Origin of the sequence: Methylotenera sp., assembly GCF_036401095.1 — a bacterium.
GTDB lineage: Bacteria > Pseudomonadota > Gammaproteobacteria > Burkholderiales > Methylophilaceae > Methylotenera.
The window spans coordinates 1-57,671 of the sequence record NZ_DASWWA010000003.1 but is presented as its reverse complement, the minus strand read 5'-3'; the positions used below and the strand labels follow the sequence as shown (position 1 = coordinate 57,671).

Annotated in this window: 44 protein-coding genes and 2 tRNA genes (1 of these 46 running past the window's edge); 13 read left to right on the top strand and 33 right to left on the bottom strand. The window is 44.7% G+C overall.

Annotated features, from left to right (window positions below):
- The 3 genes in view from VGD82_RS02110 to tsaE are tightly spaced (at most 48 nt apart) and all read right to left on the bottom strand, a layout consistent with a single transcriptional unit that may run on beyond the window.
- A protein-coding gene (locus VGD82_RS02110) for an MBL fold metallo-hydrolase (protein ID WP_331018814.1) crosses the window boundary here: on the bottom strand, nt 1–708 show its 5' portion. It extends 654 nt beyond the left edge of the window; only the first 708 of its 1,362 coding nucleotides appear in the window; its start codon is at nt 706–708; its stop codon lies beyond the left edge, outside the window.
- Nucleotides 709–756: 48 nt separating this feature from the next.
- Entirely contained in the window at nt 757–2,181 is a 1,425-nt protein-coding gene (locus tag VGD82_RS02105) for an N-acetylmuramoyl-L-alanine amidase (protein ID WP_331018813.1), read from the bottom strand.
- Nucleotides 2,182–2,184: 3 nt separating this feature from the next.
- The gene (gene tsaE, locus VGD82_RS02100) at nt 2,185–2,673 is read right to left on the bottom strand and encodes a tRNA (adenosine(37)-N6)-threonylcarbamoyltransferase complex ATPase subunit type 1 TsaE (protein WP_331018812.1); all 489 of its coding nucleotides are present in this window, start codon (nt 2,671–2,673) and stop codon (nt 2,185–2,187) included.
- On the opposite strand from tsaE, the gene queG reads away from it, so the two are divergent.
- Nucleotides 2,672–3,748: a tRNA epoxyqueuosine(34) reductase QueG gene (gene queG / locus VGD82_RS02095; RefSeq protein WP_331018811.1), complete on the top strand. Its 1,077-nt coding sequence runs from the start codon at nt 2,672–2,674 to the stop codon at nt 3,746–3,748. The two genes, tsaE and queG, sit on opposite strands and share 2 nt — an antisense overlap.
- A gap of 55 nt (nt 3,749–3,803) precedes the next feature.
- Here queG and VGD82_RS02090 read toward each other — a convergent pair whose 3' ends face one another.
- From VGD82_RS02090 to glgC, 4 genes are all read right to left on the bottom strand, one after another.
- Complete coding sequence (locus tag VGD82_RS02090) at nt 3,804–4,805, bottom strand: ROK family protein (RefSeq protein ID WP_331018810.1); 1,002 nt, start codon at nt 4,803–4,805, stop codon at nt 3,804–3,806.
- A gap of 5 nt (nt 4,806–4,810) precedes the next feature.
- Entirely contained in the window at nt 4,811–6,313 is a 1,503-nt protein-coding gene (gene malQ / locus VGD82_RS02085) for a 4-alpha-glucanotransferase (RefSeq protein WP_331018809.1), read from the bottom strand.
- 48 nt (nt 6,314–6,361) lie between these two features.
- Complete coding sequence (locus tag VGD82_RS02080) at nt 6,362–8,116, bottom strand: glycoside hydrolase family 57 protein (RefSeq protein WP_331018808.1); 1,755 nt, start codon at nt 8,114–8,116, stop codon at nt 6,362–6,364.
- A 64-nt stretch (nt 8,117–8,180) separates the two neighbouring features.
- Complete coding sequence (gene glgC / locus VGD82_RS02075; protein ID WP_331018807.1) at nt 8,181–9,473, bottom strand: glucose-1-phosphate adenylyltransferase; 1,293 nt, start codon at nt 9,471–9,473, stop codon at nt 8,181–8,183.
- A gap of 181 nt (nt 9,474–9,654) precedes the next feature.
- Between glgC and glgB the strand changes: the two genes are divergently transcribed.
- From glgB to VGD82_RS02060, 3 genes are all read left to right on the top strand, one after another.
- A complete protein-coding gene (glgB, locus tag VGD82_RS02070; RefSeq protein WP_331018806.1) occupies nt 9,655–11,877 on the top strand; it encodes a 1,4-alpha-glucan branching protein GlgB in 2,223 nt (740 codons plus the stop codon).
- Nucleotides 11,878–11,904: 27 nt separating this feature from the next.
- Nucleotides 11,905–13,563, top strand: a complete 1,659-nt coding sequence (gene pgi / locus VGD82_RS02065) for a glucose-6-phosphate isomerase (RefSeq protein ID WP_331018805.1) — start codon at nt 11,905–11,907, stop codon at nt 13,561–13,563.
- A gap of 150 nt (nt 13,564–13,713) precedes the next feature.
- Nucleotides 13,714–14,526: a polyphosphate kinase 2 family protein gene (locus VGD82_RS02060; RefSeq protein WP_331018804.1), complete on the top strand. Its 813-nt coding sequence runs from the start codon at nt 13,714–13,716 to the stop codon at nt 14,524–14,526.
- Here the strand turns inward: VGD82_RS02060 and VGD82_RS02055 are convergent.
- The 4 genes from VGD82_RS02055 to VGD82_RS02040 are packed head-to-tail and all read right to left on the bottom strand — an operon-like array spanning nt 14,523 to nt 17,639.
- Entirely contained in the window at nt 14,523–15,554 is a 1,032-nt protein-coding gene (locus VGD82_RS02055; protein ID WP_331018803.1) for a S49 family peptidase, read from the bottom strand. The genes VGD82_RS02060 and VGD82_RS02055 overlap by 4 nt on opposite strands.
- A gap of 24 nt (nt 15,555–15,578) precedes the next feature.
- On the bottom strand, nt 15,579–15,941 hold the full coding sequence (locus tag VGD82_RS02050; RefSeq protein WP_331018802.1) for a Rieske (2Fe-2S) protein: 363 nt from the start codon (nt 15,939–15,941) through the stop codon (nt 15,579–15,581).
- Nucleotides 15,942–15,953: 12 nt separating this feature from the next.
- Nucleotides 15,954–16,610: an HAD-IIIA family hydrolase gene (locus VGD82_RS02045; protein ID WP_331018801.1), complete on the bottom strand. Its 657-nt coding sequence runs from the start codon at nt 16,608–16,610 to the stop codon at nt 15,954–15,956.
- Nucleotides 16,611–16,616: 6 nt separating this feature from the next.
- Entirely contained in the window at nt 16,617–17,639 is a 1,023-nt protein-coding gene (locus VGD82_RS02040; RefSeq protein WP_331018800.1) for an RluA family pseudouridine synthase, read from the bottom strand.
- Nucleotides 17,640–18,453: 814 nt separating this feature from the next.
- On the opposite strand from VGD82_RS02040, the gene VGD82_RS02035 reads away from it, so the two are divergent.
- Nucleotides 18,454–21,174, top strand: coding sequence for an Rne/Rng family ribonuclease (locus VGD82_RS02035; RefSeq protein ID WP_331018799.1), 2,721 nt, complete (start codon nt 18,454–18,456; stop codon nt 21,172–21,174).
- A gap of 534 nt (nt 21,175–21,708) precedes the next feature.
- Here the strand turns inward: VGD82_RS02035 and VGD82_RS02030 are convergent.
- The gene (locus tag VGD82_RS02030; RefSeq protein WP_331018798.1) at nt 21,709–22,527 is read right to left on the bottom strand and encodes a sulfite exporter TauE/SafE family protein; all 819 of its coding nucleotides are present in this window, start codon (nt 22,525–22,527) and stop codon (nt 21,709–21,711) included.
- 44 nt (nt 22,528–22,571) lie between these two features.
- Nucleotides 22,572–22,892, bottom strand: coding sequence for a metalloregulator ArsR/SmtB family transcription factor (locus VGD82_RS02025; RefSeq protein WP_331018797.1), 321 nt, complete (start codon nt 22,890–22,892; stop codon nt 22,572–22,574).
- Nucleotides 22,893–22,975: 83 nt separating this feature from the next.
- On the opposite strand from VGD82_RS02025, the gene VGD82_RS02020 reads away from it, so the two are divergent.
- From VGD82_RS02020 to VGD82_RS02010, 3 genes are read left to right on the top strand one after another with little or no spacing between them, the layout of a single operon-like run.
- A complete protein-coding gene (locus tag VGD82_RS02020; RefSeq protein WP_331018796.1) occupies nt 22,976–23,671 on the top strand; it encodes an MBL fold metallo-hydrolase in 696 nt (231 codons plus the stop codon).
- A 4-nt stretch (nt 23,672–23,675) separates the two neighbouring features.
- Complete coding sequence (locus tag VGD82_RS02015) at nt 23,676–24,101, top strand: YeeE/YedE family protein (protein ID WP_331018795.1); 426 nt, start codon at nt 23,676–23,678, stop codon at nt 24,099–24,101.
- Nucleotides 24,102–24,104: 3 nt separating this feature from the next.
- Complete coding sequence (locus VGD82_RS02010) at nt 24,105–24,515, top strand: DUF6691 family protein (protein WP_331018794.1); 411 nt, start codon at nt 24,105–24,107, stop codon at nt 24,513–24,515.
- A gap of 127 nt (nt 24,516–24,642) precedes the next feature.
- Here the strand turns inward: VGD82_RS02010 and parC are convergent, their stop codons facing one another.
- The 3 genes from parC to VGD82_RS01995 all read right to left on the bottom strand — a co-directional run bounded on the left by parC (nt 24,643) and on the right by VGD82_RS01995 (nt 30,185).
- Nucleotides 24,643–26,916, bottom strand: a complete 2,274-nt coding sequence (gene parC, locus VGD82_RS02005; protein WP_331018793.1) for a DNA topoisomerase IV subunit A — start codon at nt 26,914–26,916, stop codon at nt 24,643–24,645.
- 11 nt (nt 26,917–26,927) lie between these two features.
- Complete coding sequence (locus tag VGD82_RS02000) at nt 26,928–28,913, bottom strand: DNA topoisomerase IV subunit B (RefSeq protein ID WP_331018792.1); 1,986 nt, start codon at nt 28,911–28,913, stop codon at nt 26,928–26,930.
- A 360-nt stretch (nt 28,914–29,273) separates the two neighbouring features.
- Complete coding sequence (locus VGD82_RS01995) at nt 29,274–30,185, bottom strand: ATP-binding protein (RefSeq protein ID WP_331018791.1); 912 nt, start codon at nt 30,183–30,185, stop codon at nt 29,274–29,276.
- 416 nt (nt 30,186–30,601) lie between these two features.
- Here VGD82_RS01995 and VGD82_RS01990 point away from each other — a divergent pair, with 416 nt between their 5' ends.
- Both VGD82_RS01990 and VGD82_RS01985 read left to right on the top strand, forming a co-directional pair.
- The gene (locus VGD82_RS01990; RefSeq protein ID WP_331018790.1) at nt 30,602–30,796 is read left to right on the top strand and encodes a YezD family protein; all 195 of its coding nucleotides are present in this window, start codon (nt 30,602–30,604) and stop codon (nt 30,794–30,796) included.
- 113 nt (nt 30,797–30,909) lie between these two features.
- Nucleotides 30,910–31,251, top strand: coding sequence for a DUF2325 domain-containing protein (locus VGD82_RS01985; protein ID WP_294840047.1), 342 nt, complete (start codon nt 30,910–30,912; stop codon nt 31,249–31,251).
- An 84-nt stretch (nt 31,252–31,335) separates the two neighbouring features.
- On the opposite strand, the gene VGD82_RS01980 is transcribed toward VGD82_RS01985, so the two are convergent.
- From VGD82_RS01980 to epsC, 3 genes are read right to left on the bottom strand one after another with little or no spacing between them, the layout of a single operon-like run.
- Nucleotides 31,336–33,198, bottom strand: a complete 1,863-nt coding sequence (locus VGD82_RS01980) for a family 2A encapsulin nanocompartment cargo protein cysteine desulfurase (RefSeq protein ID WP_331018789.1) — start codon at nt 33,196–33,198, stop codon at nt 31,336–31,338.
- A complete protein-coding gene (locus VGD82_RS01975; RefSeq protein WP_135277688.1) occupies nt 33,185–34,102 on the bottom strand; it encodes a family 2A encapsulin nanocompartment shell protein in 918 nt (305 codons plus the stop codon). Before VGD82_RS01975 ends, VGD82_RS01980 begins: the two co-directional genes overlap by 14 nt.
- A 24-nt stretch (nt 34,103–34,126) precedes the next feature.
- Entirely contained in the window at nt 34,127–35,062 is a 936-nt protein-coding gene (epsC, locus tag VGD82_RS01970; RefSeq protein WP_331018788.1) for a serine O-acetyltransferase EpsC, read from the bottom strand.
- Between the two features lie 290 nt (nt 35,063–35,352).
- Between epsC and VGD82_RS01965 the strand changes: the two genes are divergently transcribed.
- Nucleotides 35,353–36,351, top strand: a complete 999-nt coding sequence (locus VGD82_RS01965) for a sulfate ABC transporter substrate-binding protein (protein WP_331018787.1) — start codon at nt 35,353–35,355, stop codon at nt 36,349–36,351.
- A 242-nt stretch (nt 36,352–36,593) separates the two neighbouring features.
- Here VGD82_RS01965 and cysK read toward each other — a convergent pair whose 3' ends face one another.
- The 6 genes from cysK to VGD82_RS01935 form a co-directional block, all read right to left on the bottom strand.
- On the bottom strand, nt 36,594–37,577 hold the full coding sequence (cysK, locus tag VGD82_RS01960; protein WP_331018786.1) for a cysteine synthase A: 984 nt from the start codon (nt 37,575–37,577) through the stop codon (nt 36,594–36,596).
- A gap of 199 nt (nt 37,578–37,776) precedes the next feature.
- Nucleotides 37,777–38,259 (bottom strand): hypothetical protein, encoded by a 483-nt coding sequence (locus VGD82_RS01955; protein ID WP_331018785.1) that lies wholly within the window; start codon nt 38,257–38,259, stop codon nt 37,777–37,779.
- Between the two features lie 235 nt (nt 38,260–38,494).
- Nucleotides 38,495–38,566 (bottom strand): pyrroloquinoline quinone precursor peptide PqqA, encoded by a 72-nt coding sequence (gene pqqA / locus VGD82_RS01950; RefSeq protein ID WP_012777389.1) that lies wholly within the window; start codon nt 38,564–38,566, stop codon nt 38,495–38,497.
- 191 nt (nt 38,567–38,757) lie between these two features.
- Complete coding sequence (locus VGD82_RS01945) at nt 38,758–39,063, bottom strand: hypothetical protein (protein WP_331018784.1); 306 nt, start codon at nt 39,061–39,063, stop codon at nt 38,758–38,760.
- Between the two features lie 316 nt (nt 39,064–39,379).
- Nucleotides 39,380–39,469, bottom strand: a tRNA-Ser gene (locus VGD82_RS01940).
- A gap of 68 nt (nt 39,470–39,537) precedes the next feature.
- A complete protein-coding gene (locus VGD82_RS01935) occupies nt 39,538–40,782 on the bottom strand; it encodes an adenylate/guanylate cyclase domain-containing protein (protein ID WP_331018783.1) in 1,245 nt (414 codons plus the stop codon).
- Nucleotides 40,783–41,180: 398 nt separating this feature from the next.
- Between VGD82_RS01935 and VGD82_RS01930 the strand changes: the two genes are divergently transcribed.
- A complete protein-coding gene (locus VGD82_RS01930; protein ID WP_331018782.1) occupies nt 41,181–42,701 on the top strand; it encodes an aldehyde dehydrogenase family protein in 1,521 nt (506 codons plus the stop codon).
- A gap of 110 nt (nt 42,702–42,811) precedes the next feature.
- A complete protein-coding gene (locus tag VGD82_RS01925; RefSeq protein WP_331019271.1) occupies nt 42,812–43,186 on the top strand; it encodes a DUF779 domain-containing protein in 375 nt (124 codons plus the stop codon).
- 23 nt (nt 43,187–43,209) lie between these two features.
- On the opposite strand, the gene VGD82_RS01920 is transcribed toward VGD82_RS01925, so the two are convergent.
- The 8 genes from VGD82_RS01920 to VGD82_RS01885 form a co-directional block, all read right to left on the bottom strand.
- Complete coding sequence (locus VGD82_RS01920) at nt 43,210–45,018, bottom strand: GGDEF domain-containing protein (RefSeq protein ID WP_331018781.1); 1,809 nt, start codon at nt 45,016–45,018, stop codon at nt 43,210–43,212.
- Between the two features lie 123 nt (nt 45,019–45,141).
- Nucleotides 45,142–46,344, bottom strand: a complete 1,203-nt coding sequence (locus VGD82_RS01915; protein ID WP_331018780.1) for an ABC transporter permease — start codon at nt 46,342–46,344, stop codon at nt 45,142–45,144.
- A gap of 62 nt (nt 46,345–46,406) precedes the next feature.
- Nucleotides 46,407–47,615 carry an ABC transporter permease gene (locus VGD82_RS01910; protein ID WP_331018779.1) on the bottom strand — a complete coding sequence of 403 codons (1,209 nt, stop codon included), beginning with the start codon at nt 47,613–47,615 and terminating at the stop codon, nt 46,407–46,409.
- Nucleotides 47,602–48,330 carry an ABC transporter ATP-binding protein gene (locus tag VGD82_RS01905; RefSeq protein ID WP_331018778.1) on the bottom strand — a complete coding sequence of 243 codons (729 nt, stop codon included), beginning with the start codon at nt 48,328–48,330 and terminating at the stop codon, nt 47,602–47,604. The genes VGD82_RS01910 and VGD82_RS01905 overlap by 14 nt, the downstream gene beginning before the upstream one ends.
- 3 nt (nt 48,331–48,333) lie before the next feature.
- A complete protein-coding gene (locus tag VGD82_RS01900; protein WP_331018777.1) occupies nt 48,334–49,476 on the bottom strand; it encodes an efflux RND transporter periplasmic adaptor subunit in 1,143 nt (380 codons plus the stop codon).
- 226 nt (nt 49,477–49,702) lie between these two features.
- A tRNA-Leu gene (locus VGD82_RS01895) sits at nt 49,703–49,789 on the bottom strand.
- A gap of 294 nt (nt 49,790–50,083) precedes the next feature.
- Nucleotides 50,084–51,994, bottom strand: a complete 1,911-nt coding sequence (locus VGD82_RS01890) for a TolC family outer membrane protein (RefSeq protein ID WP_331018776.1) — start codon at nt 51,992–51,994, stop codon at nt 50,084–50,086.
- 509 nt (nt 51,995–52,503) lie between these two features.
- Nucleotides 52,504–57,671 (bottom strand): type I secretion C-terminal target domain-containing protein (locus tag VGD82_RS01885; protein ID WP_331018775.1); only part of this gene is annotated, 5,168 nt, incomplete at its 5' end.

Below are 57,671 nucleotides of genomic sequence, written 5' to 3'. Positions count from 1 at the left end.
AACGCCCTTGCGCTTTACCGTTTTATTAATAATGGCGGTTAATTTAACCTTGGGGTCGTCATTCTGGTGTAACCGATTACCGTAAGTAGATTCAATTAACAAATAATCCGCTTGCTTAATCCGTACCGGTGGACGCATCAAAATATCATTGGAACGCCCGATATCGCCAGAAAACAGCACTGAAGTTTTTTGGTTGTGAATCCTCACAAATGCGGATCCTAAAATATGGCCATTGGGTGAGAGCCTGAAGGTTAATCCATCGCCCAGATCGATATCTTGCTCAAAATGAACAGGAGTGAGTAAGCTCAGTGCATTTTCAGCGTCTTCTTTGGTATAGAGAGGTAATGCTGGATGGTGTTTAGAGAAGCCTCGGCGATTTGCATATTCAGCTTCCTCTTCCTGCAAATGAGCTGCATCTGGCAGCATAATCTTGCACAAATCTGCCGTCCCCTCGCTGCAATAAACTCTACCTAAAAATCCATTTTTTACTAACACAGGTAAATAGCCGCTGTGATCAATATGCGCATGCGTCAAAATCACAGTATCAATTTTGGCTGGATTAACTGGCAGTTTTGCCCAGTTTCTCAGCCGCAACTGTTTAAGCCCTTGAAACAAACCACAGTCTATCAATATTTGCCGATTACCACTTTTCAACAAATACTTAGAACCAGTCACGGTTCCAGTTGCACCTAAAAATGTGAGTTCCATAGAAGCTCCCTTTTAAATGAACACTGGGTACTGCATTAGTTAGTAAGTTTAATCTAAGGCAAGTTTCGTTTTAGCAAGTGCCGGATTGGTAGAGAAATACTTTTTTATCCCAGCCAGAATAGAGGCTACTAGTTTGTCCTGATAGGCTTCATCGTTAAGTCTACGCTCTTCATCCGGGTTACTGATAAATGCAGTTTCTACAAGAATAGAGGGAATATCCGGCGATTTCAGCACTGCAAAGCCGGCTTGCTCAACATGGTTTTTATGTAATTTATTAATCTCGCCAATATTGCCCAATACCGCTTTCCCCAGTTTCAAGCTATCGTTAATCGTGGCTGTTTGTGATAAATCCAATAAAGTCTTTGCAAGCAACGGATCTTTTACATTCAAACTCACGCCACCTATCAAATCCGACTCATTTTCCTTCTTCGCCAAATAGCGTGCACTGGCACTAGTTGCGCCTTTTTCAGACAATGCAAACACCGATGAACCACGCGCAGCCGGGTTTGTAAACGCATCTGCGTGAATTGAGATAAACAAGTCTGCTTGCAATTTACGCGCTTTAATCACACGCATATGCAGTGGGATAAAATAATCCCCATCACGCGTTAAAACACCGCGCATATTTGGGTCTTCATCTATTTTCGCCTTAAGCTTTTTTGCTATCGCTAAAGTAATCTCTTTTTCATGACTGCCTGTTGCACCCATGGCACCTGGGTCCTCACCACCATGACCTGCGTCAATCGCAATCGTGATCTGACGCAAACCTTTAGTAGTTGGCTTGTTCTCAATAACATCCTTCGCTGCATTAATTGGTGGCGTAGCAACAGGTGGAATGGTAACTTGCGGCGTAGTCTCAACCACATTACCAGCATTGGCTGCAGGCTTATTAGCACCTTGCTCAGCTTTAACCTCAGGGGCAACCGTTGTAGTTACTGGCGCCACCTCTGTGAGTGGTGCTGTTGTTACCGCTTGCGCTGTGTTTTTATTCGCACTAGCATCGGCAACAGGCTCTGCAGTATCACGCTGATCCAACATCGCCATTAATGGGTCTTTTGTAGGGTAAATATCTAACACCAAGCGGTGCTTGTAATCACCCGCTGGTGCTAAGGTAAATATTGCAGGCTTAACCTCAGATTTTAAATCCACCACCAGCCGCACCACTTTAGGTTTAAAGTTGGCGACACGAATCTTAGCAATATAGGGGTCAGTTTCTGAAACTTTCTCACCCAGCGCCTTAATTACGGTATTTAAATCAATGTCTTCCACATCCACAACCACACGCTCGGGGTCTTTCAGCACTGTCATTTTATACAGAATTGGTTTTTCGGCCTCGATAGTGATTCTGGTATAAACATCTGCAGGCCAGATACGCACTGCATTAACGGTATTAGCCTCTGCTATCGTGTTTGCAAACACTAAAGCCAAGCAGAATGTTAAGGATAGCAATGTAGAAAAATAATGTTTAATCATAAATTAGTTACATAATTCTTTAATATTTTTTACACAGATATGGGCTGGCAGAGAGTGGCCTACCAAACGCACATTGCGCCCATCTGGCTTAATCTCAAAGTAAACATCAATGTCTGGTGTCGGCAATATATGCTCGGCCTTTTCCGGCCACTCGATCAAGCACACACTTGCCGCATTAAAGTAGTCCCTAAAGCCTGCGGACTCCCACTCTTCTTCATCATTAAAACGATACAAATCAAAATGATAAAGATTTAACACACCTTGAACTGCCTCAATATTTTCGTAAGGCTCAACTAAAGTATAGGTCGGACTTTTCACCTTACCTGTAAAACCTAGGCCATGCAACAAACCTCTTACCAAGGTTGTTTTACCGGCACCTAAATCTCCATGCAGATAAATAGTGAGATTAGGGATAATTACTTTGCCTAAGGCCGCACCAAAAGCAAGCGTTGCCGCCTCATCGTCCAATTCAAGTGTAAAATTGTTATCCATGAGTAATTCTACTAAAAACTTTAGTGATCTGAGCCTTGCAATTAAAAATTGGGGGCTGGCGCTGGGCTTTAGTCAAATTGGCATTACAGACACCAATCTGCAAACTGCTGAATCTGAACATCAAGCTTGGATTGAAAAAGGTTTTCATGGTGATATGGATTATATGGCAAAACACGGTACTAAACGTACGCGCCCCCATGAATTAGTCCCGAATACGCAACGTATCATTTCCGCACGCCTAGATTACCTGCCACCGCAGGCCGAAAACAGCGATTCCATTTTGCAAGACAGTAGCAAAGCTTTTATATCACGTTACGCATTGGGCCGTGATTACCACAAAGTCATGCGCAATAAATTGCAAAAACTGTGTGAAAAAATTCAAAGTGAATTACAGCACTACCAGGTTGATCAATTTGAATACCGTGCATTTACCGACAGTGCGCCGGTACTTGAGGTTGCATTGGCAGAAAAAGCCGGCTTAGGCTGGCGCGGAAAACATACGCTATTGATTAACAAAAATCATGGCTCATGGTTCTTTTTAGGTGAAATCTACACCAACCTGCCATTAGCGGTTGATACTCCGGCCAGCAACCACTGTGGCAGTTGCAGTAAATGTATTGAGGTATGCCCTACGCAGGCAATTACAGCACCGTATGAGGTTGATGCAAGGCGCTGCATTTCCTACCTCACCATCGAGCTCAAAACCAGCATTCCCGTGGAATTCCGCCCTTTAATTGGTAACCGCGTTTACGGCTGTGATGACTGCCAGTTATATTGCCCATGGAATAAATTTGCAGAAATCACCAAAGAAACAGATTTTGCAGTCAAACACGGTTTAGATGACGTTAGCCTTATCGACTGCTTTAATTGGACTGAAGATGAGTTCAAATCAAAAATGGCGGGCAGTGCTATTTACAGAATCGGCTACCTACAGTGGCTTAGAAATATTGCGGTAGGTCTTGGCAATGCTGCAACCACGCCTGAGATTATCAATACACTCAAACAACATTTGCATCACGAAAATGAAATCGTTCAAGAGCATGTGCGCTGGGCACTGAGCCGGCATTTACCTTAACACTTACAATGCTAGATGATTAACCTTGATTAAAACAAATATTGCAGAATAACCATTAAGCCAATCGCTGCTGCATATAGTTATCAGCGCGTATTACAGAGCCAACATGGGTCAGGTACGACACCAGCATTGCTGCGCCGACCATACCAGCATGATCCTCCATAGTAGAAACATTCACATTAACCTTGCCACGTAAAGCCGGAATCAAATCTTGCTCCAACTGCTGCTGAAAAGACGGCGCCAGCAAAGCCCATGCACCACTCATGCCACCGCCGATGATAACCTCACTCACATCAATCACCTTCAGCATATGTGCCAACGCTTGCGCCAGTGATTTGCCAGCCAAGGCATAAGCCGCAAGGGCTGCCTGATTGCCGGATTCTGCAAGGCGCGCAATCTCGGCAGCACTAGATTGCTGCTGGGTCGCCTCAAAGTAGCTGATTGCAACACCACTGGCTGAGGCGTATTGCTCCATGCAACCTGAGTTACCGCAGCCGCAGCGCCTGCCATTTTCTTGCACGATGATATGACCTACTTCCATCGCCACTCCGTGTTGCCCCTGAAATGGTTGGCCATTTAAAATCAAGCCCCCACCCACACCTGTACCTAGCCCCAGGTAAATTAAATTGCTGACGCGCTGAGGATGCATTACATACTCGCCATAAGCTGCGGCGAGTGCATCATTTTCAGTGATGACAGGCAAACCGATAAGCGCACTTAAATCTGCACTTAAATCGACATTACGTAAGCCGGGGAAATTAGGAGACTGTAAAATCAGCTGCGTATCAGGTGCAATAAAGCCGGGGAATCCGATTCCTATGGCAGACACTTCTGGATACTTGGCAGCAACGGTATGAATCGCGTTTGCAATGGTGGAGAGTATTTGCTGCCATGCAAGCTCAGGCGCCTGCTGATGCAACTGACATAAGCTGGAAAAATCCGCCTGAAACCGCACCTCCTCCAACAAGCGCGGTTTAACTAAGCCGGCAGTATCAACCTCTACCACCCCTAAACGTAGATTAGTACCACCAACATCAATCCCGATTAAAATAGGCATTACGGTTACCGCCCAGTACGCGCAATGGCGGCTCGAATCGAATTCTTTTGTTGCGACGTTAACTGCGGCCAACTAAAACGCCAATGCCAGTTACCGCTGATAGTGCCGGGCGTATTCATACGGTGGTGACCATTCAATTGCAAGATATCTTGCATGGGCACAATTGCTAATAACGCTTTAGTCTCCAGCGCCATATCGATCAAGTCATTTGCCATATTCGGCACATAGCCCTCAGCATGGGTTGCAACTATGTAACCATGCAGATTCCCACGCTGATAATCGTCTAGATTGCTATACCAGCTTAAAGTCGTATCGTTATCATGCGTGCCAGTATAAACCACGCTATTTTCTGAAATATTTTCAGGTAAATAAGGGTTGTCACTCGCACCGCTAAATGCAAATTGCAGAATCTTCATGCCCGGCAAATTGTATTTCTTGCGCAAGGCATCCACTTCTATCGTAATGATGCCTAAATCTTCCGCAACCAGATTGATTTCTGGCAAAGCTTGCTTAATCGCACCTAGCAAGGCGTCACCTGGCGCTAATACCCATTCGCCGTTAATTGCAGTATCTTCTGTTGCCGGGATCTCCCATGCCGCCTCCAACCCTCTAAAGTGGTCGATACGTACAATATCGAACAACTCACTTTGTGTCGCCATGCGTGATATCCACCAAGCAAAATCATCTTGCTGCATGGCATCCCAATTGTAATGTGGGTTACCCCAACGCTGCCCGGTCTCAGAAAAATAGTCAGGCGGCACACCAGCCACTACGCTCACTGTTTTATCGGCGTTAAGTTTGAATAAATCAGAATGCGCCCAGACATCGGCACTGTCATAGGCAACAAAGATTGGAATATCGCCAAATAAAGCGATATTTTTTTCGGTAGCGTACGCTTTTAGCGCAAGCCATTGGCTAAAAAATACAAACTGTGTAAATTTAACCACGGCAATTTCATGTGCAAGCTGCACTTGCACCTGCTTCAATGTTTTCTTATCGCGATTTTTATAAGGCTCTGGCCAATAGTTCCAGCCAGCTTGATTAAAGTAATGTCGTAAAGCAAGAAACAAAGAAAAGTCATCTAACCAGCTTGCCTGCTTTTTACAAAAACGGGCGAACGCTTGGTGCAGTTTTTTATGTTCAGGCACACTTTCAGATTGTTGGCTGAAGTTAAGATAAGCCAGATTGAGCAAATCTAATTTACTGGTAATTAAACCAGCGCAATCTTTATTTGTCAGCAGCCCCTGCGCCTGTAGCGACTCTAAACTAATGAAATCAGGGTTACCTGCGTGCGCGGACAAGCATTGATAAGGAGAGTTATCAGCATGCGGCATATTGATAGGCAAGGTCTGCCAGACTTTAGCCCCTATTTCATGCAAGAAATCAACAAATCGATAAGACTCAATGCCTAAATCACCCGTATAAAAAGCACTCGGTAACGAACTGATATGTAATAACACACCGGCTTGACGATGATTTAAAAGCGATGCTTGAGTCTGTAACGTCATAAATACCTACTTAAAATTAAAGGCATTGAAACTTAAAACTGTACTAAATCATTCCTGTCCACGGCGCATTGTGCCAGCGTTATCTGCATTACCGCCACCGGCACTGATTCGATGATGTAGCGCGTCTGGTATGGGCTGACCCAGCAGTTTGTATAAATTAATCAAATTGCGGCGGTACAGCTGGTCGAAGCTAGCAACACTATCGGATGAGTTGTAATCGCCAAACCACCAAAACCAATCTGACCCTTCACAAATCGCCAACTGCCGCTCGGCGGCCTCACGTTGCTGCTTACTTAGGTTATTTTTATCGAGTACCGTGTCGTAGGTTTTTTTGGCGGCACAAAGCAAATCCCAAGCTAAATTCTTATCTTTACTGCCAATCCAGGTACTAAAGGTGCCGTACACCCAGCTACCCGCAGCAATCTGCGGCAATATAGGGGCAGATAATCCCTCATTCACCGCATTAGCAGATTGATACATATCAACAATATCACTAAAAGTGGTCATGACAATGTCAGGGTGATTTGCTAACACTTCATATAACTCACTCAAAAAGTAGAATCCATTGTAGGGGAAGTACTCCCAAGCATTTTCTCCATCTAAAATCACACTGACTATTTTAGATGTGCTGCCATGATTGCTGGCATGGATATGCTCCAAGGTCTGAACAAAATCAGTCACGGCATCATGCGTATGCATTTTTGCGTATTCAAAGCCAATTTTGTCTGAGAGCTGATCATCTCTGAAAAAGCACAAAATATCACTCTGCCCGTTCGTCACCCGATACGGCTGATACAAGTAATCTTGTTTGTTATCTGCATTCAACTCTGACTTCAACAAGCTATTTGCCAATACACTCTGACCAGTCGCTGCCCAATCCACGCTATGCTCAGCCATTAAAGAAAGTGCCGCGTGCGAAACAGCCCCTTCAGCCGGCCACATACCGCGAGGAGTAGCACAAAAATAGTGCTCATGCGCCTTTTTGGCAGACAAAATATGCGCAACAGAGCGACTTTGACCACCAGCATATCCCTTACTTTCAGGTAAAGGTGCATCAGGCATTGCATCCAAAGTAGATTTAAAATCTAACAATAAAGGTAGTATCGGGTGATAATAAGGTGTAGTGGAAATTTCAATTTGGTCACGTTGCATCAATGCTTTATAACGCGGAATTAAATCAGAAATGGTTTCTGCAATCACACCATACAGTTGCACACGCTCTTCATGGGTAAACAATACACCTTTAGCCATCAGGGTTTGTACAATAGGGTTAGTGCGGCGTAAGCTTTCACCGCACCACGCTAGGTGATACCAAACCAGCAGGTCTGCTTTATATTGCCCAGATAAATAGTGGAACTGATCGTTAGTCATCATCGGCTCTACCAGCTGATACATTTGCAACAAGCGCTGGTAGTGCGGGAACGGACTCAACATTTTTTCGTGGTGACTCTTAAAGCAGCTTTGCACAATCAAATGACATTCACTATTGCTAATGTCAGTTAGGTTTTCTTTAGTGAGCAAAGCGAGCAATGGGTCGCGAATCTTGTTCTCTTTAATTTGCTGAGCGTAATCCTCTAACTGCTCTAATAAAATAGGCACAAAGTTAAAAGTCACGCGGGCTTTAGGGTTCACCTCAAGGTGATACGCCATATCGCTGTAATCTTTTATGGCGTGTAAATATGTCCATGGCAACACATATTCGTTGGTTACCAGGTCGCGATAATCCGGCTGATGCATATGCCAGTACAGATTAAGATATAACTTTGGACGAGCAGTATTCACTTCAACAAAAACCTTAAACATTAGTAATTAAAACAACAAAGCAACCGCACACCGCAAGCATGCATGCATGGCTACACTACTTACACTAAACTACACGATATAAATCTTGACCCAGCATATCTGGCGTCACCAACACTACACCTTTTTCTGACACATAGAAGCGCTCAGCATCCAATGCCAGATCGACACCAATTTGCATACCTTCAGGAATCACGCAACCTCGGTCTACCACCACATTATTTAAAACAACATGACGGTTAATCACTGCCTTAGGCAATATTACTGAGCCTTCAATGGTGGCGTAACTATGCACCCGCACATCTGAAAACAACACTGTATTACTAATGCATGAGCCACTAATCAAGCAACCGCCAGAAACAAGTGAGTCAGTTGCTTTACCAGTGCGACCTTCATCCCTAAACACAAACTTAGCCGGCGGCAATTGCTCTTGATAAGTCCAGATTGGCCATTCTCTATCATATAAGTTAAGCTCAGGAATCACTTTCGTTAATTCCATGTTCGCTTCCCAATAAGCATCAATCGTACCAACATCACGCCAATAGTAATTGCCGTTTTGCGCACCAACACAACTATCAGTAAATCGGTGTGCCTGAACTTTATATTTTTTAATGATGTATGGAATAATATCGCCACCAAAATCGTGGCTAGATTTAGATTCACCAGCATCGCGAATCAGCTGCTCGTACAAGAATTTTGCATTGAAAACGTAAATACCCATGCTCGCAAAAGCTTTTGTTGGGTCACCAGGCATATGTTTAGGATTAGCAGGCTTCTCAGCAAACTCCACCACTCTATCAGTATCGTCTACGGCTAATACCCCAAAGCCTTTTGCATCTTCTAACGGTACATTAATGCACGCTACCGTCATATCAGCATTGTTACGTACATGGGTCGCTAACATCTTGCCATAGTCCATTTTATAGATATGGTCACCAGCGAGAATCAGCACATATTCAGCTCCACCTTCACGCAAAATATCGATATTCTGATAAACCGCATCCGCAGTACCTTTGTACCATTCTTCAGATATCCGCTGTTGCGCAGGGATAATGTTAACGTACTCATTAAACTCACCGCGCAGGAAACCCCAGCCACGCTGGATGTGTTGAATTAAGCTTTGGGCTTTATATTGAGTTGCTACGTTAATACGGCGAATGCCTGAGTTAACGCAATTAGAGAGTGGAAAGTCAATAATTCTAAACTTACCACCAAACTGAACAGCAGGTTTTGCACGCCAGTCCGTTAAGCTTTTTAAACGGCTGCCTCGACCACCCGCTAAAATCATCGCGACGGTATTTTTGGTTAAGGTACTAATAAAACGATCTGAACTTTGGTCTGCTTGTCGTGCTTGCGACATGATGCCCTCCTGAAGTTTGTATAGTTACTTAAGTTACGCTAGCCGGGCACACTAGCTTATTTTACGTACGACTACTGTCGTTTACATTATAATCAGCTTAAAGCACTATAATCTAGCTAAATGTAGTGCAAAAAACACAAATAAAAGCTAAAGACCTTAAAATTATTAGGGATGTCATATTTTGTTAAAATCTAAATCAATTCAGACAACATCTAGAGCTTATACCAACGCGCTGCACCGCATTCTAGAAGCACGCCATCACGACCCTTTCAGCTTTTTAGGACTTCATGCAATTAAAGTTGATGAACGTCAGCTTTATGCCTACCGCGCATTCTTGCCGTACGCCACCAGCGCAAAACTGAAAGTTGGTAAAACTTGGGTGGATTTAGAAAAGACACATCAAGATGGCCTGTTTGAATACATTAGTGAAGTTGAACTGACCACACCATGCCAGCTGCAAATTACAGCTGGTACACAAGCTTACGAAACGCACGACCCTTACACATTTAACTCAAGCATTACCCAAGATGAACTGTATCTGTTTGGCGAGGGTCGCTTGAAACTTGCGTACAAAACACTGGGTGCACAATGCATCACTCAAAACAATATTGCAGGTGTTCGCTTTGCAGTTTGGGCGCCGAATGCAGAGCGCGTCAGCGTCATCGGCAGTTTCAACCAATGGGATGGCCGCATCCACAGCATGCGCACACACGGTTCTAGCGGCGTTTGGGATATATTTATTCCAAACCTAACTACCAGCGACACTTATAAATTTGAAATACGCAATCGACATACAGGCAATATTCTCGTTAAAACAGACCCTTATGGTTTTGAGTTTGAACCAAGGCCAGGCACAGCAACAAAGATCAGCTCCAGCAATCACCAATGGGAAGACAAGAAATGGCTAGAAGCACGTAAAAAACGTGATTGGCTACACGCACCATTCAACTGCTACGAAGTACATCTGGGCTCTTGGCAACGCAACGATAAAGGTCACTTTCTCACTTATCGTGAGCTAGCAAAAACATTGGTACCGCATGTAGTTGCAATGGGCTACACGCACGTAGAGTTGTTACCTATTTCAGAACACCCGCTCAACGAGTCATGGGGCTATCAAACCACGGGCTACTTTGGCGTCACCAACCGATTTGGCTCACCAGATGATTTGCGCTTTTTAATCGATGCGTTCCATCAAGCCAATATCGGTGTGATATTAGACTGGGTGCCAGGACACTTTCCTAAAGACGATTGGGCACTTGCTCGCTTTGACGGCACTGCGTTGTATGAACACGAAGACCCACGTCTAGGCGAACATCAGGACTGGGGTACTTATATATTTAACTACGGCCGCAACGAAGTCCGTAACTTTTTGATTAGCAATGCGTACTTCTGGTTACAGGAATTCCACATCGACGGTCTACGTGTAGATGCAGTAGCCTCTATGCTTTATCTTGATTACTCTCGCAACCCAGGTGAATGGCTACCAAACAAATTTGGCGGCAGAGAAAATCTAGATGTGATTGACTTCCTAAAACAACTCAACATCATGGTGGGTGAAGACTTTACTGGCGTACTCACCATTGCAGAAGAATCCACAGCATGGCCGATGGTATCGCGCCCGGTATATCTGGGTGGGCTTGGTTTCAGTATGAAATGGAATATGGGCTGGATGAATGACACCCTGTCTTACATTGAGAACGATCCTGTCCATAGACGTTACTACCACGACAAGCTGACTTTCGGTCAACTCTACGCATATTCAGAAAACTTTGTTTTACCGTTCTCACATGATGAAGTCGTGCACGGCAAAAAATCTTTACTGGACAAAATGCCGGGCGATGCATGGCAAAAGTTTGCTAACTTGCGCTTACTAACCACTTACCAAATGACCTCTCCAGGCAAAAAACTAAACTTCATGGGAAATGAGTTTGGGCAAGGCCGTGAATGGAATGTGAACAGTAGTCTAGATTGGCATTTGCTTAACGACAACAATCCGGGCAGCAAATGGCACAAAGGTATTCAACAACTGCATACCGACCTCAATCGTATTTACAAAGAGGTGAATGCACTACATACCTTAGATTTTGAATCGCACGGTTTTGAATGGATAGACTGCCACGATACAGAACAATCAATTATCAGTTACGTAAGACGCGGATTAGACAATAGTTTTGTTATAATAGTGCTAAATTTTACACCCGTGTTGCGTAATGAATACCGAATTGGTGTTCCACAAGCCGGCAGCTATTTAGAAATATTTAACAGTGATGCAGATTGCTACGGTGGCAGTAACAAGGGTAATGGCGCGGGTCTACACACAGAAAACATACCATGGATGCATTATGGTCAATCAGTGGTCATCACGTTGCCACCATTGGCAGGTATAGTTTTAAAAATACAATAACCTATTGAAAATAAATTACTAAAATAAATGGCTAGTCTTAACAAACACCCAGTATGGCAATCACTTTGCCAACATCAAGAAAAAATAGCATCACTCCATATGCGCGACATGTTCGCCAATGATGCAGATCGCTTTAGCAAATATAGCCTTAAATTCTCCGACATACTGCTTGATTACTCTAAACATCGTATTACAGATGAAACACTGCCACTGCTGTTTCAAATGGCGCGTGAAGCCAATGTAGAGCAATGGCGCGACAAAATGTTTAGCGGTGAAAAAATCAACATTACAGAAAATAGAGCGGTATTGCACACTGCGCTACGCAATCGTGCCAACACACCTATCATGGTAGATGGCCATGATGTGATGCCTGAAGTTAACGCAGTATTAGCTCAAATGCGCGAGTTTTCAGACAAGGTACGTAACGGCACCTGGTTAGGCTACACAGGAAAACGTATTACTGACATCGTTAATATTGGTATTGGCGGCTCAGACCTTGGCCCAGTAATGGTATGTGATGCATTAAAACCATATGCCAGTCCGGATCTAAAAGTACACTTTGTGTCTAACATTGATGGTGCTCATTTAATGCGTGCGTTAAATGTTTGCAACCCAGAAACCACACTTTTCATTGTTGCATCAAAAACATTCACCACCCAAGAAACCATGACTAATGCGCACTCTGCACGCGCATGGTTCTTAAACGCAGCAAAAGATGAAGCTCATGTGCCTAAGCACTTCGTAGCACTCTCTACTAACGCTAAAGCGGTACAAGATTTCGGTATCGATACCGCAAATATGTTTGCATTCTGGGATTGGGTGGGCGGTCGCTATTCATTATGGTCTGCTATTGGCTTATCAATCGCGCTATACGTAGGCATGGATAACTTTGAAGACTTACTTACCGGCGCTTTTGAAATGGATGAGCATTTTAAAAATGCACCATTAGAACAAAATATGCCAGTGATTATGGCGTTGGTGGGCGTTTGGTACAACAACTTCTTCCATGTGGATTCACAAGCGATCTTACCTTACGACCAAGGTTTATCACGCTTCCCTGCTTACCTACAGCAAGCGGATATGGAAAGTAACGGTAAGTTTATTTGCCGCGATGGTAGCCGTGTCACTTACAAAACAGGCCCTGTGATTTGGGGTGAGGCTGGCACTAATGGTCAGCACGCATTCTACCAACTGATACACCAAGGTACACAAATTGTGCCGGCTGACTTCTTGATTCCAGTACACAGTCACTACAAAGTAAGCAGTAATGGTTACGCGCACCACAAAATTCTGCTGGCAAACTTCTTGGCACAGACACAATCACTGATGCTGGGTAAAACTACAGAACAGGCGCGTGCCGAGCTAGAGAAGCAAGGTTTATCAGGCAAAGCGTTAGAAGAGTTGTTACCACACAAAACCTTTGAAGGTAACCGCCCTACTAGCTCCATCTTGTTTGATAAGCTAACACCAAACACCTTGGGTAAACTGATTGCACTTTATGAGCATAAAATTTTCGTCCAAGGCATTATTTGGGATATCAACAGCTACGATCAATGGGGTGTTGAATACGGCAAACAAATTGCACAGCAGATTCTGCCACAACTGACCAACGATGAAGTGGTAGGCAACTACGACAGTTCAACCAATGGTTTAATTAACTATACCAAAGCGCTTAAACCTGACTAAAAGCACGGCTAATCCATTTAAATTAAAATAGATTAGCCGCAACTTAAGTTTAGTTTTATTTGCTATGATAAAAGCCCAATGACTCATGTTATTGGGCTTTTTTGTTGTCAACATTGAGCACTCTTAACCATAAAACATAGCGAGCAGATAATGGCAAACCTTGATAAATATCGTGTGAACCCTAAAAAATTCTCGCTTAAAGACTTTGATACTAAAGATAAAGCTGAACGTAGTGGCAGCAAAGAAGAAAATGAAGAAGCACTTTACGAGTTAGCAAGCGAAATCAATGCCTATCAGGATATCCTACATGCGGAAGGCAAGCATAAAGTACTGCTGATTCTGCAAGGCATGGACACTAGCGGTAAAGATGGCACAGTGCGCCATGTATTCAGAGAAACTGACCCCCTAGGTATTCGCGTCGCCAGCTTTAAGGCACCAAGTGGCGAAGAGCTGGCACACGACTATTTATGGCGCGTCCACCAACAAGTACCTCGTACTGGTGAACTGGTAATTTTCAACCGCAGCCATTATGAAGACGTACTGATTGTTAAGGTGCACAAATGGATTGATGAGTCGGAATGTGAGCGCAGGTATAAGCAGATAAACGACTTTGAGCGTCTTTTAGCGGAAACAGGCACTACTATCATCAAGTGCTATTTACATATTTCAAAGCAGGAGCAAAAAAAGCGCCTGCAAGAGCGCTTGGACAATCCAACTAAAACTTGGAAATTTAACCAGGGTGACCTCAAAGAGCGTGAGTTGTGGCCAGATTACATCGACGCCTATGAACAAGCTCTTAAAGCGACATCTACAGAGCATGCACCTTGGTATATCGTACCGGCTGATTCAAAAACCAACCGGAATCTTTTAATTTCTAAACTATTGTTAAGCACACTGAAAAAACTAGATTTGAACTATCCACCAGTGCCGGATGAGTTCAAATCTATTGTTATTAATGATTAACGTAATCTGATTTGACCAGAATCAACCAATTGTTTTGAAAGCACTTCACCGATTGCAGCACTGGCACTGGCGCCGATACGCTTAGCAATACGGCTAGCAAAATCATCTTGGTAGGTAAAATCTACAATATCTTCTTGCTTGATGACTTCACGCGCAACATACTCGGCACTGCCCATACCATCAGCTAGACCAAGTTTAATACTTTGTTCACCACTCCAAAACAGGCCACTGAAGGTTTCAGGCGTTTCTTTTAAACGTGTGCCTCGTCCTTGGCGTACCACTGTCTTAAATTGCTCATGAATTTCATTGAGCATCGCTTGTGCTAACTCTTGATGATGTGGGTTCACTGGTGAGAATGGGTCAAGCATGGCTTTATTTTCACCTGCTGTCATCAAGCGGCGCTCTACCCCCACTTTTTTCATTGCCTCAGTGAAACCATAGCCATCCATCAGTACACCGATAGACCCAACAATACTGGCCTTATCCACGTAGATTTTATCTGCTGCAGCCGCAATATAATATCCACCGGACGCACAAATATCTTCCACCACAGCATATACTGGAATGCTAGGATGCAGTTTCTTTAGCCGTCTAATTTCATCATTGATAATGCCAGCCTGAACCGGGCTACCACCTGGGCTATTCACTCTTAAAATAATACCCTTAGTGCCTTTGTTATCGTAAGCATCTTTCAAACTTGAGATCACCGCATCCGCAGTAACGTCACCACCAGCCTGAATAACGCCATTAATCTCAATTAATGCGGTATGTGCTTCAAACGATTTTTTATCGCCGCCAAACACACCCAATAAAATCAGCAGCAGAATAAGAACATAGCCAAACGTCAGTGACTTAAAGAAAGTACTCCAACGTCGCGCTGTTTTTTGCTCACTAAGTGCAGCTGTCGCCAATTTCTCAATAACATTACGCTGCCAAGCACCATCATCTGCTGCAGATGGATTAGGCTTACTGCCCGAGTCAATACTTTCGGTATTGGTGCCTGCTGTATATTGATTTTGCTCAGTCATTTATTTACTCACTTGTCATTGATTTTATTTAGAAATAGACGCTATATTGATCATTATTTTTTGATTCTGTTCAATGACCTCAATCGGTTTTAAACTTTTACCTTTGCATGGCCCCAGCACACAAAAGCCATTATCAGGGCGGTAATGTGCACCATGTGTGGCACAGATTAAATAATCTCCCTGTGCGGTAAAGAAATCGCCTTCGTTCCAATCCAGCTCTACAGAAACATGCGCACACTGGTTCACATACGCATAAGGTAATTGATTAAACCTCACCACAAACCCTGTTGCAAACTCACCCAGCGCTGGCAATGGAAACCTGATGCCTTTGCCGCCATCCTGCAATGCAGTACTGTCAATCACTATCATATCCTGCTCTATGTGCATACTGCTAACTCTCTAAGCTTCTTCTAACAACCACTGACGTAAATCTGCAAATGCATCAAATTGCGCAATTGGGTCTAAATGCTGCCAGTGCTCTGCGGGCTGCGCCCCATAAGTAACCCCAACGGCACTAACACCGGCATTTTTAGCCATCTGCAAATCATAGCTAGTGTCACCAATCATTAAAGTACGCTCAGGTAGCACCACTAAATTATCCATCAACTCATCTAACATCTGTGGATGAGGCTTGGAAAAGCACTCATCAACTGTGCGTGTGGCATGAAACTGCCGGCTCAAGCCTGCATGTTCCAAAGCCAAATTCAGGCCTCTACGTCCTTTACCAGTTGCCACCGCCAATTTAAAGCCTCGCTTATTTAGCTCAACAATGGTGTCAGCAGCACCAGAAAACAAGAGTATCTCGCTCTCTTCTGCATAATAATTAGCATTGTATTGAGCCGCAAGTGCCTGCGCCTGCGTAGCGGGGATATCCCCATATAGCGCTTGAATCGACTCACGCAGACCTAGACCAATAATTCCGCTCGCTGCTTCACGTGAGATTGCAGGCAACCCTACCTGCTCTGCGGCCTTTAAAATGGCATTGACAATCATGCCGGTAGAATCCGCTAGCGTGCCATCCCAATCCCATACAATTAAATCAAACTTCTTTGGCATTACCACTTACTCTTTCTCTAACTTTAATAAAAATTTATTTAACTCTGGCGGCATTGGTGCGATTAGCTCAAGCCTCTCGGCAGTTAAAGGATGACGAATTTTAGTCACTGACGAATGTAAAAACATACGTTTGAGACCATGCTTAGTTAAAAACTTATTTAAGTCAAAGTCGCCATACTTATCATCACCAACAATCGGGAAGCCCAAATGCGCCAATTGCACACGTAACTGATGCGTTCTACCGGTCACCAGCTGCGCTTCTAATAAGCTGAATTTACCCACTGCTGAGCTGTTAAAGTTCTTAAGCAATCGGAACATAGTTTCTGAAGTTTGGCGCTCACCAAACTTATCTTTAGAAACATCAGTCACTACATTGACGCGGCGCTCACCGTTAGGCAGCACGTATTTCTGTAAATCCAGCACCACACGCTTTTTCGGTTCCAGCCATTCGCCTTGCACCAGCATCAAATAGCGTTTGTCGGTTTGGTTATTACGAATCGCCTCATGCAGCGCCACCAATGCACTTCTTTTCTTAGCCAACATCAGCACACCAGATGTTTCACGGTCCAAACGATGCACCAACTCTAAAAACTTAGCGCGCGGGCGCTCCAAACGCAATTGCTCAATGACGCCACGACTAATGCCACTGCCACCATGTACGGCAAAACCGGCTGCTTTATCAATCACCAGCATGGCATCATCTTCATAAATAATCGCCTGCTCAAATTTTGAGGTAGCTGGTACCGCAGACTCTGTTTTTTCAACTGCGGTTGAGCGTGTAGGCGGCACCCTCACCACATCACCCAAACTTAAGCGGAAATCTGCATTAATGCGTTTTTTATTCACGCGCACTTCACCACTACGCAAAATGCGGTAAACATGGCTCTTAGGCACGCCCTTTAAGGTCTTGGTCAGAAAGTTATCAATGCGCTGACCCTCGCTTGCTTCGTCTACGGTTAAAAATGCAGCAGCAGATTCACTCACTGTTGATACTGGATTGCCTTGCTCATGTGTAATTAAATTGTTCATGCTTTGCTTAAATGGTTGATGTAGCTTATACTTTGCGAGTTCTTATGAATTTAACAATTTAAATCACAGTTAAATTCTTGATAAGAATAGAATTATTGAATATAAATACATCTAATCAAGACAATTACTTGCACTTGATGTGTTTGTTAATAATAGTGACAACTAAATACTTGGTTAACACCGCTCGCCACATTATAAAGTAGCGGTAAGTAAAAATTAGCGCTCAAGCCGCCGCAGACAAATAAACATAAAGCGCGACTTAAAGTGAAAAGTTAAATTTGGCCTATTATTTAATCAGCTCATAAGCCATTAAATAATTTAAACAAATTAGAATTTACTAAAGATAGAATTTTAACGAATTTAAGCTGCAACTGGCAGAATACTTCGCCACATTTAAGCATAAATTTAACAATAAGTTTGCTTTAACGAACAAATAAACATGTTTTTGCACGTGTTGCATCTGCTTAAACAATAAAACTAGACGATTCAATCTGACGCAGTCCTATTGACCGAAGTGATGAATCTCTATGTATAGGGTGTGCGTAATACCTAGTGTGTATAGTCACTAAAAGCACGGTTATCCACCCATGTCTTTTCAATAAGACTTCGTTAACTTGCACCATTGTTACATTGCAAATCGTTAATGCCTCAAGCTCATCATTACACTATGAGCTTGATTCAAAGGCTTAATTCATCTGACACACTGTGTCTCTTTTGGTATTAATTCAGCGACTTCACTTTAAATACAGCTTTCAAAGCATTGCATCACTTTATGCATTGTGTCTGCCCGCCTTGCTACGCTTAGGAGCAAACAATGAAACGCATGTTATTTAATGCAACGCAATCTGAAGAGTTACGCGTTGCGATTGTAGATGGGCAAAAACTCATCGATTTGGATATTGAACACGCAGGTAAAGAACAACGTAAAAGCAATATTTACAAAGGCGTGATTACACGTATCGAGCCTTCTTTAGAAGCCGCTTTTGTGGATTACGGCCAAGACCGTCATGGTTTCTTACCATTTAAAGAAGTAGCGCGCAGCTACTACAAAGAAGGCGCTGATGGCCGCGCACGCATTCAGGATGCGTTAAAAGAAGGTCAAGAACTAATCGTTCAAGTAGATAAAGATGAGCGCGGCAACAAAGGCGCTGCACTAACCACATTTATCTCTCTAGCTGGTCGTTATTTGGTGTTGATGCCAAACAATCCACGCGGAGGTGGTGTATCACGTCGTATTGAAGGTGAAGACCGCGACGAACTACGTGACGTATTAGCACAGCTTGAAGTACCAAAAGGCATGAGCATCATTGCACGCACTGCCGGTATTGGTCGTAATGCAGAAGAGTTGCAATGGGACTTAAACTACCTGACACAGCTTTGGTCAGCCATTGATGGTGCCTCAGCAATGCAGGCAGGCGCTTATTTAATCTACCAAGAAGGTAGCTTGGTGATTCGTGCAATCCGCGATTACTTTAGCTCAGACATTGGTGAGATTTTAATCGACACTCCTGATATTCATGAACAAGCGGTACAGTTTATGAACCACGTAATGCCGAGCAATGTGGCACGCGTTAAGTTGTACCAAGATGAAATCCCGCTGTTCACACGCTTCCAAATCGAGCACCAAATTGAATCAGCATTTGCACGTGAAGTGCGTTTGCCATCTGGCGGCGCGATTGTGATTGACCATACAGAAGCTTTGGTTTCTGTAGACGTTAACTCTGGCCGTGCAACACGTGGTAGTGATATTGAAAACACTGCTTTCAACACTAATCTAGAAGCGGCTGAAGAAGTTGCGCGCCAATTACGTTTACGTGACTTAGGCGGCTTGGTAGTGATTGACTTTATTGACATGGAAAGCCAACGCAATCAACGTGAAGTAGAAAATGCTTTACGCGATGCCCTACATGCAGACCGTGCACGTGTACAAACTGGCAAGATCTCACGCTTTGGTTTACTAGAGCTTTCACGCCAGCGTCTACGCCCGAGTTTAGGTGAAACGAACCATATCCCTTGCCCACGCTGCCACGGCACTGGTCATATTCGCGGTATTGAATCAACTGCGCTACATATTCTACGCATCACACAAGAAGATGCGATGAAGGAAAACAGCGCGATTATTCAAGTGCAGTTACCAGTGGAAGTTGCTACATTCTTGCTCAATGAGAAACGTGCTGACATCCATAAGATTGAAGAGCGCATGGGTGTAGAAGTGGTGTTGATTCCTAACATCCATCTTGAAACACCGAACTACAACATTATTCGCATCAAGCATGACGATGTGAACGAAGACACCAGCAAAGCTAGCTACCAAATGGTAGAACTGCCTTCAGAGACAACTTATGTAAGCAAAGCGGCTGAAGAAGCGAAAGCGGTAAAACCTGTTGCTGCAGTTAAAGGCATCACACCAGCTGCGCCGGCACCGATGTCAGTGGAGAAGGTTGAACCTAAACTATCGCTATTCGCTAAAATCAAGAAATTCTTGGGTCTAGGTGAAAAGTCTGAAGCTGAAAAAGCTGCTGAAAAATCTAGCGATGCACGTCGTGACCATCCTCGCAACAACCGCAACCGTAACGAGCGCAACCGCAACCGTAACGAGCGCAACCGCAATGAGCGTGGCGATAAAAACGTAAACCAAGAACGTGCGCCGAAAAATGCAGAGCAAAAAACGCAGGAGCCTCGTCAAGCTGAAAGTAGACCACAAGAGCAACGTCAGCAAAAACCACAGCATCAGCGCAATGAAAATCAGCGTCAAGATAATCAACGCCAAGATCAAAGAAACCAAGATGCTGCACGCAATGCTAATCAAGTAAACGCTGGTGAAGCTTCTGCAAATGACTCTACAGAACAACGTAGTGAACGTAGCAGCCGTCGCAACCGCAACAACCGTCGCAACCGTCGTGACCGTGATGAAAACGCAGCGCCGCGTGACAACACCCGCGCGTTTGTGCCGAACGATGAAGCTAACGCAGCAGCAAACAATGTAGAAGTTGCAAATGTAGTGACGAACACAGAACCAGCTGCAGCGGTAAACAACAATATAGCGGCGAAACCTGAAGCTGCACCGGTAGCCAAACCAGTAGTTGAAATCGCAGAAACTAAAGTTCAAGAGTCTGCGCCGCAAGCTGCTGCAACCCCTCCGGCAGTAGAAGTGATTGAAGCAAGCATAGCACCGGTTGAGAAAGAGGCTAAAAAATCTAAACCACAAAAGAATGCCGCGAACAAAGCTGCAGCTAGCGGCAAAGAATCAGCGCCTAGCGAAACCCAAGCTGCGGATGAAGCAACGGTAGAGGTGGCTGAAAAGGCTGAGAAAAAACGCCCTGCACGTTCACGCAAGGCAAAAGCTGAGCCGAAAAAAATCGACCTAGCTGACTCAGGCTTACAACTAGTTGAAACCAAAGCTGATGCTGCAACAGCAGTAGCTCCAGTTGAGGTTGAAAAACGTAGTCCGCGTAAGCCAGCTTCTTGGCAAAAAGATAGTAAAGAAGAGGCAAACAGTGAGCCTCTAGTGATGGTAGAAACACAGAATAAATAATTCTGTAAAACCAAATAATCATGTAGTTTGAAACATAAAGCCCGATTAGTCGGGCTTTATGTTTTTATAGCACGCAACCTAAACTTGTATAACTATTTATCTACAATCAAGCAGCTAGAACCAAGCCTATGGCTTGCCTTGAGCACGCGATACATAACAATTTATTTACAAATTGCAAGTAAAAAAATCATTAAAAATCGTTAATTTTCATCAAAATAATGATTGACTTATACACACTAAATCGTACGCCAACCTCAAACAGATAAAAAACCTATACAAATCAACACAAAAAATGCAACTTATTGATTTATATAAGTTAATTAAAAAGTGTAAAGTTTAACCTTTTCCAAAAAAGCCTTATAGATTGGGAAGTTACAGATAATAGCCACAAGTAATCACAGAGTTATCCACAGATTTTGTGGAGTACTGCATTTGAGTCACAACTCACGTATCAACATACTTGTATACAAACTGTAACTTATACTTAACAACCTAACCCGTTAGCTCCTTCAGCTCAATTTATAGGTAAGCTGGCTACTCAAAAACCATATTTAACAACATGGCTAGCGCAATGAATAAGCTGACTATTCCGAATGTAAATCTGGATTGAGAAATAGAGATCGTTGCTGACATGAGCTTACCCACTAAACTGCCTGCTAACGTGGCAAGTGCAAACGGTATGGCAACTTGCCATTGAATAGCCGAATAACTTGCATAAGATATAACACTGACTAATGCTACCAAGGCTGTCATCGCTAACGAGGTTGCAACAACCATGCGGTGCTTAAGATTGCTAATTTTCTGGAGGACAGGCATAACGATAAAGCCTCCACCCACCCCTAACAGGCCAGATAAGAAACCAGCAACCGCTCCAGTCAATAACAACCTCTTCGTGCAAGATGCCGTCCAGAATAGTTGTGTGCTTAGCGGGTTTATTTCACAAGGAGTTGCGCTGTGATGATACAAACTGTCTTGCATAAGGTTGCTGCTCTGGGTAGCAACAAGCGCTTGAGCCCCCACATAAAAAAGTAATAGCATGAATAGCAGATGCAACCAAAGTGCTGCTACGCTATGCGCGACATATACACCTAGGGGAGCCATCAAAACACCCATCACGGCTAAAAGTGTGGCGGCTTTATACCTGACTACACCTTGCCTTAAGCCTATTAGCGCAGCTGAGCCTGCTGCGATAAAAATGGCTAACAACGCAATTGGGGCAGCGTCTTTAATCTCCATATTAAAAAAATACATTAACAATGGTAGCGATAATATAGCGCCGCCTGCACCTGTAATAGCCATCAAGAAGCCAATGACGATACCTAACAAGATTGCGATTAAATTAGGGTCTATCATGATTTTTTAGTGCAGGTCTCCACATGTATAACTAACGTCACCTATTAATCTCCAGAATGCATACAAATCTCTTGATATAGCACATTCATAATCGCCAATGCTGATGGGCTGGATATCGTGTAATAAATACATTTACCCTCCCGCCGCGTACTCACTAGCTCAGCTTTTCTGAGCACGGTTAATTGCTGTGATAAGGTTGGTTGCTTGATGCCGAGAACTTCCTCTAGTTCTCCAACTGACTTCTCACCTTGCGATAGCTGACATAAAAGCATTAAACGGTCACTATTCGCCATTACTTTTAATAAGCTCGTTGCTATTTCTGCTGAAGCCCGCAATTTTTCGAAATTAACTGCTTGTGTTTGCATTTAAATAAACTCTATTAATATACATTATATTTAATTATATAATATTAAGCTATAATATCAAAACTCATTCTGAAAGGACGATCATGTTTAAGCAGTTTTATGACGAGGCCTCCTCTACGCTTACTTACCTAATCGCTGACATGAGCGCTAAACAGGCTGTGTTAATTGACCCTGTAACGGAAAACATTGATGACTACCTGCATGTCATTAATTCGCATCATTTAACGCTACTCTACTCGCTAGAAACGCATGTACATGCAGACCACATTACAGGTGGCGGCATACTTAAATCAATGACATCTGCCAAAACAGGCGTCAGCATAGGCTGCGGCGCAAGTGCGGCTGATATGCAGTTAAAAGATAATGACCTCATTACTTTTGGCAGCGAGCAAATAAAAGTAATTGCTACGCCCGGCCACACTGCAGGTAGCGTGAGCTTTATGTGGCAAGATAGACTCTTCACCGGGGATAGTTTATTGATTAATGGTTGTGGCAGAACAGACTTTCAAAGCGGGGATGCAGGCAAGCTTTATGACTGCATCACTACCAAGCTGTTCGCTTTAGCCGATGAAACTTTAGTTTACCCGGGGCATGACTACAGTGGCAGGAGGGTAAGCTCCATTGCTCAAGAAAAACTCATTAATCCGCGTTTAGCCAATAAATCTAGGGATGAGTTTATTCACATCATGGAAAATCTAAATCTACCTAAGCCTAAGATGATAGATATCGCTGTTCCCGCAAACCGTAGATGCGGCACGCCAGAACCACAACAAGGATAAAGTAATGGAAAACTTCACCCCTATATCATCGCTTACCGGTGGCTTACTTATAGGCCTATCAGCATCGATACTGATATTGTTCATAGGAAGAATTGCGGGTATCAGCGGAATTATTGCATCGTTGCTGCAGTTTAAAAATACGCCCAAAGGGCATCACACGTGGCGGCTACTGTTTATTGCAGGCTTGCTTATTTCTAGCCAGGTATACGAAATGTTTGCACCATTGCCAGCCTCTGAGATAGCAGCTTCCACCAGCACACTAATCATCGCTGGTCTGCTAGTAGGATTCGGTACCCAAATGGGTTCAGGCTGTACAAGTGGCCACGGCGTGTGCGGGCTAAGCCGATTATCGTTCCGTTCGTTAACTGCCACCTTGTGCTTTATGTTCACAGGTTTTGTAGTTTGTTATCTTATGTTACATGTGGTTTAAATCATGAAAAATATTATTACATTCGGTGCCGGGCTTATTTTTGGGTTAGGCCTGATTATTTCCGGCATGACTAACCCATCTAAAGTGATCGGCTTTTTAGATCTTGCTGGCAAATGGGACCCTAGCCTAGCTTTCGTGATGCTAGGCGCTATCGCGGTAGCGTTCTTCGCGTTTAGGCGCGTAGAGGCTAAGACATTGACCGTGTTTGATGAACCAATTCATTTACCTGCAAAAACACACCTTAGCAAAGAGCTAGTGATTGGCAGCATGCTGTTTGGTGCGGGTTGGGCATTAGCAGGGTTTTGCCCGGGGCCAGCCATTGTTGCCTTAGGTGCAGGCTATCAAAAGGCATTTATTTTTGTGATCGCCATGCTGCTGGGAATGGCAGCACATGAGTACCTATATAAGAAATGAGCTGTAACTCTGCACCAAGGGTGCAGCCATACAGCATAGCTACGCGCTACTAAATCATGTGATACTCAACTAGGCATAGTGCTTTATGCGCTATGCCTAGCTGTACAGCGCCAGATTTAGCCTCAACTTAAAACAAGCCTGCCTGCCTTTTAATCACAGGCTTGGTGTCTAATACAGAGTAGCCTTTTCTAGCGCGCTTTTGTATGAATTTAGCCAACACATCGCCTTCAATCACTTTGGCTTTACCCTTCACCAGAATATTGGCAGTCAGCCCATTGCTTAGCTCCAATCGGGACAGCGAAGCGTTATCTGGGATATCCATGATGCGCACGCCTTTACCTCCATTGGGGTATTCATTCATCTCGCCCACAGGGAACACTAGCAATTTATTCTCTGATGAAGTCACTACTAAATGCGTTCTATCATCCAGTGCCACTGGTGGCAGAATTGTAGCCTTACCCTCTGGTTTCATAAAAGCTTTACCAGCTTTAGGTCTAGCTACTAACCCCTTCAATGGAGCAATGAATCCATAGCTATTTGAGGTAGCAAATAGGTAGCGGTCATCATCCTTGCCTGAAAGTGCATGGACTAACTTCGCGCCATTTTGCACCTCAATGATAGAGCTCAGCGGGATACCATCGCCTTTACCGCCTGGCACGGTTGAAGCATCAAACGCATAGCAGCGCCCATTGCTATCTAACAATACAATCGGCAGTATCGTGCGCGTTTCAATCACGGCAAACTCGCTGTCACCCGCTTTCCAGTTGATAGCATCGCGTTCTACACCGTGACCTTGTCTCGCCCGGATCCATCCATTTTTAGATAAAAGGATAGTTACCGGCTCATCCACCACAAATGCTTTCTGGCCGCCCTGAGCACGTTCTACTGGCTCAATCAACGTACGGCGCTCATCACCATATTTTTCAGCATCCTGCTTGATTTCTTTTGCGGTCAACTTGCGTAACTTGGTATCGCTGCCCAAAATAGTTTGCAAGCCATCAGCTTCTTCGCGCAGGTCTTTCAACTCTTTCTCAATCTTAAAGCCTTCTAACCGTGCCAACTGACGCAGGCGAATCTCCAAGATATCTTCCGCCTGTATCTCACTTAGCTGGAAAGCTGCAATCAAATCAGTCTTCGGCTCATCCGAATTACGGATAACCTTAATCACCTCATCAATATGCAGGAAGGCAATCATTCGCCCTTCCAGAATATGGATGCGTTTATTGATTTTATCTAAATCAAACTGGCAACGTCTGCGCACCACATTCAGCCGGAATGCAATCCACTCTTTCAGGATAGCAATCATGCCTTTTTGCGCTGGGCGCCCATCGGTGCCTATCATCACCATATTGACTGGGCACGAAACCTCCATGCTGGTATGCAGTAACAAAAATGCCATCAACTCGTCACTGGAGACCTTGCTGGTCTTAGGTTCGATAATCAGGCGTACGTCTTTCTTACCCTCACTTTTTACCGTATCTATCATGCTCAAAGCTGATTGCTTAATCAGCAACTGGTCTTGATCTATGGTCTTTTTGTCTTTTTTCGGCTTAGGGTTGGATATCGCTAAAATCTCATCCTGTATGGTTTCTACAGAAACTCCATGCGGCAGTTCATTGATGATAATGCGCCATTGACCGCGTGCCATCGGCTCTACCACCCAGCGCGCACGTAGCCTTAATGAGCCGCGTCCTGTTTCGTATGTAGAAAGAATATCTGCCGTTTGCGTAATCAGCTGGCCACCTCCCGGGAAATCCGGGCCAGGCACATGCTGCATAAAATCTGCAGTGGTGCAATTCGGGTTATCCATAATATGCAGCACTGCGTTAGCGATCTCGCGCATATTATGTGGCACTATTTCTGTCGCCATACCAACGGCAATACCGGATGCACCATTCAACAGCATCATCGGCAAACGAGCCGGCAGCAGCACTGGCTCTTGAAACGCCCCGTCATAGTTACTCTGAAAATCGACAGTACCACGGTCAATTTCGGACAATAATAAATCGGCAATCGGCGACAAGCGCATTTCGGTGTAGCGCATTGCAGCAGCCCCATCACCATCGCGTGAGCCAAAGTTGCCCTGCCCATCAATCAAGGGGTAACGCAGCGTAAAGTCTTGCGCTAAACGCACCGCCGCCTCATAAGCCGAGCTATCTCCATGCGGATGATACATACCTAACACGTTGCCCACCACACGCGCAGATTTCACCGGCTTAACGCCAGCGACTAAGCCCATTTCTTTCATTGCATATAAAATGCGGCGCTGTACTGGTTTTTGGCCATCTTCTACTGACGGTAAGGCGCGCCCTTTTACTACGGATACAGCATAGGCTAGATAGGCTTCTTCTGCATATTCGCCAATCGGCACTGCATTTTCTTCGTTATTATTTTCTAACATACTGGTATCCATTAAACATCAGCCTCCACATCATTACCGCGGCGTTCCATCCACTCTTTTCTAGATGCTGATTCATTCTTCGCCATCAGCATATCGAACATCTTAAGCGCTCCGCTCACTTCACCCTCAGGCAAGCGCACCTGTATCAAACGTCGTGTATCAGGGCAAAGCGTGGTCTCCCACAACTGTTCAGGGTTCATTTCCCCCAGCCCTTTAAAGCGCTGGATACTGAGTCTTTCTTCAGCAATGCCTTCGCGCTTTAGCTTTTCTATCATCGACATTTTTTCAACATCATCTGACACATAGATTTTACGCAAAGGCTTGTTCTTGCCTTGTGCCGGCACATCAATACGATACAGCGGCGGTTGGGAGATATACACATGCCCGCGCTCAATTAGCTTAGGCGCGTGTCTTAACAGCATGGTGAGCAGCAACACTTGGATATGCGAGCCATCCACGTCTGCATCAGACAATATGCACAACTTACCGTAGCGCAAGCCAGAAAAATCCGGGTTATCTTTTAGCGTGTGCGGCTCGATACCTAAGGCCACAAATATGTCATGCACTTCTGAGTTAGCAAAGATGCGCCCAGCGTCTACTTCCCAAGTATTTAATACCTTACCGCGCAATGGCAATAAAGATTGGAACTCATTATTGCGCCCCATTTTTGCACTACCGCCGGCAGAGTCACCCTCCACCAAAAACAGCTCGGCTTCCATGGTACCCGCTGCTTCACAGTCGGTTAGCTTGGCTGGCATCAGGTTAATGCCTGTGGTTTTACGCTTTTCAATTTTTTGTGTGGATTTATTACGGGCAGCCGCACTTCGATTCACTAAATCCGAGATACGTTTCGCATGGTCTACGTTTTGCGTGAGCCAGGTTTCCATCATCGGCTTCACTGCTGATGCCACCATTTTCATCGCATCACGATTGGTAAGCTTCTCTTTGGTTTGGCCTTGAAACTGCGGGTCTAATACCTTTGCCGCCAGCACATAGTAAACGTTATTCCAAACATCCTCTGACGACACTTTAACGCCACGTTGCATCATGCTGTGATGCTCCATAAACGATTTTACCGCCTCAAACACCCCGTTACGCATGCCAGCCTCGTGCGTGCCGCCTGAGAGGGTAGGAATGAGGTTAACGTAAGACTCGCCGCGGCCACCGCCTGTACCAAAAGATAATGCCCAGATGGCGCCCTCACCTTTAGAGATGCCGTCTGTGTTTTCCTGATGATAAAATTCGCCGTCAATGATAGGTACCGGCACCTCATCATCCGCAACTTCGCGCTCACCGATGAGCTCATCCAGATATTGCGGCAAGCCATCGGCATAAGTCCATGAGCGCTCCTCAAAGCCATCTACACCTTCTATCGAGAGTGAGACACTCACACCACGTAGCAATACCGCTTTAGATTTAATCAGATGCTCTAACTGCTGAATCGATACTTTTGGTGAATCAAAATATTTAGGGTCTGGCCAGCACTTCACCGTGGTACCAGTCTCGCGCTTTAGGCACTTGCCTACTTCTGTTAAAGGCTCAATACAGTGACCGTTTTCAAAAATGAGACCGTGCACCTTGCCGCCACGCTTCACTTTCACCTCTAAGCGTGTGGATAATGCGTTGGTGACAGAAACACCTACGCCATGTAAGCCGCCTGAAAAACGATACGAGCTATTTTCATCCTCTTTATCAAACTTACCCCCTGCATGCAGCTGTACAAACACCAGCTCGACTGCAGGCTGCGTTTCACCTTTGGGAATCTCAACTGGAATACCGCGACCATTATCCGTTACCTCAACCGCGCCATCTTTAAACACAGTGACTTGAATATTGGTAGCATGCCCGCCTAGCGCTTCATCTGCCGCGTTATCAATCACCTCTTGAACAATATGCGTAGGAGAGTCAGTTCGGGTGTACATGCCGGGTCTGGCACGTACTGGCTCTAGCCCTCTTAATACCTTTACCGAATCTGCATCATATTCTTTTTCTGCCATTGATCTAGCCTTTAACGTTGATACTTCAAGTGTAATTTATCTGGCGATATTTTATAAAACTAATTAACTTTTTTGCGCTGGATTCTATTAAAAATTAACGATGCCAGTCACTATATATGCATGCCCAAATCAATCATGATTATTTTTACGCATGTTTACGCCTAAATGGCGCACCACTATTTAGTTTCACTCCACAATTTCTGTGGATAACATTGTGGGGTGCATGGGGATATGCATGCTAAGTAACTGGTGTGAATAGAAAACGCTAAAAAGAAGTATTTTTAAACAAAGTAGCAGTATTTATACTTATATTAAATTTGGCTTCTGAATGAGACTACGCATCCACAGCCGCTAACTTAACTAAAGTGGTCCTGCATTTTTTAGCAAAGCGCGCCCTGCATAATCGCGAGCAAACTGCAAAGCAATACGGCCAGACCTGGACCCATGCTCGGTTGCCCAACGTAGCGCTTCCTCCTGCACGCTGTCATTCATTGTAAAATCAAAGCTTTTTACCCATTGCGTCACCGCTGTTAAATATTCGTCCTGACTAAAGCTGTAAAAATGTAAGCGCAAGCCAAAACGGTCAGACAGAGAAATTTTTTCTTCTAAACTATCACTCGGGTGTATCTCACCTTGGTTATCTTTACGATGCTCCAGATTATCTGCCATTTTTTCAGTCACCAGATGCCTGCGGTTTGAGGTGGCATAAATCAACACATTGGCAGCCGCACCCGCAACAGAGCCATCTAGTACAGTTTTTAAGGCTTTATAGTGATGCTCGCCATCTTCAAAAGACAAATCATCGCAAAACACAATAAAACGCTCAGGCCGCTGGCAAACCAGCTCAATGATGAGCGGTAAATCATCCAGATGCTGTTTTTCAACCTCAATTAAACGCAGCCCCTGCTGATGAAACGCATCTAAACAGGCGCGTACTAAAGATGATTTCCCTGTCCCCCTCGCTCCCGTCATCAAAGCATTATTCGCGGGGTAACCACGCACAAACTGCAAAGTGTTCTGATGCAGACGTTCTATCTGCTGCTCAATATTGCATAGCTGATCAAAACCGATAAGTTGCGGTGCAGTGACTGGTATTAAATGCGGCACATGATTAATGCCATTGCTGCGTTGCCATCGGTAAGCAAATGCCTGCGAAAAATCAATTGATTGCTCTTGCTGGGCAGATGGAGAAGCCTCCAGCGCCGAGGCAATTCGGTCTAATGAATCTAGCAGGCGCTCAATCTGTTCTGGAGCTAAAAGTGGGTTCGTCATGATATTGGTGCGTATTAAATAGATAACGTATTTATTATATGTTTATATCCAGCCGCACAATGCTTTGATTTAAGCAACACGGCGATAAATAGCATGTGTGCTTACTTTTGCTATACCGCCAACACACAGCAACAACACTCCACAATTTCTGTGGATAACATTGTGGGAGGCATGGGGATAGACGCTCTAAGTGACTGGCGCGTTTATAAAACTAGGAATAGAAGCATATTTAAGCATTCACTTAAATATGCGCCAACCTAACCCTGTGTGCTTGCCACCACATGCACAGCACAAGGCTATCCACACTCCCTATATTCTTTTTAGTTATAAAAATATAAATTTAAATTATTTTTAATTGTTAAATAAGCCATATAGAGTGTGGTCATTGCAATTACTTATATTCTTAAGGAGAGACCATGTCACTTAACCAAGTACAAAATAAACCGACAACAATCAGTGCATATAAAAATCGTGATTTATCAGAAAACATTTTACGCGCGGTTGAAGAGCTAAAACTTGGCTCAGGATACGGCTCGGTTGAAATCATCTTACACGAAGGCCGTGTAACCCAAATTGAAAAACGCGAAAAAATCAGACTGCCGCACGATTAACTTTTATTAGCACGTAATGCAGATTCAGCTTATTTAATTCAGTTTAACGATATCAATCATACCAGCAGCACTAGACAAAATTTAGTGCAGCGAACAAACAGGAGGCTCTTATCATGAGTTCAGTATTAATTGTAGGTGGCGACCAAGTAGATGGCATCAAGGAAGTGTTTGGTAATTACGGCATAGATAATATTCATCACTGGTCTGGGCGCAATGGCGGCGACAGCAATAAAGTGATTCCGCAAAATACCAAATTGATTGTATTAGTAACCAAGTGGGTAAATCACTCGATCACCCATAAAGTAAAAAACTATGCATCTAAACGCGGCATTAAAATCCTCTACATTCCTAGTGGCTCCAAAGAAAGAATGTTTGATATCATTAAAAAAGACGAGCTGAAACCAACCATTGAATCTGCGTTTAATCAAAAGAAATGGTGGCCGCTAAACGCATAACCATCATAAACAGCGTTTCTGCAAAACATTAACCCTGAATATAGTTGCCTATATTCAGGGTTAAGTCTTTTACAAGCACTACTTTTATAAACTACCTGGTGTACGTTGTGAAGCCAAGCGTAATAACACACTCACCATCAGATCTACTTCAGCGGTAGTGTTATAAAACGCAAGTGATGGACGCACTGTAGTTTCTACCCCAAAGCGGCGTAAAATTGGCTGCGCGCAATGGTGACCTGAACGCACAGCAATGCCCTCTTGGTTTAAAGCTGCACCAATCTCTTCACTTTTAAAGCCATCTAACTTAAATGACAACACACTCGCTTTGTCTTTAGCTGTACCAATAAAGTGCAAGCCCGGTACTTTTTGCATTGCTGCCGTTGCATACACTAACAAGTCATGCTCATAGCGTGCAATGTTATCTATACCAATACGCTCTACGTACTCAAGCGCAGCGCCTAAACCTACGGCATCGGCAATGTTACCTGTGCCCGCCTCAAACTTAGCTGGCGCTTCATGATAAACCGTTTTATCAAACGTCACGTCTTGAATCATATTGCCGCCGCCTTGCCATGCCGGCATATCATCCAACACTTCAGGTTTGCCATACATCGCACCAATGCCGGTAGGGCCAAATACTTTATGCCCAGAGAACACAAGGAAGTCAGGATTTAACGCTTGCACATCCGTACGCATATGGGATACAGACTGCGCGCCATCAAGCAGCACTTTAGCCCCTGCACGGTGTGCCATTTGTATCATTTCAGCTGCTGGCGTTACTGTACCGAGCGCGTTAGACACTTGTGTAAATGACACCAATTTCACACGTGAAGTTAGTAATTTCTGATATTCGGCTAACAACACCTGCCCACTATCATCTACCGGTGCAACTTTTAACTTAGCACCAGTTTCTTGGCATAGCTGCTGCCACGGCACGATATTCGCGTGATGCTCCAGATGTGAAATAACAATTTCATCACCCTCGCCAATATGCTTCTTGCCCCAGGTTTTAGCCACTAGATTAATCGCCTCTGTGGTACCGCGCACAAAAACAATATTATCTACCGACGGTGCGTTAATAAAACGCCTAACCGCTTCGCGTGCACCTTCGTAAGCGTCTGTTGCACGCGCTGCTAACTCATGTGCGGCACGGTGGATGTTCGAGTTCTCATGCTGATAAAAGTATGAGATTCTATCTATCACCGCCTGCGGTTTTTGTGTAGTCGCCGCATTATCAAACCAAACCAGCGGACGACCATTCACCAATTCACGCAATATAGGAAAGTCCTTACGCACCGAATGCACATCAAATGGAGGATGCGCACTCACCGCTTGGCTGGCCACCGACGCATCATGCTGATGCGCTACGCTAGGCAAGAAGTAATAAGACGATTCACCTTGACCACTGCTAGGACTAGCACTGAAATTATCCGAATTAACGCCTAAGTCACCTAATAGCTGATTAAGCTCCAGATGGTAAGGGTCATATATGCCGCCTATCGCCTGGTTCAGCGCTGAAAACTCAATACCAGGCACATGCTGTATATCTACAGCCTTAGCGTAGTCTGCCTGGTTAAAGCTTGATGCTCCAGACAAGGCGCTTGGCAATGCAGATAACGCTGATGGTGAAGAAGTCTGTACAGGGTCTGATATCAGATTAGCAGTTGGCAGTATTGAGTTTGCCGCCACTGGGTTTAAAGAAGCATTAGAAGGAAACTCTTCTTTCTGCACAAAAGGCGCCCCCGCAGGGAAGCCCTCTGCATATAGCTCATTGGCAATACGACTCAACTCGGCCACATCAAAGTGCCCCGTTTCACTCGCCTGCCTGCCAACTGCCAAGCCAGCAGCCATACGTGGATGCTCACCCGGCAAGGAGGCTAAAATCGCCTCCGGCTCAAAAGATGATAAGTCACCTAATGCAGGTGAATATCCATTACTTGTAGTCATAGTAGTTGCCTACATCAACGTTTTCCAATACCGCAATCGCGTCATCAGTTAACACCGCTAATGAGCAATAGAGTGATACCAAGTATGATGCAATCGCCTTATGGTTAATGCCCATAAAGCGCACAGATAGACCCATGCTTTGCTGACCTGGCAAGTTAGGCTGATACAACCCCACCACACCCTGACGGCTTTCACCTGTACGTAACAATAGAATATTAGTTTTACCGTTGGTCACTTTTAATTTATCGCAAGGGATAATCGGCACACCGCGCCATGTAATAAATTGTGAGCCAAATAACGCTACGGTTGGTGGTGGCACGCCGCGACGTGTGCACTCACGGCCAAAGGCGGCAATTGCTTGCGGATGTGCCAAGAAAAACGCTGGCTCTTTCCAAACTTTTGAGAGCAATTCATCAAAATCATCAGGCGTAGGGAAGCCAGTACGTGACTTAACCTTTTGTGAGTCAACAATATTGTTCAACAAACCGTATTCTTTATTGTTAATCAGCTCGCTCTCTTGACGCTCTTTCACCGTTTCAATGGTCAAGCGTAATTGCTCTTTAATTTGATTATGCGGGCTGCTGTATAAATCAGAAACACGTGTATGCACATCTACAGCAGTATTCACTGCGTTTAACACGTACTCACGGCCCCATTCTTCGTAATCTACAAAAGTTGCCGGAATATCACGTTCATCTTTAGCAGAACAATCAACCTCAATCGCACTTGGGTCTTTTACTTTATTCACACGGTAGATACCAGCTTCTACAGGCACCCACTGCATTAAATGCACCAACCAGCGTGGCGTGATGGTACCCATCATTGGGACGGTTTTGGTCGCGTTCGATAGCGTACGTGCAGCTACATCCCCTAATGCGGTATGTGCTTGATGAATATCTGTCATTTGTTTCTCCTGTTAAAAATTTGTTTACTGCGCAACATCATCTGTTGCGCTTACCTGCGTTTTAGCTTGGGTAATTTGGCTATTAGGTGGCACGCTGCGTGTCAGCCACACATTGCCACCGATCACTGAACCGGCACCAATCGTGATGCGTCCAAGAATGGTGGCACCTGCGTAGATCACCACATCATCTTCAAGGATCGGGTGCCTTGCGCTGCCCTTAATTAGATGGCCTTGTTCATCGGTCGGGAAGCGTTTAGCTCCAAGTGTCACGGCTTGGTAAAGCCGAACATGCCGTCCTATCAGTGCAGTTTCACCAATCACGACACCTGTTCCATGATCAATAAAAAAGCCTTCATCAATCGTCGCCCCTGGGTGAATGTCTATGCCAGTAGCAGAATGAGCAAGTTCAGAAATGATTCTAGCGATGAGAGGCAAGCCTAATTTGTGCAACTCATGCGCTAAACGGTAGTGAATAATGGCTGATATACCTGGGTAGCAAACCAGCACCTCATCCAAACTACGTGCGGCTGGGTCACCTTGAAATGCAGCGTCTAAGTCTGTATCCAAAAGTTTTCGTATTTTTGGTAAAGACTTAGCAAACGCACGCGCCTTATTCATCGCGGCCTCTACGCTAGGTGTTTTGTCATGATCGGTGTCGGCGGAGTAACGTAACTCCAGCTGGATTTGCGTATTGAGTTCACGCAAGGCGGTATCCAGTGTGAACCCCACAAAATAGTCTATGCCTTCCTCTTGAAGGCCTGGCGCACCCAAGCGGTTTGGGAAAAGCGCAGCACTTAAGCCATCAATCACCGTTTGCAATGCTTTTCTTGAAGGTAACTTTGGCGGCTTGTTACGTCGATGCCTGTGCTCTAAAGAAGTCACCCTTACATCACGCAAAGCCTGCACAATGCCTTGGATATCAAAACTTTCATTTGGCAATATCGTAGTTATGTTAGACATATCAATACCTGTCGCAGAAAATAAAAAAAGCCAGTGGTCTCTCGACTCACTGGCTTCCGGTTGTCCGGTCAGCACTCGCTAACTGAAATATTCTATAAATAATGACAAGGCTTTAATCGTCGCCTTGTTTTGTGCAATCAATATACACCACTCTCACTATTTAAAGAAGTAGTCAAAAATGCTTCAATAATATTTATAAATTATATACATATATTTTTTTATTCTTTTACATTATTAAACCTTGATGATTAACTTAGACACTCCTAAATTATTGAACTAGAGTAAATCATATGAATAAAAAATCTCTCTTAGCAGGACTGCTGACCATCAGCAGCTTAATTTTCACGGGCAGTGCCTTTGCCAACAGTGCACTACTAAACGTTTCATACGACGTGACACGCGAGTTTTATAAAGATTTCAATCCATCTTTCGTTAACTACTGGAAACAAAAAACCGGCGAAACTGTCACCATTAATCAATCACACGGCGGCTCCAGCAAACAGGCCAGATCGGTGTCAGATGGGTTAGAAGCTGACATTATCTCCATGAACCAAGCACCGGATATCGACATCCTGTATGACCGTGCAAAGTTGATTCCTAAAGATTGGCAAAAACGCCTACCTAATGCAAGTTCGCCAACCAACTCTACCACTGTGTTTTTAGTACGCAAAGGCAACCCTAAAAATATCAAAGATTGGGATGATTTAATTAAACCAGATGTTAGCGTGGTGATTCCTAACCCTAAAACTTCAGGTAACGGCAAGTACAGCTATTTGGCAGCCTGGGGTTATGTCATCAAAAAAGGCGGTGATGACGCGCAAGCCAAAGACTTTGTAACCAAACTATTTAAAAATGTGCCGGTATTAGATACAGGCGGTCGCGGCGCAACCACCACATTTGCACAGCGCGAAATTGGTGATGCATTACTTACATTTGAAAATGAAGTAAACCTCATTAAAAAAGAGCTAGGCGACAAATTTGACGTGGTATATCCATCCACTAGCATTTTGGCTGAAAACCCAATCGCAGTTGTAGATAAGTTTGCAATCAAACATAAGAATCAAGCGCTAGCCCAAGCCTACGTAGAGTACCACTTCTCTGAAGCTGGCCAAGAGATTGCTGCTCAACACTACCTAAGACCAAGCGTAGCTTCTGTTGCTAACAAATACAAAGCTCGTTTTAGAAACATAGAGCTATTTAGTGTTGGCGATGTTTTCGGCAGCTGGACTAAAGCACAAAAAGTACACTTTGCAGATGGCGCACTGTTTGACCAAATCTACCAAAAATAAAGCCTGCTACTGCATATTCAACACTACGGATATGCACTAATTCCAGTTCTTCATATGGCGCACCTGACAACTGGGCGCGCCATCTAAGTTACAACACACCTCAGCTAAAATATGGTAACTAAATTCAATTAGTTAACACCAAATTTTCTAAAAAATCACTATTGCCTAAATAATAAATTAGCCCTCCCACGCATTTCCAGCATGGGAGGGCTTTTTAATAGCACAGCCTTTTTTGCTAATGACTAGACTGATACCACAATGCCTTTATCGTCAAATAAGCCTTCAAAGAGAATAGAGCTTAAATAGCGTTCACCAGAGTCTGGCAATACCACAACAATTGTTTTACCAGCGTTTTCAGGGCGCTTTGCATAGCGCACAGCGACAGCCACAGCCGCGCCACAAGAAATACCAGACAGGATACCCTCTTCCTTAGCTAAGCGCTGTGCGTAAAGCACAGCCTCTTCATTCGTTACTTGTGCGATATCATCAACCAGTGACAAATCTAGCACTTCAGGCACAAAACCAGCGCCTATCCCTTGTATTTTATGCGGGGCTGGTTTAATTTCCTCACCTGCAAGTTTTTGGCTTAATACAGGGCTAGCAGCAGGCTCTACTGCAACTGAAATGATGGCTTTCTTTTGTGTGTTCTTGATGTATCTGCTCACCCCGGTAATCGTGCCGCCAGTACCTACACCAGAGACTAAAATATCAATTTTTCCATCAGTCGCATCCCAGATTTCTGGGCCTGTGGTTTTTTCATGAATCTCAGGATTAGCTGGGTTTTTAAACTGTTGTAGTAGTACATAACGGTTAGGGTCAGAAGCAGCAATCTCTTCTGCTTTTGCAATCGCGCCACTCATGCCCTTGGCACCTTCGGTTAGCACTAATTTAGCACCATAAGCCACTAACAGCTTGCGGCGCTCTATACTCATAGTTTCTGGCATAGTAAGGGTTAGTGGAATGCCTCTGGCTGCCGCAACAAATGCCAATGCAATACCCGTGTTACCACTGGTAGGCTCAACAATCTCCTTACCTGGCCCCAAAAGTCCGCGCTGCTCTGCATCCCATATCATGGCAGCACCGATGCGACATTTAACCGAATAAGCTGGATTACGGCCCTCAATTTTGGCAAGCACTAGCGCTGGCGCACCATCTGTCACCCGATTTAACTTAACCAACGGTGTTTTACCGATAGATTGCGCGTTGTCTTCATACCAATTTGCCATGAATATTCCTATTTTTTCTGTGTTAACTATAAGCTTTAATCAAGCGATTATAAGTGGAAGTCTAGCAATTTAAATAACCAACTTACAATAACTTTTAGCTATTTAGTTACAAGTAAAAAGCATAAAGACGATGATAGAAACTAGTGCTTTCGCAACCTTGTAGCACTTGGCAAGCTTATGCTATTCAATGACAGATGCGTTAAAACAGTTCAGCCTGTGCGGCGGGTGGTGCACTTAACAGTGCCTCAATTTCCACCTCAAAAATCCCAAGCTTGCCCGCACATGGCATAAAAGATACAGGCCTGGCTTGTTCAAATAAGAACCCATAATGTCGACTACTAACCCCTTGAAACTGTGCTCGATGCTGACGACTTATACGCTCGGGCAATGCATCGGGCCGGCTACAAAGCACCAAATCTGCTACCCCTACTACCCCACCGTACGCTAGTTCTTCTTTAGCCGGCAACGGAATGTCTGTATTGGCTTTAAGATAATCATAATACACATCATACAAACCCTTGCTCGCATGAATAAGTATTGAACCACGATACGTGGTACCCCAAGTACGGTCATCCACCATCAGATAGCCATTTGTAATCAACCATGCAAAAGGCTGCTTAAATGAAAGCACTTTATGGAGCCCATTAATAGCGCTTGCTCTTAATATTTCAGTATCACTCATTACCATAAAACTTTTCTTGATTAGCAGACGTCACAATCGTCCATCTGCGATAAAGTTATTGTAGTGCATCACCGGCTGTGCGCTAGCTACTTTAGTAGGACAGCAACTGGGACAGACAGAAGTATAGCGTTGATAGCGAGAACAACTTAGCTAAATTTGAGATGTGTATAGATGAAAGTGAAAGGCATAAAAAAACCCAGAATCATCTGGGTTTTTATCATACTTGAAACAAGTATTATTTGTTCATGACGTACATAGTAACTTCAAAGCCAAAACGCATTTCAGTAGCTGCTGGTGTTGTCCACATAATCATTCTCCTAGTATTTGGTTTGAACTGACGTAGTGTCGTGTTCTAATGATTCCACTATAAACCTGTGTAGAAAAATAATACTGTGATTGTTCATGAATGACGACTACGTAAAATCATGAATAGCCACTCTATCATTACCAACCTATATGCCCAGTTAAGTTAGGCTGGATTGCTTTCTATAATATAAATTACCTTAAAGAATATGCATTCCACTCATGCTTAGCACGTAGCCTAGCGGTTTTGTGTAGTTTCCATAAGCTACGCAGCCCTACTAATGCAGTGATAATAATCAACGTAAAAAGCATAGAAAGACCAACTTCACCAAACTGCCTAACAAGGACACTAAAACTTTTCACATGAAACCCTCCCGCACCGCTTGAGAATGTTGTGAGTGGGAGCACTGCAAGCACTATTACCAGCAGGCAATGCTGAACTCTTTTACTATAAAGGGCTTCACGCTTAGTTAGCTGTTCAATGTATTGATGGATTGCCATGTCATAGCTCCTATTCAGTTTAATGATTAAACCCTGTTGCGTTACAGGTAAATCTTTAAACGTTAAGGTAACTATGTTTTATTGCAGCAATATGAAACTGGCACTTATATAAACTTAAATAGCATCAGAAAATCTATGCATACCTAATGGTTATTATCGTGCCTATATGCAGTAAAACGATAGGCTGTGCGGCGGCTAAAACCGATGCAGGAGGTTGTGATGGGATAAGAAACCACATGACATTACCGAAAGCCACCAAGATGGAGACTAGAAATCAACCGGTTGATTAGTAGTGGATTTTCATGAGAGAAAGCGCTGGCGGAAGAGGAGAGATTCGAACTCTCGATAGGGTTGCCCCTATGCCACCTTTCCAGGGTGGTGACTTAAACCGCTCATCCACTCTTCCGTTAGGGGGCGAATTATAGTGCAATTCGCTGTAAAAAACTTATACCCCGATGTTTTTTTATTTGTTAATTACGCTGCCCTGCCCAACAAAATAAACGTGTCAAGCATGCCTTTACCTTTAACTTCAACTGCCTTACGTGAAGAGAATACATAGTCGTGCGCTAGCAGCTGCTGCGTCTCCTGCGTAACTTGTATTGAATTAGGCAGACTGGTTTCTTCCATACGGCTAGCCATATTGACGGTATCACCCCACAAATCATAGCTAAATTTGCTACTGCCAATCACGCCAGCAACAACGGGGCCAGTATTAATGCCGATGCGCATGCTGAGGTTTATCCCGGTTGATTCAGACAACTCCTTTAGTGCGACCTGCATATCCAAAGCCATCTCTATCATGCGATGCGCATGGTTATCACAAACGATAGGCGCGCCAGAAACCACCATATATGCATCACCAATCGTTTTGATTTTTTCTACCTGATACTTATCTGCCAACTGATCAAAGCGTAAAAATATCTGCGAGAGCAAATCAATTAACTGTGTAGGCGACATTTTGTCTGACATGTGCGTAAAGTTAATCAAATCGGCAAACATGACCGTTACGCTTTCGTAGTGATCAGCGATACGCATGTCGTAGTCTTTTAGCCTTTGTGCAATTGGTGCTGGCAAAATGTTCAGCAACAGCTGCTCAGACCTTGCCTGCTCAATCTCAAGCGAGTGCATGATGCGCTCTTTCTGCACCTGAAAAAAGCGCAAAACGCCATACAAGATAGCAGCAGTACCGGTGATATTCATCAGGAAGAATGCGTCTTTAACCCCATTAGGAATCGGCATCGCGTTAATCGCGAAGTAATTATTGAGCTTCCAGGAAAGAAACGCCAAGCCGACAAACAGCAAAAACCACGGGGTGGACTGACGTGTACCTAAAATCATTAAGGCACCTACCGGCGACAAAATAGCCCAGATGGCAACGCCGCTAGAGGCTTCAAACCCGCCAATAATCCATTGCATAAAGAATGGCATCACCAACAGCATGACTAGTTGCGTAAACGTAAAGTACTCAAAACGCTTAAACTGGTAAAAAATGAATAAGCTAAAGTAGGAAATAATCAGATAAAAGTAAGGAACAGCCGCAATCAAGGCATAGCCCTCACCTAGGCTAGAGAGTGTGTATATCCAGAAAAAGCTCACTAAAGTTTCAGCAACGACTAGTATGGATAAAATGGCTCTGCCCAGGCTTAAGGAAGTTGGATTCAATAAACCGTCCCAAAAGCTACGCGCAAATATTGATGAGTTTGCTAAGTCAGTCGCCATGTTTGAACAATGAATATGCAGTTTTTTTTAATTACGACAACCACACTATAACTTAAGCAACTGTCTTTTTCTATTTTTAAATCAATCAAGCTGTTAAATCATATTGCAACCAAAATTCGATTAGTGCGTCATACAAAAGCTAAATTAATCACCAAAATTATTGAAGATAAAAATTATGGATTTATCTCTCCATAAATTCATTAATTTTATAAATGCAATCGACTAATGCTTGATTTGCTTGCGCCTTAGCGTTATTGTTTTGGAGTGGCGGTGTTACAAAACTCGTTTATTTACAAGCACTTTAGCGGGATTAACCCTTTTTAAAGTTTCTTGACGAAGAATAGCGGGTAGACAATAAGAATTACTATATTAACGAGAGAAAAACTATAGGAGTTGGTATGAGTTTAGATTTATTAAAAGGTCTTGGTGTCACAATACCTTACAAAACCAAATACGATAATTTTATCGGTGGCAAATGGGTAGCTCCTGTCAAAGGCGAGTATTTTGATGTGATTACGCCGATTACTGGCAAACCTTACACAAAAGCAGCCCGCTCTGGCGCTGAAGATGTTGAACTCGCACTAGATGCGGCACACGCAGCTGCAGATGGCTGGGCTCGCACACCTCCAGCACAACGTGCCAACTTACTATTAAAAATTGCTGATCGCTTAGAAGCAAACTTAGAAATGATTGCTACCGCTGAAACGGTTGATAACGGTAAACCAATTCGCGAAACCGTAAATGCAGATATTCCATTAGCAATTGACCATTTCCGCTACTTCGCCGGCTGCCTACGTGCGCAAGAAGGTAGCTTGAGTGAAATTGATGAAACCACAGTGGCCTACCATTTCCATGAGCCATTAGGTGTTGTTGGTCAGATTATCCCTTGGAACTTCCCAATTTTAATGGCTGCTTGGAAACTAGCACCAGCAGTTGCTGCAGGTAACTGTGTAGTGATGAAGCCCGCTGAATTCACACCTATCAGCCTGTTGATTTTAATGGAAGTGATTGCTGATATCTTGCCTCCAGGTGTGATTAACATTGTGAATGGTTACGGTCGTGAAGTAGGTGCACCTTTAGCCAACAGCCGCCGTATTGCGAAAATTGCATTTACAGGCTCAACCGCAACTGGCCGCGTGATTGCACAAGCTGCTGCGGGCAACTTGATTCCAGCAACATTGGAACTAGGTGGTAAATCACCTAACATCTTCTTTGAAGATATCGCATTAGCTGACGATGACTTCTTTGATAAAGCAGTTGAAGGCTTAGTGTTATTTGCCTTTAACCAAGGTGAAGTCTGTACCTGTCCGTCACGCGCACTGATTCAAGAGTCTGTGTATGACAAGTTTATGGAGCGCGTATTACCTCGAGTCGCTGCAATCAAACAAGGCAATCCACTTGACCCTAACACAATGATCGGCGCACAAGCTTCTGAAGATCAAATCAATAAAATCATGTCTTACATGGATATTGGTAAACAAGAAGGCGCGCAACTGCTTATCGGCGGCGAGCGTAATCACCTAACAGGCGCTTTGGCTGATGGTTACTACGTAAAACCAACCTTGTTCAAAGGCAATAACAAAATGCGTATTTTCCAAGAAGAAATTTTTGGCCCAGTGCTCGCTGTTACTACCTTTAAAGATGAGGCCGAAGCATTGGCGATTGCTAATGACACCGTGTTTGGCTTAGGTTCTGGTGTATGGTCACGTGATGGTAGCCGCGCTTACCGCATGGGCCGTGGCATCAAAGCTGGCCGCGTTTGGACTAACTGTTACCATGCCTACCCTGCGCATGCTGCGTTTGGTGGCTATAAAGAGTCTGGTATTGGTCGTGAAACTCACAAAATGATGTTAGATCACTACCAACAAACTAAGAATCTTTTAGTAAGCTATAACGCTAAAAAATTAGGCTTCTTCTAATATTGCGCTTATCGCTAGTCTTTAACATGCCTGTTATCTACAATAATAGGCACGTTAATTGATTAAAACAAAGAGGCGGCTAACCCGCCTCTTTTTTTCAGGGGTTTATGATGACAGACCGCATCTCCGCCACACCATCAGCACTTGCGCTGATTGAGCAGCTCACACTTGCACATGGCCCTATTATTTTTTTCCAATCCGGTGGTTGCTGCGAAGGTAGCGGCCCACTATGTATGCCCGCCAATGAATTTAGACCCAGCCCCTCTGATGTGGTGCTTGGCGAATTAGCAGGTGCTATTTTCTATATGGGTGATAGCCATTTCTCGTTCGCAGAAAACACGCACACGATACTAGATGCGGTGCCAGGGTCTAGCGGCTCATTTTCTTTGGATTGCGGATCAGGTCAGGCCTTTATTACACGCGGTCGTTTATACAACGATGAGGAGCTAAAGCAACTGCCACCCGTCGTACGTTACGGCTACTAATGGCCTAGCTGTTGTATGAAAGCTTAAACCAAGCTCTCAGGCAAATTCTCAGAACCAATTACCCGATTACGTCCGCTATGCTTTGCTTTATACAGTGAGGCGTCAGCCCGCGGTATTAGCACCTCAGGCGTTTCATTACCTACGCGCTCAGCAACGCCAGCACTAAAGGTAATCAGCACACGCTCATTGTTATGCATAAAAAAGCTTTTAGTGAGCTCGCGCTGTACGCGTGTAATCACTTTCACTGCTTCATCTTGCGGCGTTGCAGGCAAGATAATAATAAATTCTTCACCGCCGTAACGTGCCAGTACATCCGTTGTACGCAAGACATCTTTCAGCACTTTAACCAAATGCGTCAAGGCCTCGTCACCTGTTGCATGACCGAGCGTATCATTAAGTTTTTTAAAGTGGTCAATATCCAGCATTGCAACACATAAGGTCGTGTTGTGACGATCCGCACGGCTAAACTCGCGCTCCAGCGCCTCATCCATTCCGCGCCGATTTAATGCACCGGTTAAATAGTCCTGATGCGCTACCTGCCCAATATAATCCAGCTCAGCAGTCAGTTCCTGGATACGTTTTTCTGCGGCGAGCGCCTGTTTCTGGCTATTCATAAACTCATCACGCGTACGCTGTACCGTTAAACCAATCGAGCGTGTGTCATCCAGAATGCTATTAAGCAACACGTTCAGTTCACCAATGTTATCGGTGGTGGCAATCTTTTGCTGATAAGCTTCAATCTTGTCGTGATAATCGCTCGTGCTTTCTGTCATTTCCACCAGCCTATCAACAAAAGTGGTCACCATTTTCTTCAGGGTGTCTTTTGCTTCGGTAAGCGCCGGCTTCAGCTGGGCTTGCTTATATACCAGCTCTTTCAAGCTGCTTTCAGCATCGTATAGCGTGTTTAGATTAACAGGCTTAGACACAATGTCACTAATGACCGTAGTTTGTGCGTAAAGCCATTGATCTTCTGCCTGCACCATCTCACCCATGCTCGAAAGCACCAAGCGTAGCAACTGCAATAATGACTCATGGATGCGGCTTTGCTGATCGCGTTGCATCTCTAGCGATAATAAAATAGATTTTAAATCTGCAGCACAGATCATTAAGCTTTGCTCATTGCTTGCTTTTTGCATGCGGTCAAGCAAGCTGACTGCTTTTTGGTGTAAGTCTGGTGTGGCGGCTAAATTGGGAATAATCGACAGCTCAAATGCTCGTAACAACATGTCACGCCATTGGCTAGATCCAGCCACAGAGTTTGCAGACGTAACCTGTGTTGTCACGCTAGCCGCAGTACCAACATCAACAGCGGCATCTGATGACATCACTGCATCAGCAGTGCCGCTTAAGCCCCATGAGTTCACTAACGCCTGAATCTTTTGCGCGAGTACGTCCGAGTCACTGGCAAAGTTAACCAGCACCTTACTCAAACCCTCTTTTTTGCGGCTTAAGGTCACGCCTTTATGGCTAACTTCTAGCTGCTTCAGTAAGTTACGAATAACGTTGGACCAGTTAGCCTCTTCCACATTAGCACTGGTGGCGCTAGATGGAAAAAGCTTGGTTAGCTGCTCTTCTACTTTAGGCCAATCCCCTTTTTCGATGAGCGGGTTAAGCGCTTGTGCAACCGCAATATATTTTGGTTTTTGCTTACCGGCTTGCTGGAGCACTTTTTCTAGTGTTTTGCCTAACTCTGCGGATTGGTCTATCGACTTAACCCCCATGATTTCGTCGTAAACACTGCGAAAGTGATCAGGGGTTGGTGGCAACTTGCGTTGCATCAGTTGTATCAAGGTCTGGCGAGCAGCTTCAATAGGAGAGTTTTTTTGTTCCATCGTTTATTGTCTATTCATTATGTTGCAAACACTACTGCCGCAATATCAATCAGTTAACTTGTGGACCCAGCGTATTATTATAAGCTGATAGCCACCATTTATACGCGAGATATTTTCACCTATCTACTCCGCCCTTAAGGCGTTAATTGGATCTAACATTGATGCGCTTCTGGCCGGCATTACGCCGGCCAACAGGCCTATTGCTACAGAGATTAAAAGTGAAATAATGGCGAAACTCCACGGCGTATGCACCGGCAAAGCTGGCAATAAAAATTGCAACAGCTGCGCGGTCACAACACCAAACAACAGGCCACACACACCGCCTAATGCAGCCAGTGCAACAGACTCACCTAAGAACAAAAACAGCACCGTAGCACGCTGTGCGCCCAGTGCCATCATCAAACCGATTTCATTGGTACGCTCACTCACGGCGATAGTCATAATCGTGACAATGCCTACGCCCCCTACCAGTAATGAGATGCCGCCCAGTGCACCCACCGCCATCGTTAATATATTGAGTATATTGGACAGTGTGTTCAGCATATCCTCCTGTGTGGTTACGGTGAAATCCTCAGCCCCATGACGTAGCTTCAGCAAAGACTTCACTGCGTTAGCAACGCTCGTGGAGGCTACGCCTTCTTGGTAAATCACATGAATTTCCATCAAGCCCTCACGGTTGTATAACTCCAATGCACGCTCGGTGGGGATAAATGCCGTGTCATCAAGATCAATACCGAGAAACTGGCCTTTAGGCGCCATTACACCAATTACGCGAAAATGCAGACCGCCGATTTTAACGCGAGCACCTAATGGGTTCTGGTGGCCAAACAGCTCCTCTCGCAACTTACTGCCAAGCACAATCACAGCGCGTGAATCTCCCATGTTGGCTGCAGGTAAAAAGCTACCGATACGTATTGAAGAACTAAAAACCCGAGTAAAGTCCGCATCAACCCCATACACCGTGGAGCGCCGTAAGCGGCCATTGGCGGCTAGCTCAGAGTTACCCCATACCGTAGGTGTTGCGCCAGTCACATTGGGCAACTGTTTAAGCGCTAACGCATCTTCCATGGTAAGCAAGCGTGCCGTGGATGGAATGCCTGCCGGGGCCTGCCCGCCAGTTTTGATTTTTCCGGGTGCAATCGCAATCACATTGGTGCCAAACTGGGTAAACTCCGCCAACACATAGCAGTGCATGCCTTCGCCAATAGAGGTCAATAAAATCACAGACCATATACCCACAGCAATGCCTAGCATGGTTAAAAAGCTACGTAACCGATGCGCACTAATGGCATGCATAGCAAACCGTATAGAATCTCTAATTAACATATATGCTCTAGTAGTAAACGCTTTCGCAATCGCATTGGTGAACACGCGCGGCTAAATCACCATTATTTTCTGGATAGCGCCTGAATCGCATCCAGTTTGGCGGCATTTCTAGCTGGCATTACTCCAAATACCAAGCCAGAAACTAAGGCAGTGCCTAAACCTGCTAACACTGACCATAGCGGTGGATAGGCAGGAAACACAGGATATAAATAACGTAAAACCGCAGCCCCCAGATAACCAAACCCCACCCCGACAACTGCACCAGCCACAGAAAGCAATAATGCCTCAAACAGAAACAACTGCTGCACTGCTGAGGTAGTTGCCCCCAGCGCTTTTAATAAGCCAATTTCAGCCGTGCGCTGCGTCACCGAAACCAGCATGACATTCATCACCAATATGCCGGCAACCGCTAAGCTGATTGCAGCGATACCGGCAATGCCCAGAGTTAGCACGTTTAAAATCTTATCGAAAGTTTGCAACACGGCATCTTGTGCAATGACGGTAATATCCTCTTCACCTTCATGCCGGGCAATAATAGTCTTTAACACGCGCGACTTCACAGGGTTAATCTGTTCGCGGCTATGCGCTTCAATTAAAATGCGGAACAAGGTATTGGTATTTAACATCGCCTGTGCAGTATTGATAGGCACAATCACTACATCATTACTAGTAATTCCCATACCGCGGCCGCCTTCAGCCAATACACCTACCACCCGATATTTTCTGTCGCTAATACGCACACTTTTACCAATCGGGTTATCAGTGCCAAATAGTTCGGTGCGTACCACCGCACCTAACACTACCTCTGGTGAGCCGCCACCAAACTCGGTGTTTGTAAGAAAGCGCCCCAGTGACAACTTAAGATTACGTAGCTGGATATAATCGGCATTAGTGCCGATTAAGATAGATTCACGCAGCTTTCCGAATGCCTTAACTTCGGTTGTTGCCACTACCAGAGGAGACACCCGTTTAACGCCTGCCAGCCTCAGCAAAGCTTCGGCATCGTTAACCGTTAAATCCCGCGGTGTACTCGTTACCAAGTTTGCAGGGTTAAATCCACGAGTTTCCGAGCGCCCTGGCAAAACAATCGCTAAATTGGTACCGATAGAAGAGAACTCATCCACCACATAACGCCTTGCCCCATCGCCCAACGCCGTTAACACCACCACGGAGGCAACCCCTATCGCCATTGCCAAGGCCAGCAACACAGTACGTACTGGCGAACCTATGGCGGCATAACCGGCAAAACGTAATGCATCAAGGAATCTCATCGTATGTTGCCCCAAGAGTAAGACTAGCTGCCGTATCGCTCACAATCGCACCATCATCCATTTTGACTTGCCTGCGCGCGCGCGCACCTAGTGCCTGATCATGCGTTACCACAATCAAGGTCATGCCCTGTGCATTTAATGCTTCAAGCAGAGCCACCACCTCCTCGCCCGTCACTTTATCCAAGTTACCGGTAGGCTCGTCTGCCAGCAGTAAGGTTGGCTGCATAATGGTAGCGCGCGCAATCGCCACACGTTGCCGCTGGCCGCCAGATAGCTCATTGGGCCTATGTTCAGCGCGTGCATCTAAACCATAATCATGCAGCACTTGCTTTACTCGCCTAGCACGTTCATCGGGGTTGATGCCGGCAAGCATCAGTGGCAGCTCAATATTGGCTGAGGCAGTTAACCTTGGTACTAAATGAAAACTCTGGAAAATAAAACCAACATGCTCACTGCGCACACGCGCCTGCTCATCGGCAGCAAGTGTAGTGACGTCGCGCCCAGCTAAATGATACACGCCAGTATCTGCACGATCTAACAAGCCCAACACGTTCAGCAACGTAGATTTACCAGAGCCTGACGGCCCCATCACCGCAATATACTCACCCTGCATGACGTTAAGATTAATATCACGCAAAGCGTGTACCTGAGCATCACCTAAATAAAAAGTGCGGCCAATATGCGTTAGACTGATAAGAGTGTCGGCCTCAGCCATAACTTACTCCTCCGACAACTCCACGCTGACTAAAGCACCGGCTTGCACCCCCTCACGATCTACAGAGGTCACAATCCGATCACCTTTGTTAAGCCCGCCTAATATCTCAGTATATTGCCAATTAGCAATACCTGTTTTTACCGCACGCGCTTCCAGTTTTCTGGTTTTATCTTGATAAAGTAGCACCCTTCCGCCCTCCAGCAATGCTGAAGTTGGAACCCTGAGTACTTGGTCACGATGGTCTAAAACCACCTCAACATCAGCGCTGTAACCCACTAATAACTGCTTGATATCCGCGGCGTTATCCAATGCAACATCAACATCAATCGTACGGGCCTGTTTTTCCACCGCAACTACATAAGGCGCCACACGCTTAACATGGCCCAACAAGGTTTTGCCTGGTAAAGCATCCAGCACTATGCGTGCAGGTTGTCCCAGCTTAATTTTAGGGGCATCCACTTCATCCATCGGCACTTGTACGTAAAGGCATGAACTATCAATTAAATCTATTGCCGGTGGCGTAGCAACACCTGGAGGTGAAGGTGTCGTGTACTCACCTAATTCTCCAACGATATCAGCAACCACACCATCAAATGGCGCAGCCAGTACAGTTCTGTTCTGCTCCACCTGAGCCAACTTTAATCTCGCCTGCGCCTGAGCAATCTCAGTCTTAATGGATAAACATGCTGCACGGCGTGACCTTGCCTCTGAACGTGATTTTTCTTCTGCAGACTCGGAAATAAAACCGCGTTGCCGGAGTTGTGTGCTGCGCGCAGCCTCTCTCTCGGCATTGTCAGCCAAGATACACACCTCACCAACACGCTTGCGTGCGCTATCTACTTGCTTGAGTGCCAACGCACTTTGGGCTTGCTGATCCTCATTCCACAATTGAATAAGCACTTGCCCTTTTTTAACATGGTCGCCCTTTTTAACGCCTAGGTACGCGATACGACCACCGATGATTGGAGATAAGCGGGTACGCAAGCAAGCCTCAACTGAGCCGGCTCGTGTATTGGAAACGCTGGACTCAACTAGCCCAGGCTGTACAACAAAAAGAGTGACGGGTAGCGGCTTCGGCTTTGTAAAATACCAAGCGCCAGCCCCAACCAACAGGATAAATCCAATCGATATCAGAATGCGCCGCATTGACCCTCTTGCTGTTAAACGTAAGAAACGGTGACTTAATCAAGCTTACCGCACAAATAGTGTAAAACACGAATACGCGCAGATAACCACGCTAAGTCAACTTCATTCTAGACTTAGCTGTACGACTAAGCAATATCAATCAGGGAGTAACTTCAAGAATACAAATCTAACAAAAAGCTTTGCAAAAATATTTGCTAGATAAGTGATTTAAATCGGAAAAAAACTTTGGTGCCCGGGGCCGGAGTCGAACCGGCACACGCTTACGCGCGAGAGATTTTAAGTCTCTTGTGTCTACCAATTTCACCACCCGGGCGGATGGAAGGTGTAGATCAAACAACGGTGCGTATTCTATAACAATTACTGAAAATATTGCAAAACTATTTCATCATTTTTTAATTATTTTTCTACATTTGCATTTTCAATCGGTTTTTTGCACTCGCAACACCAAAAAACCCCGCTCAGCCACGCCCAATATACTCAAAAAATTAAAGCGCACCGCTAATAGCATTAGGATGCGCTTTTATTGTGTTGCTGCTTTACTTCCAAATTACTGCAAATAAATAACTTCAAACCAAGTGATTTAAGCAAGTTAAAGTTATTGGATATGTTATTTCACTAGCTCGCGGATAATTTTCCAATCACTACTTTCATTTTGGAACTGTAATTCTTTGTTCGCACTGTCTTGATAAGCAATGGTTGGCGTACGCTGCATATTGCAAACTTCACAAGAGGTATCTGCCACTTTTTTAATTTTAAAGGTGGTTAAGGTGTATGCCTGTTTGAATATAGCTTTACCGGTATCACCATCACAACTCACTTGTAAATCTTCAATCTTTAAGCCAATTTTGCCATTAGTGCTTAAACGCTGACGGCGTTGCTTTTCCCATGCAGCTCTATCTAACGGCGCTTCTGGTGCGAATTTATCCGCATAGAATCTGAAATAGCGATCTGCATCTTTTTGACGCCAAGAACTAGCCCAGTCATTCACACGGTCTGTAATTGTCTGCACATTACAAGTTGGTGCGGCCGCAGGTGCCACTACTGGTGTTGCAACAGGCGTTACCGGTTTAGCCATTGATGGGTAAATATTAGCCAATGGTTTAGCATCTGCCACCAATGCGGCTTTATCGATTTGAATTTGTACGGGCGCTAAAGCTTGGCAAACATTTTCGTTATCCAAGTAGTCTTCACGTGCATATTCAGGCAAATTACCTCGTTGCGCCCCTATTTTATTGAGCAACTCGCCTTGGCCTGCATAGGTTCTTGCATGTGCTAACTGCAAGTCATACTCGGTATTAGTCAAACTGCGCTTAGCCTGAAAATATTCGTTCTCAGAGTCCAATAAATCCAATAGCGTGCGCTGACCAATATCGTACTGTTTACGGTAAGCCTCACGCGCATTCTCAATTGATGTTTTGTGTTTGCTTCGGTAAATTTGCTGCTCAGTTAGCTGCTTCACATCATTGTAAGCAACGGTGACTATCTGACGTGTATCAATACACGCTTTATCACGCTGATCATGCGCGCCATTAAGCTTTTGCGCTGCGGTGTTCACTGAATTTTTATCAGAGAAACCATTAAACAAGTTAAAATTCATGGTTAATTCAAGCAGGTCAGCAGCACTATTACTGTAGCGCCCATCAGAGCTTGTGCCTAAATTTTTACGCGCTTGTAAATTCAACTGAGGATAGTAGCGAGACTCGTTGGTTTTAATCTCGTTCTTTTTGGCTTGGATATCCTCAATGGTTGATAACAAGTCCGGGTTTTGTCTGTATGCCACTTTAAGTGCAGCTTCTGGGCTTGGCTCCAAATTGGCATTAAATAATGTCGGCGCTTCTAATGTGGCTGGCGGCAGCTCACCATATAGCCTCTGCAACCTAGCTGTCACGTCGTGCAAATTAGTCGTTTCAGTGAGTAAGTTAGCCTCGGCCAATGCCAAACGGCCACTTGCCTGCTCCAAGTCAACTTTACGGGCAACACCAGCATTCACACGCTCTTGAATACGATCAAATAATTGTTTATGTATTACATAGTTGTCTTTTGCGTATTGAATTAACTCTTGGTAACGCAGTGTATCCAAGTACGCACGCACAAATTCTAGTGTGGTGCTTTGCATGGCGCTTTGCAGCTCAAAATAGCGAACTCTACTAGCATGACCCAAACGTTTAACTTCATTGCTGGTTGCAAAGCCGTCAAAAATCATTTGCCTTAGCACCAACTCATTATTCATACGTGGAATTTGCGTATTGCTTGTATTTTTGACCAGCTCCTCTTGGTTACGGTAGGTAGAAACAAGGTCTGCCTTAGGCAAAAAGCCGCCACGAACGGTCTCTTGCTCGTAGCCTGCTTCTAAAAACTTGTGATATCTAGCTTGAACCTCAGGATTTGAAGTGATTGTTTTTTCAACCATATCTTTTAAGCTAATTAAAGGTTCTGCGGCATGCACAACATTAGTTACTAATGTGCTCAAGCCGAGCAAGAACAAATAACTTAATTTATATTTAAACTGTTTACTCAAATCACTCTCCGAATCCTAAAACGCTTTCTAATTTTTAATTAGCGTCTGCAACATGCACTTAATAAAACGATATCAACAGGTGCATCAGCAAAAAATATACCAGATTAGTAATCAGAAGTTTAAACCGGTTCATTTCAATGAGCTTATAAAGCACTGATTAAAGCGCAGATGTTACATAATAGAATGATGATTATCAATCATTTACATGATGTTACTTAAACACATTACAAAAATTTACAATGCACATCCATGTGATATTTTTCTTGAGCAAGCAGTATTTAATGACGATAAGTCGCTGAAAATAATACAGCAACAACGAGAGTCTTGATAAAAAAGTGTCTACTTATTGACACTTTAAATGATTTTTAATCATGCCGGATTTAATAGGGATGAAATTAATGTGATGATATTTCGACAAGCATCAATTAAATAAAAAGACCTTTAGTGACGAGATGCCACCAAAGGTCTTAACTTGAAACAGTTAAATTAATATTGGTATGATCGAATGATTAATCCGTAATTAATTTTTGATTATTAATCAGATTTTGAATGATTTGCTGGTCAGTTGTATTGGTTCCAATCAAATCAACATTCTGTAATGTAATCGTTTGTACTTCAGCTGCTGGGTTATAGCCATTATTGAAACTACCGTTGCTACTAATATGCACCACTGTATCAGTACCCACTTTTTCAAAATGCAGATAGTCTTCTAGATTAGCACCCACACCTACTGCAGTCTCACCCTGCAACAAATCACGCAAGTCCAACTTATCTACATTAGCGGCGGTATTGAAGTCAGTAATTGTATCGCTAGCTGGTACACCCACTGTGCCGCTATCAGCCAAATGCCAAACAAAGGTGTCGCTACCAGCACCACCGGTCAGGATATCATTACCTGCACCGCCGATTAAGATATCGTTACCAGCGCCGCCATCTAACACATCATTGCCCTGACCACCATCTAGACGATCAGCGCCATTGCCACCATAAATGGTGTCATTACCACCTCCACCAGAGATTGCATCGTTACCACCATTACCATACAGAGTGTCGTTTGTATTGCCGCCAATAATGACCTCATCAACATCACCACCACGGATAGTAGTACCAGCTACTGAGTAGATATCTGCCGTAGCACCGGCTGTACCGCTACCTGAACTCAGCGTGTAGTCAAACTGGCCATGCTCATCGGTTGCACCGCTGATCTGATCCAAAGTAATCAACAAGTTGTAATCAGTGCTAGCAGCTGTGCCAGCGGCTGAAGATTCAACGCGAATATAATATTCACCATCGACAGGCGCTATAAAGTAAGCATTAGGAGCACCACTCACTGTTGCTAAAGTTGTACTAACCAATGTGCCTGCGCTATTAATATACTCTACAGCACCTATCATATTTTGTGACTGGTTATCGACATCAATAAAGATACGCTCGCCCGCAAACAATCTCACCTTCACGTAATCAATATCTTTCACCGTAGAGGTATTAGCAATACGACCGCTGAAGACTTGGGTTTTGCCTGCTACATCTACCGCCCATGCTTGACCACCTGGCAACACTGTGCCGTAGCGCGTTCTATCAGTTAAGTCCACCGCATTCTCACGCACGTTATTCATCGCATACGAAGTATTGTCATACACGCTACCACTCAACAATGTCTCGGTTTCCACCTGTATGGTTTTAGCCGTAGTTGCACTTGGGTTAAACACGATATTGCTAGTACCACCAACAGTACCATTCACTGCGTTGCTAGTACCGGTAATCGTACCTATGCCGTTAACTAATGTATCATTGTGAAGCAACAAGGCTGAGCTTATGTTAATTGGCGTACCAGCAGTCACATTAGTCAGAATAGTGTCACGGTTGGCATCTAAGTTGGCAATGTAATCCAAGTTAATCACCAGATTAAGATTAGCTAAATCGCCATCACCGTCTACGGCCGTTACGACAAATACCTCTTGTTGGTTTTGGATAGTTGCATTCACCACCAAGCTGTATGTGTAAGTGCTTGTAATCCAATCCACCTCTAATTGGCCACCTTTATTGGTGTTAATGGTGATATTGGTTGGGCCACCGGAGACATAATTATAAGTGACACCGTCCACCAAGATGCTTTGGACGCTGCCGCCATCCGCACCCAGCAGGAAGCCAGTGGTACTGCCAGCACCGGACACCACAGAAAGCGTACCTGCCACCAAACCACCATCTACGGTAGCCAGCAATGAGGCTGCTAAGTCGGATGGATTCACGACGCGAATTGCGTAATCCTCCTGACCATCGACCGGATCAGTATCGTTATTTGGATAAGCAATTGGCAACAAGTTAGTCAGGCTCACTGACGGACCGATACCCACACCGAAGGCAATAGAAGGTGAGGTGTTACCAGTTGCTGAAGTGTTTTGTACAAAGTTCTCCCACTGCGCGATAGTTGGTGTCGAAGTCGTAGTCAGTCCGAAGCCAGAGTTTGGGTCACCATCGGTCACAAAGTAGATCAAGGTCTTATCAGCTGGTGGCTGAGTGTAACCAGTCATCAGCTCATTCAATGCCGTGGTGTACTGTGTACCACCTGTGGGTTGAATATTATTAATGTAGTTAATTGCTCCGGTCGTATCATCGATATACCAATTAGTCTCGGTAGCATCCGAAGAGAAATCTACAATCTTGACGTTAACGTTACCCAAGCCATCAAATTTATTCACCAACTCTGCTAACGCATTTTTAGCAATCAGCATACGTGCACTGGCTGCATCAAATAGCGGGTCAGTTGATGCACGCCCTGCTGCGTCAAACGCCATACTGCCTGAGCGATCGATCACCAATACCAAGTTATAGGTAGTGAGTGAAGGCGAAGTCAGCGTTTGTGAGATATCACCTATACGTACCGGTGCATCGTCCACAATATTGATATTTAACGTTGAGTTAGTGGTTTGACCGTTAAAGGTATTAGTCAATACATAGTTAAAGCTTGGCGCGTCGTTCACCCCTTGTGTGGTTGCAGAGTTTAAGGTGTAAACATAGTCCCCTTTAGCAAATCCACCAGTGGCCTGAGTATATACCGTTAAAGTACCGATTGAATTGCTGATAGTAATGACTCCACTGACTGGTGAAGTGCCGTTAACGCTAGTAATTTGGGTTGTACCACTGACACCTGTATCGTTTGCAAGTAAGTTGCCAGTGACTGCTTCTGACGTCAGCGTTGGCTGTGTACCAGTGGCTAATGCCGCCTCGTATACGGTGGCATTGTCTGCAACAGCTGTCACTGTCGAGTCGGTGGTTACAGTCAGCGTTGCAGAAGATACACTACCGTCTGCATCGGCTATCGTATAAGTAAAGGCATCTGGCGTTATGCTACTTAAATCTTGAGTGGCAGTTAGCCCATCAATACGATAGGTAGCACCCGATGATGTAAATTGTATATATCTGAACGCGGCACCTGCAGAAATTACACCTGTTTGAATATTGTTGTTCCCACTGGTCCCACCAATGGTGCCAGTTGCAACAAAGTTACCGTTCACATCATAAGCACGCCATGTTGCAGTCTCGCCATTACTTAAATCTGTAAGTGTCACACTGGCGGAAGTAGTACCAAAACCAGCACCTAAGTCTAACACCAGATGCTCACCACTCTCAATTCGGTTATTGTTTGAACTACCTGCAGAAGACTCGACACCCAAACCGTCATTATTTGTTCCGCTATTATCACGATGCCTTACAAACCCTGCCGCAGAAGCAGTTAGGCTAGACAGATTTAAATTAGATCCAGTTTGTGGACTTGATCCATCAAAACCATAGGTACTAATTCCTGCAGATGTCCAAACAGCCTGAGTATTATTACCTGTACCTGCTACCACTTGGCGATTAGACAATGAAGAAGTATAGGTGTAGTTACCATCATCTTGATCAATCACCAAAGTACCGTTATTGGTGACAATAGTACGGACATTACCCGCACCAAGTGTATTAGACAATGCACCGACGATGGTAACATTGGTAATCACCACAGGCGCATCAGCCCCAAGGCTATCTGCTGTAGCGCCGCCTGCTCCTGTTAAAACATTACCGGTAGTGCTACCTCCAATACCAACACTATCGGTATCGCTATTAGCAAGTAGTTGGCTGTCGGTTACGTTAATAGTGACCGTGGTCCATGCAGAGTTTAAACTGCCATCTGTTGCACGGTAGACAAAACTATCCACATCAAGTGTTGCATCCCCATGGTTACGCACTGGTGCTGTGTAGGTAAATGTACCATTAGCATTCATAACCACAGTGCCACCAAGCGCCGTTGTAATTGCATTAGAACCATTTGCTGTAGTGGCAGTAGAACCGCTATTTGTTGCAAATTGAGCTACTGTCAAATTAGCAAGTGGCGAATCAACATCCGTATCATTCGCCAACACATTACCACGAACAACCGTCGTCCCTTCTACCACACTGTTAGCGCCGTTAAACACATCAGCGATACCCACAGGTGCGTCATTCACAGCAATCACATTAATAGTGGTTGTAGCCGTATTAGAGTTCGCAAATCCATCATTAACAACCACAGTAATATTTCTCGGGGTTGTATTTGGCGCGTCACTGGTGTTTGCAAAAGTAATCGCACGAATTGCTGTTTGGTAATTAGCCAAAGTTGCGTTACCGCTTAATGTCACTAGATTACCTACGATGCTACTAGTAATTCCAGCTGGTAAAACACCTGCAGCAAGTACATCGCCAGCTTGCATATTGGTTAATGTAATCACTGCACTCACTAAATTAGTAGAGTCAACATCAGTGATTGCAATGTCAGTATCTGCAACAGAAATGCCTACACCATTTTCAGTATAGCTAGTAACAAAATTCGCACCGCTTGTTGTGGAATTATTTGCATCTAGGTCAAGGACTGGCGCGTTGTCATTCACGTTTGTCTCGTTCAGGGTAATGGTCGCGCTGCTGTTGTTGCCAGCCGCGTCACGTACCGTGATGCCGTAGTTGCCAGTATTCGTGCCTTGTTCAAAGTCGTTGACGCCAGAGGCTGCACCAGCCGCCGTGATGGTGATCACGCCGGTGTTGCTGATTTGGTAGTAACCATCAGCGCTGGTGTTGGTGCCAGTGGCGGTAAAGCTGTAGCCAGTGACGCCGACGTTGTCTGATGCGACGACCGTGGCAACGGTGGTGCCAGCGGCGCGGTTTTCTGCATAAGAGAAGGTTTGGTTGGCGATCACTGGGTTGGTGTCGTCCAAATCGGTCTCGTTCAGCGTAATCGTCGCGCTGCTGTTGTTGCCAGCCGCGTCACGTACCGTGATGCCGTAGTTGCCAGTATTCGTGCCTTGTTCAAAGTCGTTGACGCCAGAGGCTGCACCAGCCGCCGTGATGGTGATCACGCCAGTGTTGCTGATTTGGTAGTAACCATCAGCGCTGGTGTTGGTGCCAGTGGCGGTAAAGCTGTAGCCAGTCACGCCGACGTTGTCTGATGCGACGACCGTGGCAACGGTGGTGCCAGCGGCGCGGTTTTCTGCATAAGAGAAGGTTTGGTTGGCGATAGTAGGTAATGTGCTATCTACGCTGTAGCCTTCGGTGTCACTTGCGGTCGCGGTGTTGCCAGCTGCATCAGTGGTGCTCACAGAAGCATCGATCACGTGGTCTGGGTCAGCCACTAAGTCGCTGCCAGCCACTGGGATGCTGAAGGTTAAAC

What these genes read in the sequence shown, in the direction of transcription:
- VGD82_RS02105 (WP_331018813.1), bottom strand. Translation starts at nt 2,181, where the DNA reads ATGATTAAACATTATTTTTCTACATTGCTATCCTTAACATTCTGCTTG.
- queG (WP_331018811.1), top strand. Translation starts at nt 2,672, where the DNA reads ATGAGTAATTCTACTAAAAACTTTAGTGATCTGAGCCTTGCAATTAAA.
- tsaE (WP_331018812.1), bottom strand. Translation starts at nt 2,673, where the DNA reads ATGGATAACAATTTTACACTTGAATTGGACGATGAGGCGGCAACGCTT.
- VGD82_RS02090 (WP_331018810.1), bottom strand. Translation starts at nt 4,805, where the DNA reads ATGCCTATTTTAATCGGGATTGATGTTGGTGGTACTAATCTACGTTTA.
- malQ (WP_331018809.1), bottom strand. Translation starts at nt 6,313, where the DNA reads ATGACGTTACAGACTCAAGCATCGCTTTTAAATCATCGTCAAGCCGGT.
- VGD82_RS02080 (WP_331018808.1), bottom strand. Translation starts at nt 8,116, where the DNA reads ATGTTTAAGGTTTTTGTTGAAGTGAATACTGCTCGTCCAAAGTTATAT.
- glgC (WP_331018807.1), bottom strand. Translation starts at nt 9,473, where the DNA reads ATGTCGCAAGCACGACAAGCAGACCAAAGTTCAGATCGTTTTATTAGT.
- pgi (WP_331018805.1), top strand. Translation starts at nt 11,905, where the DNA reads ATGGCTAGTCTTAACAAACACCCAGTATGGCAATCACTTTGCCAACAT.
- VGD82_RS02060 (WP_331018804.1), top strand. Translation starts at nt 13,714, where the DNA reads ATGGCAAACCTTGATAAATATCGTGTGAACCCTAAAAAATTCTCGCTT.
- VGD82_RS02055 (WP_331018803.1), bottom strand. Translation starts at nt 15,554, where the DNA reads ATGACTGAGCAAAATCAATATACAGCAGGCACCAATACCGAAAGTATT.
- VGD82_RS02050 (WP_331018802.1), bottom strand. Translation starts at nt 15,941, where the DNA reads ATGCACATAGAGCAGGATATGATAGTGATTGACAGTACTGCATTGCAG.
- VGD82_RS02045 (WP_331018801.1), bottom strand. Translation starts at nt 16,610, where the DNA reads ATGCCAAAGAAGTTTGATTTAATTGTATGGGATTGGGATGGCACGCTA.
- VGD82_RS02040 (WP_331018800.1), bottom strand. Translation starts at nt 17,639, where the DNA reads ATGAACAATTTAATTACACATGAGCAAGGCAATCCAGTATCAACAGTG.
- VGD82_RS02035 (WP_331018799.1), top strand. Translation starts at nt 18,454, where the DNA reads ATGAAACGCATGTTATTTAATGCAACGCAATCTGAAGAGTTACGCGTT.
- VGD82_RS02030 (WP_331018798.1), bottom strand. Translation starts at nt 22,527, where the DNA reads ATGATAGACCCTAATTTAATCGCAATCTTGTTAGGTATCGTCATTGGC.
- VGD82_RS02025 (WP_331018797.1), bottom strand. Translation starts at nt 22,892, where the DNA reads ATGCAAACACAAGCAGTTAATTTCGAAAAATTGCGGGCTTCAGCAGAA.
- VGD82_RS02020 (WP_331018796.1), top strand. Translation starts at nt 22,976, where the DNA reads ATGTTTAAGCAGTTTTATGACGAGGCCTCCTCTACGCTTACTTACCTA.
- VGD82_RS02015 (WP_331018795.1), top strand. Translation starts at nt 23,676, where the DNA reads ATGGAAAACTTCACCCCTATATCATCGCTTACCGGTGGCTTACTTATA.
- VGD82_RS02010 (WP_331018794.1), top strand. Translation starts at nt 24,105, where the DNA reads ATGAAAAATATTATTACATTCGGTGCCGGGCTTATTTTTGGGTTAGGC.
- parC (WP_331018793.1), bottom strand. Translation starts at nt 26,916, where the DNA reads ATGTTAGAAAATAATAACGAAGAAAATGCAGTGCCGATTGGCGAATAT.
- VGD82_RS02000 (WP_331018792.1), bottom strand. Translation starts at nt 28,913, where the DNA reads ATGGCAGAAAAAGAATATGATGCAGATTCGGTAAAGGTATTAAGAGGG.
- VGD82_RS01995 (WP_331018791.1), bottom strand. Translation starts at nt 30,185, where the DNA reads ATGACGAACCCACTTTTAGCTCCAGAACAGATTGAGCGCCTGCTAGAT.
- VGD82_RS01990 (WP_331018790.1), top strand. Translation starts at nt 30,602, where the DNA reads ATGTCACTTAACCAAGTACAAAATAAACCGACAACAATCAGTGCATAT.
- VGD82_RS01985 (WP_294840047.1), top strand. Translation starts at nt 30,910, where the DNA reads ATGAGTTCAGTATTAATTGTAGGTGGCGACCAAGTAGATGGCATCAAG.
- VGD82_RS01980 (WP_331018789.1), bottom strand. Translation starts at nt 33,198, where the DNA reads ATGACTACAAGTAATGGATATTCACCTGCATTAGGTGACTTATCATCT.
- VGD82_RS01975 (WP_135277688.1), bottom strand. Translation starts at nt 34,102, where the DNA reads ATGACAGATATTCATCAAGCACATACCGCATTAGGGGATGTAGCTGCA.
- epsC (WP_331018788.1), bottom strand. Translation starts at nt 35,062, where the DNA reads ATGTCTAACATAACTACGATATTGCCAAATGAAAGTTTTGATATCCAA.
- VGD82_RS01965 (WP_331018787.1), top strand. Translation starts at nt 35,353, where the DNA reads ATGAATAAAAAATCTCTCTTAGCAGGACTGCTGACCATCAGCAGCTTA.
- cysK (WP_331018786.1), bottom strand. Translation starts at nt 37,577, where the DNA reads ATGGCAAATTGGTATGAAGACAACGCGCAATCTATCGGTAAAACACCG.
- VGD82_RS01955 (WP_331018785.1), bottom strand. Translation starts at nt 38,259, where the DNA reads ATGAGTGATACTGAAATATTAAGAGCAAGCGCTATTAATGGGCTCCAT.
- VGD82_RS01945 (WP_331018784.1), bottom strand. Translation starts at nt 39,063, where the DNA reads ATGGCAATCCATCAATACATTGAACAGCTAACTAAGCGTGAAGCCCTT.
- VGD82_RS01935 (WP_331018783.1), bottom strand. Translation starts at nt 40,782, where the DNA reads ATGGCGACTGACTTAGCAAACTCATCAATATTTGCGCGTAGCTTTTGG.
- VGD82_RS01930 (WP_331018782.1), top strand. Translation starts at nt 41,181, where the DNA reads ATGAGTTTAGATTTATTAAAAGGTCTTGGTGTCACAATACCTTACAAA.
- VGD82_RS01925 (WP_331019271.1), top strand. Translation starts at nt 42,812, where the DNA reads ATGACAGACCGCATCTCCGCCACACCATCAGCACTTGCGCTGATTGAG.
- VGD82_RS01920 (WP_331018781.1), bottom strand. Translation starts at nt 45,018, where the DNA reads ATGGAACAAAAAAACTCTCCTATTGAAGCTGCTCGCCAGACCTTGATA.
- VGD82_RS01915 (WP_331018780.1), bottom strand. Translation starts at nt 46,344, where the DNA reads ATGTTAATTAGAGATTCTATACGGTTTGCTATGCATGCCATTAGTGCG.
- VGD82_RS01910 (WP_331018779.1), bottom strand. Translation starts at nt 47,615, where the DNA reads ATGAGATTCCTTGATGCATTACGTTTTGCCGGTTATGCCGCCATAGGT.
- VGD82_RS01905 (WP_331018778.1), bottom strand. Translation starts at nt 48,330, where the DNA reads ATGGCTGAGGCCGACACTCTTATCAGTCTAACGCATATTGGCCGCACT.
- VGD82_RS01900 (WP_331018777.1), bottom strand. Translation starts at nt 49,476, where the DNA reads ATGCGGCGCATTCTGATATCGATTGGATTTATCCTGTTGGTTGGGGCT.